The organism is Paenibacillus sp. FSL R7-0273, assembly GCF_000758625.1.
In the GTDB taxonomy this organism is placed as follows: Bacteria; Bacillota; Bacilli; order Paenibacillales; family Paenibacillaceae; genus Paenibacillus_AQ.
This window is the reverse complement of record NZ_CP009283.1, coordinates 757843-815000: the sequence shown is the minus strand read 5'-3', so window position 1 is coordinate 815000 and position 57158 is coordinate 757843. Positions and strand designations below refer to the sequence as shown.

The window sequence follows — 57158 nt, the reverse complement described above, 5'->3', positions numbered from 1 at the left end:
ACTACTCGGGATCCGTCTCGGAGAGAACACAGTTTAGGCTACAGGGCTTTTACCTCTATCGCGGGCCTTTCCAGACCTCTTCGCCTACCATATTCCTTTGTAACTCCATGTGAGACGTCCCACAACCCCAGGAGGCAAGCCCCCTGGTTTAGGCTGTTCCGCGTTCGCTCGCCGCTACTGACGGAATCACTATTGTTTTCTCTTCCTCAGGGTACTTAGATGTTTCAGTTCCCCTGGTCTGCCTCTACACACCCTATGTATTCAGATGTGAGTAACTGCGAATTACCACAGTTGGGTTTCCCCATTCGGACACCCCCGGATCAAAGCTTGCTTACAGCTCCCCGAGGCAGTTTCGTTGTTCGCCACGTCCTTCGTCGGCTCCTGGCGCCTAGGCATCCTCCGTGTGCTCTTATTAGCTTAACCGTCACTCCGGTATTTCGCTTGTTCACTCATCTTGTTTTGAATGCTGTTCATGGATTGCTCCATTCACAAACACATTCAAAGCCAAAGGTCGCTTCACAATCGAAAACCTTCGTTCTGCACTAATAACTATTTCAACTTGCTTACACAAGTTTCAGCTAAAAGATGTTCTAAAACGCAAATTCGTTTCGGTATCCAGTTTTCAAGGATCAAGGTACTACTTGAGAGCTTAAACTCTCAAAACTGACCAACGAGTGAGTAACAGGCCTAAACCTGAGTTTTGGAAGCTTAGCTTCCGATTTGAATGTCCTCATTGCAGAGAACGATTCTCCATAGAAAGGAGGTGATCCAGCCGCACCTTCCGATACGGCTACCTTGTTACGACTTCACCCCAATCATCTACCCCACCTTCGGCGGCTGGCTCCCTTGCGGGTTACCCCACCGACTTCGGGTGTTGTAAACTCTCGTGGTGTGACGGGCGGTGTGTACAAGACCCGGGAACGTATTCACCGCGGCATGCTGATCCGCGATTACTAGCAATTCCGACTTCATGCAGGCGAGTTGCAGCCTGCAATCCGAACTGAGACCAGCTTTGCTGGGATTGGCTCCACCTCGCGGCTTCGCTTCCCGTTGTACTGGCCATTGTAGTACGTGTGTAGCCCAGGTCATAAGGGGCATGATGATTTGACGTCATCCCCACCTTCCTCCGGTTTGTCACCGGCAGTCACTCTAGAGTGCCCAGCTTAACCTGCTGGCAACTAAAGTCAAGGGTTGCGCTCGTTGCGGGACTTAACCCAACATCTCACGACACGAGCTGACGACAACCATGCACCACCTGTCTCCTCTGTCCCGAAGGCCGCCTCTATCTCTAGAGGATTCAGAGGGATGTCAAGACCTGGTAAGGTTCTTCGCGTTGCTTCGAATTAAACCACATACTCCACTGCTTGTGCGGGTCCCCGTCAATTCCTTTGAGTTTCAGTCTTGCGACCGTACTCCCCAGGCGGAGTGCTTACTGTGTTAACTTCGGCACCAAGGGTATCGAAACCCCTAACACCTAGCACTCATCGTTTACGGCGTGGACTACCAGGGTATCTAATCCTGTTTGCTCCCCACGCTTTCGCGCCTCAGCGTCAGTTACAGCCCAGAAAGTCGCCTTCGCCACTGGTGTTCCTCCACATCTCTACGCATTTCACCGCTACACGTGGAATTCCACTTTCCTCTTCTGTACTCAAGCCACCCAGTTTCCAGTGCGACCTCAGGTTGAGCCCAAGGTTTAAACACCAGACTTAAATAGCCGCCTGCGCGCGCTTTACGCCCAATAATTCCGGACAACGCTTGCCCCCTACGTATTACCGCGGCTGCTGGCACGTAGTTAGCCGGGGCTTTCTTCTCAGGTACCGTCACTCCGGTAGCAGTTACTCTACCGGACGTTCTTCCCTGGCAACAGAGCTTTACGATCCGAAAACCTTCATCACTCACGCGGCGTTGCTCCGTCAGGCTTTCGCCCATTGCGGAAGATTCCCTACTGCTGCCTCCCGTAGGAGTCTGGGCCGTGTCTCAGTCCCAGTGTGGCCGTTCACCCTCTCAGGTCGGCTACGCATCGTCGCCTTGGTGAGCCGTTACCCCACCAACTAGCTAATGCGCCGCAGGCCCATCCCTTAATGACAGATTGCTCCGCCTTTCATTCTCCCTTCATGAGAAAAAAGAAATTATCCGGTATTAGCTACCGTTTCCGGTAGTTATCCCAGGCTAAGGGGCAGGTTGCCTACGTGTTACTCACCCGTCCGCCGCTAAGCTTATCCCGAAGGATAAGCTCCGCTCGACTTGCATGTATTAGGCACGCCGCCAGCGTTCGTCCTGAGCCAGGATCAAACTCTCCAAATTGGTATTTAGAAAGAGCGATTGCTCATTTTGAAACATCTGACGAGAATTTGCATTCTCTACTTTTGGATCTCACCGAAGTGATTTCCGATACTCACTCGTTGTTCAGTTTTCAAAGATCAAGCTCGTTGTCGCCTTCGATGTTCTCGTCAGCAGCAACTCTTATACTATATCACATCCAACCGTTCGTTGCAAGCTCTTTTTTTAATTTCTTTTTTCGAGCTAAGCTTCGATGCTTTTCAGCATTTCTCGGCCGGAATTAGAATATACCATGCTGAGCAAAACTATGCAAGCATTTTTTTGATCTTATTTTAAAGCCAGACAATTATGCTTATAACCAGCAACTTTCTCTCCCCTGCTACGTCATTACCTACATCAATTAACCTATGGACATTAAAAACTCGTGATGATGGGGTGATCGCCATTAAAACGCTGCATGATCTCTAGCTTCCCTTAAGGAGGTTAGAGTAGATGAGCAGAAGCGTAAAAAGGCATCCGGTATGTAATGATGCGGTAACACCCGATTCTGTCTGGGCAAAGCGCCAGGCAGCCAAGGCTGTACGCCGTTATAAATCTGGAGTCTCAGACGCACAGGTACTATAGAAGAAGTAAGTAAACAGCCCTCCGGCAGGGAAGCGCCGGAGGGCTGTTTTGACCGCCTGCCATCCCTGCGCGCCGGCTTCTTGTTCCCCATAGCCTGCTAAGATCAGGCGTTTAATCCCGCAGCCGCCCCTGTTACAATTGAAGTACATTCCCAGAACCGGAGGAAACCCATGGCCAGAGAAAGCTTTGATAAGGAAATTCAGTTTCTGCGCATGCTTGTATTGACCAGCGGGGCTTACAGCCGCCAGCAATTTGCAGAGCGCCTCGGAATCTCAGTACATACCTTCGATAAAACCGTTAAAAAGCTAAAGGCGGTCGTCCAGACCATGCAGGTTGAGCTGCCTGAGGATCAGGATAAGACCTTTACCGATACCTTCAGGTTCAATTACTATGATTCCGCTGAACCGGTTCTGCTGTTTCTGTTCCGGGCTAAGTCGCTCAAGGAATCCGAGTCGCTGCGCCTCTCACGCATCCTTGCCGGCTTAAATGAGCAGCCGCTGACCATAAAAGAACTGCTTGAGGTATGCTGCAGCGGGGAGGAGCAGGAGGAGATTTGGCCCGATGAGAAAACACTGCGCGGGGATTTGAAGTATCTTGAGGAGGTTGGGGTCATTATGAAGCAGCCCGGTGCCCGGCCTTACCGCTACCGGCTGTATGACGATCTTATCCGGCAGCTGTCCGATGACGAGCTATGCGAGCTGTTCGATTTCGTAGACGTGATGGCGAATACGCAGGTCCCTTCCGTTCAGGGCTATCTTATGCGCGACAGCCTCAAAAAGCAGCTGAACCGCCGGAATCTGGCGGATGCGGCAGCTGATCCTTTTTTATATAAATATCATTATTATTCGCGGATCCTTGATGAAGCCCACCTCTCCCCTCTGTTATCAGCGATCCGGGACCGGCGTAAGGTGCAGTTTCTATACTTCTCCCCCAAGGAGGGCAAGAGCTACGCAGCCAGACCAACTAATCCGCTGTTTGAACGGGATACGGAAGGCCGGCTGGAGAAGATGCTGCCGCTCAAGATAGTCTACGACCATCAATATGGAAGGTGGTACCTGCTGGCCAGCGATAAACGCAAGGGATTCCGTAAATACCGGCTCGAGGGCATTACTCAAATCACAGAAGCTGAGGCCGTAGACGGGGAGCAGTTTCAGTCTGAAAAACTGCGGCTGGAGGAAATACTGTCCCTGAGCTGGATGATTGATACGGGCAATCCGGTCACCATCCGTGCCAGGTTTATTAACCCGGTAGCGGGCGGCGGAAATAATTTTGTTAAGGAGCGGGTGCTTCTTCAAGGTCAATGGGGCGTGATCACCGGGGAAGACGAGCACTCTTTTATCTATGAGATTAAAGTTAACGGATATACCGAGATCAAGCCATGGCTGAGGAGCTTCGGTTCCAGCTGTGAAATTCTCGAGCCCCTGCAGCTGCGGCAGGAGATGATCCAGGAATGGAAGGAGCTGCTGGCTTACTATGAATCCGTTTGAAAAGATTTTTAATTACAGAATCCTGTCCAGGCTTGAGGAATCCGGCGCCTTCCTCTCCACTGCCCATGAGCGCGCCTGGCTGAAGCTGATGCTGAACCACCCCTCATCCGCCGCTGCCTTCTCAGTCCCTACCCTTGAAAAGCTGCGCACTCTCCTGCATCAGGACGAAGCACTCCCCCTGAATGATCACCTGATTCACAAAGCCGCAAGCAGGGAACGGCAGGTGTTTCATCCTCTTCTGCGGACATTAAGGCATTGTATACAGCACAAGCACGGGGTACGGCTGACTTTCATCCTGAAAGACGGCATGATCAGTCCCAAGCAATCCGGCCTGCCTTACCGCCTGGAGTATTCTATGGTCAAACGGGAGTGGTATCTGCTCTGGTACAGCTGGAAGCGGCGTAATTTTCTCAGCGTCCGATTGTCCAAAATTGCGTCTGTCTCTGAGGCTCCGGTTCAGGCAGAGACCTATGCTTCAGCGCTAGCTGAGATCCGCACTCTGCTGGAAAGCCGGAAGCAGCGGGCCGTAATTGAGGTGCAGCCGGAATATAACCGTGAGCTTTCGCGTATCCTGTACGCTTTTTCCTGCTTTGAGAAGGAGGTTCATTATGATGAGCTGTCCGGGACCTATTCCATCGCCTTGACCTATCTTGGAAATGAGGGTGAATATGTGCTGTCGAAGCTCCGTTTTCTGGGCAAAAGAGTGCGTGTAACCGAAGGGGCTTTACTCAAAAAGCGGATGCGTGACTCCGCTATGAAGGCACTGGCCCAGTACGGGGTTTTGGAGCCGCCCGCGGAATAAGCTTCCGCTTCATGCATCAGCCCAGCCGGGATAGGGCATAGTAAAGGCAGTTCTGACCAATCTATGCTCAATTTCGCTTAGGAGGCCGACAGGTATGAATACACACGAATTTGTTGCCAAGTTTCAGGAGAATCAGCGCAAGGCAGAGAAGAATAAGCGCAGGGGCCAAGGCTCTCCACAGGCCCGGTTATCCAACAAAACACACAGCACCAATAAGTAGAGGCCAGTGTACAGGCTGGCAGTTATATTCTACAAAAGAGCAGCAGCCGCTTCTGTATGCACAGAGCGGCTGCTGCTTTCTCTTTTTATATGGATAAGGGTTAGTGAATGAATTTATTTGGCCAGTTTGGCAACGTTCACGGCTACCTTCTCCAGCTTCTCTTTGCTGAGCGACTGGTCCGGGGAGCTGATGGTTACATAACGGTCATCCAGCTGGAAGGTCAGCATCGGGATATCGGATGGTGTGTACCATTTGGCGCTTGTTCCATTGGACAGCTTCAATGCCGTTCCATCGTAATCGTAGGAGTAATCGCGCGGCGAGATATTAACACGCATGTGCTTGAACAGGAAGGATACGCCGTCCTCACCGCCGCCAACACTTACAAAGCTGTCTCCGCTGATCATCTGGGCCGGGGCATAGGCTGTTTCGAAGCCCTGGTAGTTTGCGAAGGCTTTGGTGATCTGCTCTTTCTGTGCTGCGCTGTAGTTCACAGCCGCCAGTGTAACGGTTGATCCGCTATCCGGCGTCCCTGCTCCGGTGGAAGTACCCAGAACTACCTGGTTGGCAGAGGCGTCAAAGGTTACGGGAACCTTCAAGGCGTCGGCCAATGCGCGCACCGGCAGATAGGTTGTGTTGTTATACGTGATTGGTGCCAGTGTCTTGCCGTTGCCGTCAACAGGAGTATACGCTGAGCCGTTAACCTTAAATCCGATGCTGTGATTCAGATAAGCGCTGATCTTCTGCAGATTCGTTCCTGCGTAGACACCGGCCGAGCCTGTAACAGCCATTCCGAACACCATAGTTGCTATGATCATTTTTTTGCTTTTCATCTTATATCGTCTCCTTGGGGGTCAATTTATGTTGCTTAGTGGTTGCGTTGTTCCTTGCTATGAATTCATTTAATCATGAACTTGTTTCGAACTTGTATCCGGATTGTAAAGAAGGATTTCAAAAAAACAGCAGCCCGCATAATCACACCGATTACGCAGGCTGCTGCAGGCAGGACACTGAGATATTAGCTTCCGGGAGCCGTCCGTTTATATACCTCGGAATAGAGAATCTCCCTGTATTGACGGAATTCCTCCGCTCCAACCGGACCGGGATAAGTCATAATCCGCAATGGCAGATCCTGCTCACCTGAGCGCAGAGGAGGCTGAACGTATTCGAACGGATTCAGGTGAAAACCCAGCCGTTCATAAAATCCAATCCGGCGCTGCTCGATTTCCCCGTCCGGAGGCTCCACCTCCAGCAGAACAGGTACTTCCGAGCGTGCAAGAAAACGGTCCATCAGAATCTTGCCTGTGCCGCCGCCTCGAATGCCGGGGCTCACGGCAATATGCTCAATAAAGCGAAGGCCGGGGAACTCCCATGCCGCCAAGAAAGCGATGATCCGGCCGCCGGCATCCTGCTCGGTATAAATCCGGTAATGCGGATTGTCCAGCAGTGCCTTCTGGCCGCTGTAGGTTCTGAATTCACTTACGGGGAACGAGCCTTCCATTATAGAAAAGATCTCATCATATTGCGCTTGCCTCATACTTACCTCGCTTTCCGGGAAGTCTGTGATGCTTCTCCCGGTTATTACTTACTCTATCATTATCATTATAGTAACCCTTATTTATGATTGTTGTTAAGTCCGCCGGATTACATTAAGCATGTCCTGCATTTGCAGCAGTTTATTCACCAAAATGTATCAGATACAGCGATGTCAGTTAGCACCTGGTCCTAATAAAACATGCTATACTAGAGGATAGCTGCAACCATCACGTTAATTTAGGAGATGTTCATTTGGACAATCAACGTTTCATTGCACCTGAAATCTACAATCTGACTTCGGAAATGGATCAGCATCCTCCTGGCAAGATTGCACTTAAATGGCTCCACGAAAATGGAACCTGCGAGGAAATCACCTACGGTGATCTAATCAGCCAGGCTAACAGGCTGGCCGGCGGACTGGCCGGACTGGGTCTTCATAAAGGCGACCGTGTTCTGGTCATGGTTCCGCGCCGCATTATTGCCTATGTTATCTATCTGGCCTGCCTCAAGCTGGGGCTTGCCGTTATTCCATCCTCGGAGATGCTGCGGGCCAAGGATCTGTCCTACCGCCTGCGCCACTCGGAAGCCAGAGCAGTCATTGTCTGGTCCGAGGTTACCGGTGAAGTGAATAAAATCACCGATGATCTGCCTGCCCTCGACTACCGCCTGTCAGTATCCGGGAATAAGGATGAGCTTGAAGAAGGCTGGAGTGACCTGGAAAGCCTGATGGACGGACAACCGGATTTCCTGGAGACACCGGCCACCAGCCGCGATGATATTGCCATTCTGGCCTATACCTCCGGCACCACCGGCAATCCAAAGGCAGTTGTGCATTCCCACGGCTGGGGCTATGCCCACCTGCGGATCACCTCCCCGCAGTGGCTGGAAATCCGCGAATCGGACACCGTCTGGGCTACTGCAGCTCCCGGCTGGCAGAAATGGATCTGGAGCCCGTTCCTGACGGTGCTCGGTAATGGAGCTACAGGCTTCGTGTACAATGGCTCCTTCCATCCGAACCGTTATCTGCAGCTGCTGCAGGATGAGGGCATCCAGGTCTTGTGCTGCACACCTACGGAATACCGGCTGATGGCGAAGACCGAAGGGCTGTCACGGTATGACCTGTCCAAGCTGCGCTGCGCTGTATCCGCAGGCGAGCCGCTAAACCAGGAGGTCATCCATACATTCCAGCAGCATTTTGATATTACGATCCGCGACGGCTACGGGCAGACGGAAAGCACGCTGATCATCGCCGCATTGAAGGATGATCCGATCCGCATCGGTTCCATGGGCAAATCGATCGCCCCCGGTATTGCTGAGGTCATTGACGAGGACGGAAATCCAGTCCCTCCGAATGTCGTTGGCGATATCGCAGTGCATCTCAGCATGCCTGCCTTGTTCAAAACCTATTATAAGGATCCTGACCGCAAAGCCAATGCTACGCATGGTGAATATTTCGTAACCGGCGACCGGGCACGTAAGGATGAGGACGGCTATTTCTGGTTTGAAGGCAGAGGAGACGATATTATCATCAGCTCCGGCTATACTATCGGACCGTTTGAGGTCGAGGATGCGCTGATGAAGCATACGCTGGTTAAGGAATGCGCCGTAGTCGCAAGCCCCGACGAGATCCGCGGTTCTGTCGTCAAAGCGTTCATTGTCCTGAAGGACGGTAACGAGGGTTCGCCTGAGCTGGTCAAGGAGCTGCAAAGCCATGTCAAAGAAATGACAGCCCCTTACAAATATCCGCGTAAAATCGAATTCATCACCGATCTGCCGAAAACAACCTCCGGCAAGATCCGCCGTGTTGAGCTGCGTGAGCAGGAAAAACGCGAGGCACAGCAATAATTGCCGCACAGGCAGCAAAAAGCCCCCATACTCCGCAGACAGGCGGAGCATGGGGGCTTTGCTCTTTTATTCAGACCAGTATTGTGCTCCCGGATTCAGCTCCGTGCCAATCTCGCCTTCCTTGATCAGATCACAGTCGAGGAACCCGTCTTCATCCAGAAAATAGGCCTCCTGCTTATAGAATTCACACAGCGTCTCCAGAAACTTCTCCGGTGAGTTGTACATGACAATCAGATCACCAAAGTCGTTCAGCAGGTCACAGATCACTTCCGTACCGTCTTCCCGCTGCCACAGACAGATAAAATCACTGCCGTAGTTAGTCAGGACAGGAAACACCCTGCCGCCGGCGCTATGCCCCTTCTCTTCCAGAATGCCGGCCAGCACCTGCATTTCCTGCGCATACTCGTCAATATGGATCAGACGGTAGCCCGGAATACATTCAATCAGGCTCGGCTCCTCTTCTTCACTGCTTGTCCCGGCAACCTGGCCGTAAATGGCCTTCAGCAGCCCTGGAGCATCCGGCGCAATGTCCGTAACCGGCTTGCTGCCTTCCATGCTGTTCCCCAGACTGCCGATATAATCAGGACGGAATTCCGCAGAAAGCTTCAGGAACTCCCGGAATTGTGCAGAAAGCGGGGATTCATCTCTATCGTTATGCATATCGGATTGTGTCACCCTTTACTATTTCGCTGAAAGCCACTGCTGCTTCAGCCAATTGTCAAATTCTTCACCCTTCTCGCCTTCGTAAGCATCGTAGATGTCGATCCGCATCTTCTGCAGCTTTTCCTTGAAATCCTCATAGGAGTGCTCACGCGGAAGGCTCTTCTTGATGCGCAGCATTATTTTGCCGATGCCTTTGAACAGCTCAGGCTTGCTCTTGGACGGTGCAGTTACCTCTTCGCCAAACGCAATCAGCTTCCGGTATGCAGCTTCTTGAACAGTATATACAGGATCGCTGGTCAACAGGCGATTCAGGATATCAATAACTTGCTTATGGTTCCAGTGGCCCAGCTCTTCTACAGCCTCAAGGCGTGCTTTCCAGTCCGCAGTACGGCCGGCGGCCTTCTTCAGCTCCGAATAGTTCTCCGGCAGCTCTTGATTCAGTTCTTCGTTAGTCAAAAGATACAATCCCCTTCTTGGTTAAATCTGTTGGTAGTGCAATTCTACCGTTTGCGCTGCTTAATTTCAATCTTTAACCCGGAAATCACTCTGCATACCAGCGTGGAACCAGTCTCCCGAAATCATCGTAATCCCGAAAAGCCTGCCTGGCGATTTCCATCATCCCCTGAACGTCTGCTTCCCCGAAGGGAATGGCCCACTTAATTGAAAAAAGCGAGCTGTACGCCACATACAGCGCCTGTCTCTGCCAGAAGGACTCCGGCGGCGGACCTGCAAAATAACCGTCCAGCTTCCCTTTGGCAAAGGGAATACTCACTCTCCGGTCAAAAAACTGGACCTTATAGAACTCCTCGGCATAATCGGCAATATCCCAACGGTTAAAATCAATCACACCGACTCCGCCTTCCGGGGTGTACAGCAGGTTGCCGGCATGGAAGTCCCCGTGGTGGTATACCTTCTCTACGTTGTGGATAAGCCCGATGTTCTCCTGGACATAACGGATGGCCACAGCATCATTCTCCAGTCGGTAAGGGCACTCCTCATACTCCCTGATCCGTCTCAATATTTTAGACTGCATTGCCGTTTCCCAGCCGGACAGCTCCTTATCCTGGCGGATACTGTGAATCATGCGGAGAATTCCGCCTGCCTCCGCCCCCAGCTTATATTGCTCCTCCACAGGCAGGTCTGCCAGACAATCCTCCAGGGGTATCCCTTCAACCCAGCTTAGCAGCATATAGACCTGCTCATCGGCACAGGTACCGAAACAAAGTGCCCGCGACATCGGGAAATCCAGCCCGTTAAACTTCCGGATGGCTGCAAATTCTGCTGCTTTCCGGTTATACGTGTCCGCTGCCGACAGCCGGAGCAGCAGCTTTGTTCCGTCATGATCTTCAATATAATATTTTTTGTCGCCCGACCAGCCCTTTAACACCGGCTCTATCCTGCGCCATGTGGCTGCACCTGGAATCCCGAGCATGCCGATATCTGTCATTGTCCAATCCTCCGTATCCATCTGATTAGTATAATTATATCGGAATAACCTGTTACATTCGACCTATAAATGCGTTATAAGAGGTTAAGCCTTTCTATTAACGGGGAATTCTATTATTTTTAAATAAATCTAGATATTGTTAATTTCAAATTGACACGTCCCCCTGCCGGTGTTACGCTCTCTGTGCGTTCTCAAAAGTGAACAAAAACTCACTCCAAACCTACCTAATTTCCCTGTAAGGAGAGTCCCTATGACTGACCGGTATACCCTTAATAAAGGGAGCTTATCTAAAGAAATATGTCTTCTTCTTCACTTGCTTGCCGCTGACTCCGTTGATGGGCTGGCAGAACGGAGTCCGCAGCAATTCGCAGATATAGACTGGAAGCAGTTCATCCGCCTTACCCTGCATCACCGTGTATTTCCTTTCCTGTATCCCAAGCTCAGCGGAATGACCAGCCAGCTCATCCCTGCCCATGTCAGTGAACGGCTGCAGCAGGAGTACCGCAGCAACACTGTCCGGATGCTGCAGCTCAGCGGGGAGATGGCCCGGATCGGCGCGGAGCTGAGCAAGCTCGGAATCCGTTCTCTTTTCCTCAAGGGGCCTGTGCTTGCCGAGGATCTGTACGGTGATTTCTCACTGCGCACCTCGCGTGACCTCGACTTCATGGTGCCCATAGACCGGCTTGCAGAAACGGAGGCTTTCCTGCTGAAGCTGGGGTATGAGCAGATAGAGGTCTATGAGAGCATACTCGGTGACTGGAAATGGCGGGAGCACCACTTAACCTTCAATCATCCCGACAGCAAAATTAAGCTCGAGGTCCACTGGCGTCTGGGTCCGGGGCCTTCCGCCGAGCCCGGTTTCGGGGAGCTGTGGGAGCATTCGCGGAGCAGCACACTGCTGGGCCCTGACGTGCGCTATCTGGGCCGCGAGGATTTGTTCCTCTTCCTTGTCTCGCACGGCGCGCGCCATGCCTGGTCCCGGCTGCGCTGGCTGCTCGACATCAAGATGCTGCTGCTCCAGCAGCCGGACAATGAGCAGCTGCTTGGGCTGCTGAAGCAGTATAACTGTGAGGCGATTGCCGGACAGACGCTGATCCTTGCCGCTGACCTGCTGGATACTAAGGTTGATTCCCGGCTGTCCGGGCTGATGGATATGCCAAAGGCCCAGCGGCTGGCACAGGATGCTGTATTCTATGTAGCACGGATGGTCAATCTGAATGATCCTCCGCTGGAGCCGGAGGTAGAGAGACACTTTAAAGCCTATCAGCCGGCGATCTTAACGCCCCGCAACCGGCTGCTGCGGGCGGCAGGCTTCCTGTACCCTTATGCAGCGGATGCCAGAACGCTCCCGCTGCCGAAGCCGCTGCATGTCCTGTATTTCCCGCTCCGCCCTTTTCTCTGGAGCTGGCGCAAGGTGACCGGCCGGGAGGAGGCTTAAGCTGCGGGTGGGGATGCTTGTTTACGGCGGGGATGCACACTTGCTTATTGGCAGTGTTCGTGTCTGCGTTATATAGGCCTGCCATATGTGAGTTTGCAACCGTTGGGCGGTTAAGCTTTGAATATATGCCTTATATTTATTTTAGTTGTAAATTGGGTACCTAATTCTTAGATAATCGCCGCTTGTGGGCAATTAGTTGGAATAACGCCACCTAATATCACCGGAATTGCTCTCAAAGCGATAAACCAGCCATATTAGATTACCTTTTTCCAGCTAATAGTCGTGAAAGCCGCAAAACACTAAAATTAAGTGACCAAAATCAAACTAAATTTAAGCCGCCTCGGATTATATACGCGGCCGGCTATGGAGAACTGCTGACGTCGTAGGAGAATACCTGACGTATTAGAACAATACCCGACGTTGTAGGACGATGACAATACTGGCCCGGGAAGGTGCTTCATACTGTAGCAAGCAGATATATGCAGCATCCCAAAGTCAAAGCCCCAGCCTCTACAACTAGTAGAGACTGGGGCTTTGCTATTACTCTTATAAATCGGACAATGCCGCTGTTCCATCCTGCATAAACCGGAAGCTACATTGCCTCCTGGCCGCTGAGCAGCCGGCTGAACATGCCGCCTGTTTCGGAGGCGAGCCTGCCGTAGACCCCCTGCTGGATGACCCGGCCCTGGTCAATCACCAGAATCTGATCGGCCCCGCGGATGGTGGACAGGCGGTGGGCAATGACAATGAGCGTAACGGAATGCTTCAGCCGGTCCAGCGCCTCCTGGATCTTCTGCTCATTTTCGGTGTCGAGCGCGCTTGTCGCCTCGTCCAGCACCAGGATTGACGGCTTGCGGATAATGGCCCGGGCCAATACCAGCCGCTGCCGTTCCCCGCCGGACAGGCGGATGCCGCGGTCGCCGATCAGCGTATCCAGTCCTTCCGGCAGCCTGCGCACGAACTCGGCTGAGGAGGCGAACTCCAGCGCTTCCCACAGTTCCTCTTCACTGGCATTCGGCTTGATCATCGTCAGATTATCACGGATCGTTGCGTTATAGAGAAACGGGTCCTGGGCTACATAGCCGATGGAACGGCGGTAGGACAGCAGGCGTTCCCCCGTGATCGGCGCACCATCAGCCAGAATATTCCCTGACTCAGGCTGCATCAGTCCCATAAGCAGGTCCACGAGTGTGCTTTTGCCTGCACCGGAACGTCCGACTATGGCGGTCATGCGGTTGGCCGGAATCGCAACATTCACAGCCTGCATGGAGTATTCAGGCTTCTGGGGATCGTAGCGGAAATGGACGTCACGCGCTTCAAGGCCTTCCTTGAGCACCATTGGAACAGGCGTCTTTCCGCTTCCTGCTGCCGGTCCTTCCTCAGCAGCGCGCAGGCACTCCTCCTCCATTTCCTTAAGCTGCTTAAAGGAAGGCAGAACGGAGGCAAGCTGCTCCATTAAGGATTGCAAGGAGGAAAAGGTCGGCCACAGTCTGGCGAACACCAGAATGACCAGCAGCAGATTCGGCCCCTCCACATGAAGGAACCGGAACGAAACGAAGATAAAGAGGGCGATCAGCAGGGTCGAGGACATTTTGTAGAGCAGCTGGGAGTTTGAACGCAGACGGGTATATTCCAGCTGTTCATGCTTCACTTCTCCGGTAAATCCGTGCAGCCATTCCAGCCGCGACTGCTCCAGATTGTTGCTCTTGATGTCCTTGATTCCATTCAGTTGGTCAGTAATACCGGCAAGATACGTTTTGCCGAGCTCGGTGCTGCGGCTGCCCAGCTTTTTGGCTTTGCGGATGAACCTGCGCGAGAACAGAGACAGCAGGACAGCGCAGACAAGCACAGCGAGCGTCATCTGCGGCGACAGCCAGAAAGCAAAGGCGATCTGCACCAGCGTGAACAGCAGTGAGGTGAGAAACTGCAGAAAGCAGCTGATGCCCGCAAGCACCCGGGCGATTTCCGTAGTCATGAGGTTAACCAGGTCGGAGGTTCTTTTCTTCAGAAAAAAGGACCATTCTGCCCGCAGCAGGGCACTGTATACTTCATATCGCAGCTGCCGGCCGTAGGTCTGCTGAATCTCCACATTGCGGACCGCCACAAAGCGCGCAATCAGATTCTGGCAGAGCACAATGCCGATGTAGGAGCCCAGCACCAGCATAAGCGCCGTTGTCTGCGGCAGCTCTGATATGAAGCCGAGCATAGGAAGATCAAAGGCTGCTCCCGCCCCGCCAAGCTGCAGTCCTGCCAAACCGAGCATCGGCACCAGCAGCAGTATAGCTGAGCTCTCAAGCAGACCGCTGATGACCATACCGAGCAAATTCAAATACAGCTTGACTCCGGACAGCTGCTGAAGCTGCCGGACATAATAGATAATGGCTTGCATGATCCCACCTCGATTACTCGGCTTGTATCACCTTGGCAAATTTCTGAACGACAACAAATCCCCGCATCGCGTCATCACCGGACACATAATACGGTCCGCTGCGCAGCCAGGCATGGGCAATCATCTGCCCCTGCTTATCCCTGGCAACCCCCATGTACAGCGTGCTCTCGATACCGCGTTTTTCGAGCATGCCCAGAGCGGCAACGGCTCTCACCATGCAGGTGCTCTTCCAGGGGGTAAGCCTGCTGCCGCCCCGGATCGCCCGGGTAATCCGCTTAATGGTATGCGCATCCCTGGCGCTCACTTCTCCGGCGGTCTCCTGCGACTGCCGGCCAAGCCGCGGGGCTGTACAGGCAAAGGGGAACAGCAGGCGGATTCTTGCAATGAACAGGTACCATAGAGCCTCCGGAAGAAGGGCCAGGACCGCGCGGTCATCCGTTAACAGCAGGTGAAGCCGCCGGAGGCCCGTCATGATGCAGAAGCAATGGCGACCAGATCCTCAGCCAGCAGGCTGTACACAAATTCAAATACATCCCGCTCTGCCGTTTCCGCCGGAACCTCGAAGGTTTGCCGGATAACCTCCACGATCCGGCTTACCGGCGCCGGCTGTGCTATTGCCGACCAGATCTCTCCGCCAACCTCGCCCAGATTGTAATACTTGCCGTTCTGTATATTGAGCATCACCTTCTCGCCGTCCATGTCGCTGGCGATATTGCCCGGCCGCTGGACAAGCACCGTTTCAAGGGACAACACATTTGCAGTACTCATCATTAACCCTCCTCTGTCATTGGTTTAATCATGTCGTAGATCAGTGCACTCTGCTGCGGAGCGCTAAATCCCTGCTGCGGTCGGGTAATCCGGTAGATTGGCAGCCGGTTCATGAAGGAAGCCAGCATGCCGAAATGCCATTCCCGGATGCCGGTCCGGTCAATCATCGCCTTCTGATAGGTGTGATTGAATAAGGTATGGAATCTTTCCATTCCGTTAACAGGCTGCACGGTTACAGGCCCGTTCCCAGAAGATACAGCCAGCTCAAAAATACCCGCAAGCGGCAGCGGCTCCTTTTGAAAACGGTCATGCACCGGAACAGCAAATTTGGTCTCCCGCTCAAACAGCGGGCGGTAGCCGGACGAATTCATTCCCATATAGTCCAGACTCTGCTGCCACAGCTTCTGCTGGGGATAGCCTGGAACTGCAAGCGGCTGGCCGTCCTGCACGATAACGGGAATAACGTCGTCACTGAGCATCAGATGACCCTGCTCCATCAAATAAGAGGCTAGCGTAGATTTACCCGCTCCGGATTGTCCGACAAGCGCATAAGCCCGGTTATTGAGCACAAGCGCACTTCCATGCAGCGGCAAGATCTGTTTCTGCATGAGCAGAACCCCCATACAGCTCCCCAGAATGTACAGGCGGACACTGTCCAAATCGGCTCCGGCCACAGGATCAACTGTAATCCGGATACCATCCTGAACGGAATACACCGCCTTGCCCTTTGCCTCAAACATGACCTCTGTACCCAGGGCGCCAACATTCGGAGTGAGCTTGGGAATGACCTTCCAGCGCTCTGCCAGATCTCCGCGGATTACTGCCACGCTGCCGTTTAGCCCCGGACCCTCTGCTAAGGGAAGCTCCGGTAATGGAAATTCACTGAAAATCTGCAGGCCGAAAGCTTGATAAGCCAGACCTTGGACTGTACTTGCCATACCCGTTCCTCTCCCCTGCCTAAAGATGATGGAAATAGCCCTTATCCCCCTCCAGCAAGCTCAGGGGGATGAGGGCTCCTCGTACCAAATGCTCTTAGGAGTGATGTACGATCTCATCCGGATCACTTTGGAAGGAGTCGGCGATTGCCAGTCCCGGTCCAGCCATAGTCATCTTAACGTCGAGTACTTCCAAAGCAGGCTTGCTGTATTCCTTTTTCATGTTTGTCACCCCCTTTCAAGCGATTTTCTCACGACAGGCGCTTCAGGAACCTGTAAAAGACAAGTCCGCGGGCCAGCAGGCGAAAATCAGTATTAAAAATCAGATGAGGTTCGGGCTCACTACCCAGCCGGTCCAAGCATCCGGCGAGCCCCGTGCTGTTCAGATATACCGCAGCCTGCGGATCACGGGTCATCTCCCGCAGCTCCCCCAGAAAAGCACCCCATTCCGGCAGCATCCGCTGGATGCCGTCTGCCCCCTGCACCCCGCGCCGCTTGCGGTTGAGCCGGACATTGTCCGGCAGGCGCCCGGCCATTGCGCGGCGGATCAGCGAACGGTCCACCCCTTTCTGGACGTACTGCTCTTCGGGAATAGAGAGGCAGAAGCGGATCACACGCAGGTCATTCGTCGGGTCACGGTCCCACACCCGGTATTTCAGCGACAGCTTCGTAGCAACGGTACCGTTAACATTCCAGATGTGCGGCTGCTCAAAGTGTCTTTTGCGGAAATCATAGATGCTCTGTGCGGACGGGTCGCCGGCTATGTTAAACCGCTCCAGCCGTTCATATACCTCTGTGCGTCTGGCAAATCCGGGGTCAATCAGCTCCGGCAGCTCCTCCTGGCTCTGTCTGCGGGACAGCAGGCTGCGTATTTCAGGAAAAGCCTTCCTGCCTACGATCTTCATAACCAGTCTGCGGTTCGCCTGCATGGACTCGTTATAGCCCTTGTTCTCCCGGTAAAAGGAGAGCCAGCGGAATTCCCGGAGCAGCTTGGCCTGATAGTCCAGGGCAGGTCCCCAGGAGACACTCCAGTTCCCCCTCTGTCCGCTGAGCAGAATTCCGATATCCTGCTGCTGGGCCTGCTCGTAGATCCCTTTAAGCCAATAAGAATTTTCGATAAATTTATAGGGCATTTCCATGATGCCCAGCCAATCATCAATATCGTTATAGGAGTTGCGTTCGGGAAAATTCAGCAGGCTCGGCTGAATATTGCCCACATAATCTATCGTTTCCTGAATATAAGGGCGTTCATCAGCAACCCGGTTGCCGAGCTTGAAGCCTGTAAAGCCGTCTACCGGATAGGAACTGAAGGTATAGAGCGGCTGGCCGCGGCGGCGCAGCTCCTCTGCCGCAAAGCTGACAACTGAGCCGGAATCCAGCCCGCCGCTCAGGTTAGCCCCGGCTGCACGGAAGGTACGGAGCCGATCCTTCACCGCCCGTCCAAACACTTCCCGGAAGGCTTCCTCATACTCCCAGTTGGAGCCAAGCCGCAGCTCCGGCGGAGCCTGGATTGTACAATAACGGGAGAAGACGATATTGCCGCCGGTTACCGAGATGGAGTGAGCGGGAGGAAGCTGCCCGATCGAGTCATATACGGTTAAGAAGCAGTCCGCAGCATCCACTCTGTCCTGAATGGCCAGAAACTCGGCCACCCACTGCTCATTCAGCCCCTGTCCTGCACCCGGCAGCGAAAGCAGCGGATGAATGACTGTACAAAAGGCGAAGACTGTGCCGGACTGATGAAAATAAAGGGTGCGGTTGCCCGAAAAGTCTCTCGCCCCAAACAGCTTGTGCCGCCGTTCATCCCAGATCATGAAGGCAAAGTCACCGACCAGGTGCACCGGTGCTGCTTCGCCCCATTTTTCATAGGCCAGCAATATAAGCAGACTGTCAGGGATCGCTTCCCGGTCCTCCCGGGGAATACCCAGCACCTCAAACAGCTCATTTCTATTGTCAATGATCGCATCAGCCGTAATGGCAAGCTTCCGCTCCGGATCATAGTATGGCAAACGCTCATTTACAGATTGCGGTGTAATCCACTGTGACAGGCATCCGAGATAAACGCCCTTGTCCTGCCAGTCCCTCGCATCATCAGCCGGATAACGGTTAAGCTGCTTCATCAGATTCATGCCCAGTTCAGGGTCCAGATTGTGCTGCTGCAGATGATAGATACCGGCGATTGCGCTCATAGAAAGGCCTCCACTTACTGACATCCTGCTTAGTTCTTAATAAAGAACATTTCTTACTATATAAGATAACGCTCCACCTAAAGATTGTGAATTACCCGAAGGAGGAAACTTTATTACTCTTAAGATAGCGTTCTTAGTATACTTAGGTGGTATATAGTTAGGACAAAATTCCTATAAGAACCTGCAGGAGGCGGTAGTATGGAAAAACATCCGGTAGAGCCCATCCTTCTCGATATTCCCGAGCATTTCGAAAGCAGACGCCTGCTGATCCGTCCGGCTTTATGGGGAGATGGTGCAGCGGTAAATGAAGCGGTACGCGAGAGCCTGAAGGAGCTCCGTCCATGGATGCCCTGGGCAGACAGCCTTCCTACCCCTGACCAGTCCGAGGCGAGCATCCGCAGATCCCGGCTGGAATTCCTGGAGCGCAAGGATATGCGCCTGCTTCTGTTCCAGAAGGGTACCGGAATCCTCGTCGGCAGCAGCGGCCTGCACCGGATTGACTGGCAGACACGTAAATTTGAAATCGGTTACTGGGTACGGACATCTTACAGCAGACAGGGGTATATCACGGAGGCTGTGCAAGCAATCGCAGACTTTGCAGTTGCAGAGCTCGGAGCGAACCGGATTGAGATCCGCTGCGACGCCCGAAATGTACATAGCGCCAGGGTAGCTGAACGCTCCGGCTTCACGCTTGAGGGCATTCTCCGCAATGACAAATGCGATGTGGACGGGCAACTGCGGGATACGATGATTTTTGCCAGGGTACGCGGGGTGGAGTATTGAAGCAATGCGTGGTACCGATAACATATAGGGATCTATATAAGGAGGCATTAATATGGAACATTTGCAGTTCGTTACAGACTACAAAAAGAATGAACAGCTGAGGACCAGCTTTACCCGGCTTGCTGCGGATACGTTCGGCCTGGAGCTGAACCGCTGGTATCAGGAGGGCTTCTGGGATGAAGGATACATTCCGTTTTCCTATGCTGCCGGGGAACAGATTGTTGCGAACGTTTCGGTGAACCCGCTGGATGTTGTTATTGGGGGCAGCTCCAAAAAAGCCGTTCAGCTTGGTACCGTGATGACACATCCCGATTACCGGCAGCAGGGCTTATCTGCAGCATTAATGAACAAAGTCATGGAAGCCTACAGCAGCAGCTGTGATTTCATGTATCTGTTCGCCAATGACAGTGTGCTGGATTTCTATCCGCGGTTTGGCTTTACACCGGTCCGGGAAGAGCTTTTTACTGCCGCATATGAGCCGCAGCAGCTCCTTAACCCGAAGCAGACCTCTATACGCAAATTGGATGGCTCCTGCTCAGAGGATCTGGCGTTCATTCATACCTTCGCCTCCCGGCGTCTGCCGGTGTCGCAGCGTTTCGGTACAGACGGCGGCCTGGGGCTGCTGATGTTTTACTGTCTGAATGTGTTCAGCGGTGATCTTTATTATCTGGAGGAGGAAGAGGTCATTGTGATCTGCCAGCGGGAGGGAAATGAGCTGCATATGTATGACGTTATAAGCCGCAAGGCACCTGATATTCATGCCATACTGTCTAAGCTTGCGGGTAGCAGCACGGCACGAATTACTTTCCACTATACGCCTGATTACAGCGGGCTTGAAATGAGCAGCGCTCCTTATAACAGCGGACTGTTCGTAAGAACCTGCTCCGGTGACGCTTTTCCCGGGGGCATCAAGCATCCTGCCACTTCAATCGCCTAGACGGGTCCGGCTACCGGAGCCCGGGAATTACAGGGTCATGAACCCGCCGAAACGGGCAAGGAATTCCTCCTTGTCCTTATAATCCGGCATGATGCCGCCCAGCCGCCGCCAAAAGGACCGGTCGTGGTTCATATGCAGCAGATGGCACAGCTCATGAACAATGACATAATCGATCACCTCCGGCGGGGCCATGGCCAGCCTGTAGTTAAAGGTCAGCTTTTTATCCGCGCTGCAGCTCCCCCATTTGGTCCGGGACTCTACAATTTCAAATGATTTCGGCTTAACCTTCAGCTGGTTCTGATAGGGCGGCATCCGCTCGGCAACCACTTTTTTGAGGCTTGTAAAATAAAACTTCTTCAGCGCAAGCTTCAACGCCTCCGCATCCCGCTCACCGGTTCCGATCAGCTCATGCAGCGGATACTCCTTGCCCAGGTATAAAAAGCTTCCTTCCTCTTCATACGCCTTCGGCTGCGGAACGCGCTTGGCCGTCTCCAGACTGCTCAGCTTCTCTATAATCCAGGCGCTATGTCCCTGGACAGCGTTAAGAATAGCCTCGTCTGCCGTCCCCTTGGGGGCTTTTACATTGAGCCGGCCGGCTCCGTCGATTTGCAGCGATATTTTTTTGCCTTTACTGTACTGGACGTTCAGCGCAAAGGTCTGGTCTCCGATCTGAATCTGCATGCTTAACCTCTTTTATCGTATAAATCAGCTGTAAGGCTGTCTGTGTTAACTATAGCATGAATTCATGGAAGGCTGCCTTTCACACCAGCTGTGCGGAATTCCGGGATTTGCAGTGACACATTTATTTGAAAGGTAAGTTGAACTGGGAAGCGCTCCGAAACAGGCTTATTAGGGAAAATAGCTGGCTTCAGATTGTAACGGACTCAGGAGCCGTTAATCTTCATTTTTTCCGGTTATTCACCCTCTAACGGACTCAGATGACGTTATTTGTGCGGTTAGTGCTGCTGTTACTTAGGATTAGGCCCAATAAGGCCACCTGAGTCCGTTAGACAAGTAAATTCCGCCCAATCACATCATTAACGTCATCTGTGTCCGTTAGCCGGGCGGGTGTGTCTCCTAATCATTAGCACGCCAAAAAGCCTCCGGCCTATAGACCTGAGCATGCTCAGGCCTACAGCGGGAGGCTGTGGTTATTGCTATCACGGCAGCCGCTCAGCAACGCCTATCGCTTACGGCGTAGGCATGCCGCCGTTCGCGTTCAGCGTCTCACCGCTGACATAGCTGGATTCCTGGCTGGCCAGGAACACGTACGCAGGCGCCATTTCGGCCGGCTGGCCGGGACGGGCGAGCGGTGTCTTCGCGCCGAAGTCCTTCAGCGCTTCTACCGGCTGGCCGCCGCTGATCTGCAGCGGAGTCCAGACAGGTCCGGGCGCTACAACGTTGACGCGGATCCCTTTTTCAGCCACCTGCTGGGCAAGTGATTTACTGAAGGTATTGATCGCCGACTTTGTAGTCGCATAATCCAGCAGAATCGGTGCAGGCGTGTAAGCCTGGATCGAAGAGGTATTAATGATCGTGCTGCCCGGCTTCATGTGCTTGATGGCTGCCTTACAGAGCCAGAAAAGCGAGTACACATTCGTCTTAAAGGTAGCATCAAATTGCTCAGTCGTCAGATCGGCGATGTCAGTCACATACTGCTGCATGCCAGCGATATTCGCCAGAATATCAATGCCGCCAAGCTCTTTTACCGCAATAGCAATCAGCTGCTCACAGTACTGCTCATCCTTGAGATCACCTGGCATGGCTACGGCCTTACGTCCGGCTTCCTCAACGAGCTTAACAACCTCCCGCGCATCCGCTTCTTCCTCCGGCATATAGGCAAGGACCACGTCAGCCCCTTCACGGGCAAAAGCAATCGCTGTCGCGCGGCCGATCCCGCTGTCCGCTCCGGTAACTACCGCCTTGCGTCCGGTCAGCCGTCCGCTGCCTTTATAGGTTTCCGCACCGTCATCCGGCTTCGGAACCATCTCTGTTTCCAGACCCGGGGCAGGCTGCTGCTGCTCGAATTCCTCTGTGGCCTTCTGATATTGTGTTGTAGGGTCTTGAACCGTAAATTGATCGCTCATCGTACATTCCTCCTCTGTGATTTCCACTCGTTGGTGACTAGGGCTATACAACTACTAAATCCTTCGACTCTTTTAATGTAACCGGGATGGTTATCCTTTAAACTAAACTTAGCTTATTGACGAAGCTGCCTGCTTTTCCGGTCAAAGCTTATTCTCTATGAATTTTAAATAAAGGAGTACTCCGATGATCAACTCTTTATCCAGCCCTTCCCGCAACGTATCCTTACTCCAGAACCTGCTCCACATCTGGGAAGAGTCCGTACGCTCTACACATCTTTTTCTCTCCGAAAAAGACATTGCCGCCCTGCGCCCCCTTGTCCTGCAAGGACTCAGCGGAATTGACCAGCTGCTCCTCTATACCGCTGAAAGCGGGGCGCCGCTCGGCTTCATGGGCGTGCAGGACCACAAAATTGAAATGCTGTTCATCAGCCCCGGGGCCATGGGACAGGGCATAGGCAAAAGGCTTGTTACCCATGCCATTGATCACCTGAACGTACAAAGCGTCGATGTGAATGAACAGAACCCCCAGGCGCATGGCTTTTATGAGCATATGGGGTTTGATGTGACTGAACGGTCTGAGCTGGATGAACAGGGCAACCCGTTCCCGATCCTGCATATGAAGCTGCGGTAAGCCGCCGCAACACAAAGACCCTCCCGGCATCCCGGAAGGGTCTTAAGCATGCTATTCCACTGACTGCCTATTCCACTGACTGCCTATCCCACCGACTGCCTATTCCACTGACTTCAGCGCCTCAATCATATGAATCCGTTTAAGCTTCATGTGCATGAAGGCCATGACGATGCCTGAGAATACCATGGTAAGTAACGCTGCATAAATATAGCTCGGCCACTCAATGACCGGAGCGAACATCGTCGCATCGAGCTCGGCGGTCTGCAGGACGAAGCTGTGCAGCACGATGCCGAGACCTGAGCCGGCGGCAATGCCGAGCAGGGTCAGCAGAATATTTTCCCGGTAGATGTACATCGTTACTTCATTATCATAGAAGCCCAGCACCTTGATGGTCGACAGCTCGCGGATCCGTTCGGACACGTTGATGTTGGTCAGATTATAAAGGACAACAAAGGCCAGCGCCGCCGCAGACACAATCAGCACCAGGGTGACAACGTCCATGCTTTTCATCGTATCGTCAAAAGCGGTCCCGACGCTGCTCGAGAAGCTGACGGCGGCTACGTGCGCGCTTGCGGTCAGCTTTTCACCAAACTGCTCCTCCCAGGCACTGTCCGGTGCGTTATAGTTCAGCAAAGCGGTGTTGAACACCGGCTCCTTCCCGAATACGGAGGTGTAGTACGCCGGGGTCATATACGCATAATGCATTACATAATTCTCGGTGATTCCTGTGACCAGAAGCTCGAACGGCTCATTTTTGCTGTCCGCCAGGGTCAGGGTATCTCCCGCCTCAAGCCCGTACAGCTTGGCCAGCTTCTCTGAGATGATAACTCCTTCATCCGTAAGCTCCTTTGCTTCACCGGTGCTGCGATCCTGCAGCGATACATATTCGGACAGTGAATCCACAGCTTCCGGCACAAACAGATTTACATCCTGGTCGTTAACACCGCTGGCCCGTGCGGTCATCGTCTCCTGGGCTACTTTCAGTGTTCCGGTAATGGCAGCCTCGCTGCCGATCAGCTGCTCATAGGACTGCTGCGCTTCTGCCGGGGCATCGGTATGCAGCGCTACCAGCGCGTCGTATTTCATAATGACGCCGAACTGCTTGGGTGCAATGCTGCCGATCGAATCCTTGAGACCGAAGCCGGTCAGAATCAGCGCCGTACAGCCTGCCACCCCGAATACCGTCATGAACATCCGCTGCTTGTAGCGGAACAGATTGCGGGCCGTCACCTTCTGGACAAAGCTCAGCCTTTTCCAGACAAAGGTGATCCGCTCAAGGATGATCCGCTGGCCGCTCTTGGGCGCCTTGGGACGCATCAGGACGGCAGCATTGCCGCGCAGCTCCACCCGTGCAGCAAACCAGGCCGTAAGGGTGGTGCACACCAGAGCTACAATAATTGAAATAATTGAAAATGACGGATAGAAGCTCTTAATTAGATCCGGCAGATTGTAAAGTGAGCTGTAGGCATCAAATATAATGGCCGGCAGCAGCGTGAACCCTACGGCTAAGCCGACTGCCGAGCCCGCCAGACTGGCAAGCGTTCCATAAACCAGGAACTTGGCCATAATGTCACGGTTGCCGTAGCCCAGCGCCTTCAATGTACCGATCTGCAGCCGGTGCTCCTCGACCATCCGTGTCATGGTTGTCAGGCTGACCAGCGCCGCAATCAGGAAAAAGAATACCGGAAACACACTGGCAATCGCCGACAGCCGGTCGGCATTGTCTTTGTATTCGGCATATCCCGGATTCGCATTTCGGTCCGTGACATAGATCTTCGGCAGCGTAAGCGCCGCCAGCTGGCGTTCCCCTTCGGCCAGCTCTTCCCTGGCCGCTTCGAGCTGCTCAGCCGCCTCGCTGCCGGCTCCCGCCTGGGCCTGCCGCTGCTCTTCCGTCAGCTGGCCGGCGGCCTGCGCGAGCTGCTGCTCGGCAGCTTCCAGCTCCGCACGGCCTTTGGCGAGCTCCGCTTCCCCTTCAGTGCGCAGCTCAGAGAGCCGCGCCTCCGGCACGCCCGCCATCGCCTGCTTCACTGCCTCCGTGTGCTGCTCCAGCAGCGTCTCATACTCCGCGCTGTAAGCCTCAACCCCGGCAGTATCCTTGAAGGAAAGGTACGCTTCGGTATAGACCGGCAGCTTGAAATCCGCTTCTGGAATGACGGCGAACGCATCTGTCGTGCCTTTGCCGATCGTGCTGGTGCCGCGGTTGTTTTTCTCAATAAACTGCGGACTGCGTGCAAAGCCCACGATCGTATACTCCAGTGTCCCGAAGCTGTCTGACAGCCCGGTCTCTGTACCGTTGCCGCTGAACGCAATCTTATCGCCAAGGGCATACTCCCCGGCCAGAAGGTCATCGAGCATAATCTCCCCGGATTGCTCCGGCAGACGCCCGTCCATCAGGCGGTACCGGTTAAGCAGCTGCTCCGGATTGTAGGACATGACCTTCAGAATCACTCCGTTATCACCTGCGAAGACATCCGCGCTGTAGCCCGGCTGCAGCTCACCGATCTCCGGCACATCCTTCAGCAGTCCAATATCCTCTTCGGTCAGGCCAAGCGTGCTCTGCACCTTCAAATCCATCAGCCGCTTTTCCTTGAAAAAGGTGCCTGCGGTATCCAGCATATCGGGTCCGGCCGCCTTAATCCCCGAGAAGAAGCAGACGCCCAGCATAATAATTGCAAAAATCGAGATAAAGCGGGCCTTGGTATGCCCGATCTCCCGGAAGATATCCTTCCATAATGCCCGTTTCTTCATCGTTGTCAGCTCCTTACCATTCGATATCGTCAACGGATACCGGCGCAGGATTAACAACCATCTTCCGTACCTTGGCGTTATTGATTTCAATCACCCGGTCGGCCATTGGCGCGATCGCCAGATTATGCGTAATGACGATAACAGTGGTTCCGGTATTCCGGCAGGTATCCTGCAAAAGCTTCAGTACCTGCTTGCCGGTGTTGTAATCCAGCGCGCCTGTCGGCTCATCGCAGAGCAGCAGCTTCGGCTGCTTCGCAAGCGCCCGGGCAATCGCAACACGCTGCTGCTCCCCGCCGGACAGCTGGGCCGGGAAATTGTTCAGCCGTTCCCCGAGTCCGACATCCTCCAGCACCTTACGCGCATCCAGCGCACGCGGGGAAATCTGCGAGGCCAGCTCGACATTTTCCAGTGTGGTCAGATTGGGCACCAGATTATAGAACTGGAACACAAAGCCCACGTCATTACGGCGGTAGCCGGTCAGCTGCTTGCTGTTAAATTTGGCAATATCGGTACCATCCACAATAACCTGGCCTTCGTCAGCCGAATCCATGCCGCCCAAAATATTCAGCACGGTCGATTTGCCTGCACCGCTGGGACCGACAATGACCGCAAATTCACCCTTATTAATCTCAAAATCGATTCCATCGTTGGCAATAATCATCGTCTCGCCCATCTTGTAGCGCTTGTATTCTCCTTTGACAGCAACAAAGCTCATTCCTCATCCTCCTGTTTCTATCTAGGCCGGGCCCTTATACTCCAGTTTATCACAAAAATATTGTCTAATCCTGCCGGCTCCTATTCAAAAAAGCTGCGGCATCTTCTCCGCAGCTTGGTCTCTCTGTCTTCCGGTTCCTTATGCCTTCCGCACAAACTCCGATTTCAGCTTCATCGCGCCGAAGCCGTCAATTTTGCAATCTATGTCATGATCGCCATCCACCAGCCGGATGTTCTTCACCTTTGTGCCGATCTTCAGCACGGAGGAGCTTCCTTTGACCTTCAGATCCTTAATTACCGTTACAGAGTCTCCGTCATTCAGCACATTTCCGTTGGCATCCTTAACCACCTTAACGTCTTCACTGTTCCCGCTCTCTGCCCCGGCAGTCCATTCATGCCCGCACTCCGGACACACCAGCTGTGTTCCATCCTCGTAGGTGTATACTGAGCTGCACTGCGGACAATTCGGTAATTCATTCATTATTTCATGTCTCCATTCACATTAATTTCCCTGCTGTGGCAGATTCGTGCTATCCACATGTTAATTATAGTAAAATATTGAGTGTGAGACTATACCCGGATTATCTGAGAGGAGCTCCTTATGAACGAACCGTTTACTGCAAGACTTGAATTATTCGTCGATAACAACCAGCAGATCAAGAAGGCGTTTGCCTGGAAAAGCGGACAGATCAACCGTCTGGCTGCTCTTTTGTACACGGTGGAAAATAAAGCGGTTGATATTGACGCCATACGCGACAGCAGCGAGCTGATTAAAAGCTCAACCGGACTCTTTTCAACATTCCGGGGCAATTTGTCAGTCTGTATTGCTGCCCTGCTGTCACTGTCAGGTGACAGGAAGACCCAGCTCTCCGATACTCTGGCTGTTTATGAGCTGCTGAAGGAACGCAAGCTGCGGGCCTCCGATTATCTGGTCGCCGCTGCGTACCAGATTGCTGCCCATTCCGCATTCGGCCAGCATCAGCTTATGGCTGACAGAACCCGCCAGTTCTATGACAGCATGAAGGAATATCACCGTTTTCTGACCGGGCAGGATGATTATATCTTCTCCGCCATGCTGGCGCTGTCGGATCTCGAGCCGGAGCGCGGTGCAGCCCGGATGGAGCAGCTATACGCCGAGCTGAAGCCGGAATTCCTGTCAGGCAACAGTGTGCAGGCACTGACACAAGTGCTGGCGCTGGGCGGAGAGACGCCTGGGGCTGCTGCACGTGTGCTTGCCCTGCGCGATGCCTTCCGCAGCAGAGGTATCAAGATGGACAGGGAATATACCCTTTCCTCCCTCGGAATATTGTCTCTGCTTCCGGCAGACGATGAGACACTTGTTCAGGATATCTCCGATACCCATGACTACCTGCGGAGCCAAAAGGGCTTCGGCAGCTGGTCCGTCACCAAGCAGGAGCTGCTGCTGCTCAGCGCCGCCCTGGTATCCTACAAGTATATTGAAGCTGTGCAAAGCGGCATCTTGGCCTCGGCGCTCTCCACCAGCCTGACCAATATCGTCATTGCCCAGCAGACGGCAATTGCCGTAGCCGCCGCTTCTTCCGCTGCGGCAGCTTCTTCGTCGCACTGATTTTTTATATTAGGACATAAAACTAGGACTGCTCCACCCGCTTGGGGTGACGCAGTCCCTTTGTTTAATGCTGTTCTAGCTTAGCTTATGCCAGTAAGCTAATGTGATTCTGTGAAGCTCTTCAAATGATAGATTATTATGGACTTCGTCATATACGTTCAGATCATCAGCACGAATATAAAGATGACCTCCACTATTATTGGGAAGATCACACAGACAAACTATTTTGATACAGTCTTCCTCTTGTATAACCTCATTAATCTCAAGCTCCATGGATACCAGCTTTGCAATGTCCCTCTCCTGTTCAGCTTTGCCCATATCCCATGCTTCATAATAAAACTCACGCAAGTTAACAAACTTATAGATAAAATGGCTATAAGACGGGTCGATCATTCTCGCCAGATACCCAATCTCAACTCTGAGTGTTAATATACCTGTTTCTTGCTCTATTGCCGTTATAGTCCCGTCATGAAGACTTCCAACAGCTATAACCATTTCTTTAATATTCATTACATTCACCCTATCTGCCGTTTCATTCCCTGCCGGAAGGTTAATCAATCTCGTAGCCCAGCGTCAGCCGGAAGCCGTCCAGCTCGTAGCCGAGCTGAGTGTAGAGCCGGATGGCTTTTTTATTGGTGCCGTAGGTGCCGAGGGTGGCAACGGCTTTGCCCTGCTCCTGCAGATACGCAAGTGCGGTGCAGAGCAGATTCCGGGCAATCCCCCGGCTGCGCCACTGCGGAATGACGAACACATTCTCCGTGACGCTGTGTCCATCGGTTATTTTCCAGGTGGAGGTGTTGCCCAGAAACTGTTCCCCGCTGAAGGCACAGAAGTTTACCAGTTCAGGAGTGCCCTGCATCCAGGCCAGATGGTTGAGACTCCAGGCTACCCCGTCAAAGGAGGCCTGCTCCGCCGAATGATACTTTTCCCGGGCCTCATCGTTATTCAGCAGAAAGAGGCGGATTTGCACATCCTCCGGCAGAGGATACACGGGAACCGGTCGGGTAAGGTCATATTTTAAAACAACAATGGTTTCGTAAACGGTAAAGCCGCGTTTCAGGAAATAACTCTGCTCCGCAAGATTGTCAGGGTCAACATACTGATTCAGCACAATCCGTTTCTCCGGATGCTGTGCCTTTATCTCCCGTGACCGGGCAAGCAGCGTATTCATCAGGGCATCCTTAACAGCTTCATCCTCGTCTCCGCCGGCAAAGCTGATCTCACCGGTGAGATAGCGGATAAACCAGGGATCATCATCATGCCCGGCTGCGTGAAACGTATCATGGTACGTCAAATGGGCGATAGCGAGCGCTTCGTTATCTTTTGCAGCCAGAAACATGTTCTTCTGCTCAAAATCACCGTGATACAGGTAATACATATGCAGCGCAAAGCCAAAACCTGCAACCTTCTCTTCGTCTCCGTCATTCACATTCCGAATGATCCAATCTCCCAACAAACATCGTCCCCCGTCCGCCCCACTCATCAAGCCGCGCAGGCAGAAATTTATTTTTGGTAATTATACCCTTTAAATAGTGGATAAGCTTATTGAAAAATGCAAGGTAAAAGTTGAGTATAACTAATCTGAACATGGAGTTCAGGCCGGAATTCTGCAATGATAAAGTTGCATCTATTCCCGTTCAATTGATTGTAACAACAAATTTTGCTGTTAACGGGTATCGGCCAATTATTGTGTTATAATCACTCTGATTTATTCGTTTTCAACATGGTAACGTACAACAGAACAAACAGAAACAGGTGATGAAATGTTTGAGCTTAAGTGGCTGTGGCAGAACCTGCAGGGAAACCGGGCAAGGTATATTCTGGCACTCTGCCTCTCGGTGGTGGGTTCCGCACTTACCATTGTCAACCCGTACATCAGTCAGCGCATTGTCGACACTTTTATAGCCGGCGATAATGCAGTCCAGAATCTGACCGATAAGCGCGGACTTCTGATAGCACTCTGTCTGGGCATGATCGGCTTTTCGCTGCTGCGTACCGGTCTGGCCTATCTGACAACGATGCAGTATGAGCGTTCCTCGCAGAACATGATGTACAACATCCGTATTTATCTGTACAACAAAATCCAGGGGCAGGACCGTGAGTACTACGACCGCAACCGTACCGGTGACCTTATGACCAAAATGACCGGTGACCTGGATATGGTGCGGCACTCGATGGCGTGGATTTTCAAGACGATTATCGAGTCGGTGACGATTTTTGCAGCCGCTGTCATTTACTTCTTTACCATTGATGCGGTATTGACCTTATGGATGCTGGTCCTGGCACCGCCGATTTTTATTGTGGCCTACATATTTGCTAAACGCGTCCGCCCGATGTATATTGACCTGCGCGAACGGCTGTCCCAGCTGAATACGACCACACAGGAAAACATCTCCGGGAACCGTGTCGTCAAAGCATTCGCCCGCGAGGCATTCGAGATTGAGAAATTTACAGACAAGAATGTGAACTATTCAACGGCCAACAAAAAGGCTGCACTCGTCTGGCTTGATTATTTCCCGTATCTGGAGAGCTTTGCCCAGGCGTTCAACGTTATCCTGATGCTGGCCGGCGGCCTGTTCCTCATGGACGGAAGAATTACCTTCGGTGAGTTCGCCGCCTTTACTTCACTGATCTGGGCGATCTCAAACCCGATGCGCAATATCGGTATTATCATTAATGATATTCAGCGGTTTTTTGCGAGCTTGTCCAAAATCGTCGATATCTACTACGCCAAGCCTTCGATTGCCAATGAGCATAACCCTGTGCAGAAGCGCCGGTACGAAGGCCGCATTGAATTCCAGAATGTCCGTTTTAAATATGACAGCGCTCTCGTCCTTGATGATGTCAGCTTTACTGTTGAGCCTGGTGAAACCGTCGCTATCATGGGTTCAACCGGTGCGGGCAAGACCACCATCATCAATCTGATCCCCCGTTTCTATGAGGCAACCTCAGGCAAGGTGCTGGTGGACGGCGTGGATGTACGCAATCTGGAGCTTGATGAGCTGCGGGGCAATATCGGAATGGCTACCCAGGATGTATTGCTGTTCTCGGATACGATAGACGGCAACATTGCTTACGGCGATCCCGATCTGCCCGAAGAGGATGCGATGGAATATGCCCGGAAGGCTGCAGCCCACGACTTTATTACCAAAATGCCGGAAGGCTACGATACGGTAGTCGGTGAGCGCGGCGTCGGTCTGTCCGGCGGGCAGAAGCAGCGTATTGCGCTGGCGCGGGCACTCGCTGTGCACCGGCCGATTCTGATTCTTGATGATACGACCTCTGCGGTCGATCTGGAGACAGAGGAGCACATCCAGCGCAGTCTGCGTGAGCTGGATTATCCTTGCACGAAGATCATTATTGCCCAGCGGGTATCCACTACCTGTGAAGCGGACCGGATTCTGATTATTGACCGCGGCCGCCTGATTGAAGAAGGCACCCATGCCGAGCTGTTGGCCAAACGGGGTTACTATTACGATGTATTTATGCTGCAAAACGAAGGTATTGGAAGGCAGGTGAGCCAGAGTGGCAAGGAATAGATTTGACGTCGATGAGAATCTGGAGTCGCCGTTTAATATTAAGCATTTCCGGCGGGCCATGATCTATATCAGACGTAAAAAGAAACCGATGATTCTCGCATTCATTCTGAGCGCTTTGTCAGCAGCTATCTCCCTGTCCGCACCGCTGATTATGCAGCATGTCGTTGACGTGACCATCCCGGCCAAAGCCAAGGGTGCGCTGGTCGGCTGGTCGGCGCTGATGCTCCTGACCATTGTTGTCAGCGTTGTGCTGGCGACGATCCGGTCTCGGATTATGACGAAGGTTGGGCAGGATATCATTTTTGACATCCGGACGGATCTGTTCAAGCATCTGCAGGAGCTGCCGTTCAAGTATTACGATGACCGTCCGCAGGGTAAAATCCTAATCCGGGTAGTCAACTACGTCAATGCCGTTTCCGACGTTCTGTCCAACGGGATTATCAACTTTATTCTGGAGATTGTGAACCTGATCTTCATCGCCGCCTTCATGTTCGCGGTTGATGTCCGGCTCTCGTTCGTTACGCTGGCCGGACTGCCTGTATTCCTCGGCATCATGCTGCTGATCAAAAACAAGCAGCGCCGGGCCTGGCAGGCCGTCTCCAATAAGAGCTCCAATCTGAACGCCTACCTGCAGGAAAGCATCAGCGGGATCGGCGTCACCCAGATGTTCTCACGCGAGCAGCGCAATGAAGGCATCTTCACTAAGCTCGTCGGCAATTTCCGGACGGAATGGATGCGGGCCTTACGGTATAACTCGCTAATCCCGTTCACCGTCGATAATCTGGCTACAACGGTTATGACGCTGATCTATCTGGTCGGCCTGCTGACGCTAAGCCCGCAGGATGTGACCTTCGGGGTCATTCTCGCGATGAGCAGCTACGCAGCCCGCTTCTGGCAGCCGATTCTTAACTTATCCAACCTGTACAACAGCTTCATCAACGCCGTCGCTTATCTGGAGCGGATCTTCGAAACGCTGGATGAGCCGGTTACGGTCAGCGACGTTCCGGGTGCAAAGGCGCTGCCTCCTGCCCGCGGGCAGGTGACCTTCGACGATGTTACCTTCGCCTATGATCCGGGGCTGAACATTCTGGAGAACATTTCCTTTGACGTTAAGGCCGGCGAAAGCGTGGCTCTGGTCGGACCGACCGGTGCCGGTAAAACCACCGTCGTCAATCTGATCTCCCGCTTCTACAATCTAACCGGCGGCCGGATTCTGATCGACGGCGAGGACATTGCCGGGGTGACCATGAAGTCGCTGCGCAGCCAGATGGGCATCATGCTGCAGGACAGCTTTATTTTCTCGGGGACGATCCTCGACAACATCCGTTACGGTAAGCTCGATGCCACCGAGGAGGAAGTAATCGCCGCAGCCAAAACCGTCTGCGCCGATGAATTCATCCGCGAGTTCGAGCAGGGCTACATGACCGAGGTCAACGAGCGCGGCTCCAAGCTCTCGCAGGGACAGCGCCAGCTGATCTCGTTCGCCAGAACGCTGCTGGCTGACCCGCGCATTCTCATCCTGGATGAGGCAACCTCCTCGATCGATGCCAAGACCGAGCGGCTGCTGCAAAAGGGACTGAACGAGCTGCTCAAGGGCCGTACCTCCTTTATCATCGCGCACCGGCTGTCGACCGTGAAAAACTGCGACCGCATTATGTACGTGTCTAACAAAGGCATCGCCGAAAGCGGCTCGCATGAGGAGCTGCTTGCACGCAAGGGCCTTTACCACCGGCTTTACACGGCGCAGAAGATGGAAGCATAGGGTTTACTTTGTAGGTTGTGAGCGGATACTCCCCTTTGTGGGGGTATCCGCTTTTTTGTGTGCATGGGAGGCGATGCTGATGGGATTGGCACGGATTGAGCCGGAATCAAAGGCACCTTTGCCTCTCATTTCGCACATTTAGCCGCCAACGCTCAAATCAAAGGCACTTTTGCCTCTCATTTCGCACATTTGGCCGCCTACGCCGAAATCAAAGGCACTTTTGCCTCTCATTTCGCACATTTAGCCGCCTGCGCCGAAATCAAGGGCACTTTTGCCTCTCATTTCGCGCATTCAACCGCCTACGCCGGAATCAGAGGCACTTTTGCCTCTCATTTCGCACATTTGGCCGCCTGCGCCGAAACCAAAGGCATTTTTGCCTCTCATTTCGCACATTCGGCCGCCTGCGCGGGAATCAAAGGCATTTTTGCCTCTCATTTCGCATATTTGGCCACCTGCGCCGAAACCAAAGGCACTTTTGCCTCTCATTTCGCGTATTCACCCACCTGCGCCGAAACCAAAGGCACTTTTGCCTCTCATTTCGCGTATTCACCCGCCTACGCCGGAATCAAGGGCACTTCTGCCTCTCATTTCGCACATTCGGCCAACTTACCCCAATTCAAAGGCATTTTTGCCTCTCATCTCGCACATTTAGCCGCTTACGCCCAAATCAAAGGCACTTTTGCCTCTCCTTTCGCACATTTGCCCGCCTACGCCGAAATCAAAGGCACTTTTGCCTCTCCTTTCGCACATTTGCCCGCCTACGCCGGAATCAAGGGCACTTTTGCCTCTCATCTCGCACATTTAGCCATCCGCGCCCACTTCTCTTATTACTCTTATTACTCCCACTGCCCTCAGTGCGCACATCCCGCCACCTAAGCGCCATTCCCCCTACCATCCCCCTTTAACCATTCCTTTACACCCCATTCCTTTACTCCTATCCTCTCCTCCAACTCCCCACACCCCCCACCAAAAAACAAGCGCCACCTCCCCAAAAGGGAAGCAGCGCCTGGCTTTTCAGAACCATTTGTATACTAACAACTCTGTACTCTACAACTCTAGTATCTCAACAACCTAATACCCCAACAAACTCTTAGTCTTCGCAAAAATCTCGTTCGCCAGCTCCGTGTAACGCGTGCTGCCGTTAGCCTCTACCTGGGCTTTGTAGCTATCGTAGTTGTCCAGGCTCTCCTGGCCGGTGACGAATTTCAGGGTCATCGTTTTGACGTAATCCATAAGCGGAGTGGAGATGAGCTTCATCTGCTCGCTTTCCTCGGCAGTCGCCATGATCGGCGGAATCAGCTTGCGTGCCTCACGCGTCTCCTGGATCCGGGTCATGAAGTCGCGCTCGCCTTCGGTCATTTTGGACAAGCGGAGCTTCTCCGAGCCGCCGTAAGCGAACATCCCGCCGGCGAAGCCATAATCGACGTTAAGCTGCTTAGGAGCCCCTTCGTTCATACCGTTGTAGTAAATATCCGGGTTCAGCACAACATTGCCATCTGCATCAAGCGTATACGTCTCGTCCTCCACACCCCAGAGGCTCAGCATTTGGCCTTCATTAGAGTACCAGAACCAGTCGATGAAGCGGAGCATTTTGATAAAGCCTTCTTCACCCAGGTCATCCAGCGCATTCTGGCTGATCATAACGCCATTCTCCAGCCGCGAGTTCTCAATCTGCAGCTTGCCTTTTGGGCCGCCCGGCTGGGTAATCATATACAATTCGGCGTTCGGGTCCTGCATCTTGCTCTTGAAGTCAGCCAGTACCTGGTACACGCCGCTGATCGCGTAGGTGTCGCCCTTGAAGAACTTCGCCTGTGCCGCGTCGTCCTCCTGGGTGAACGTTTCCGGGTCCAAGATGCCGTCAGTAACGAGCTTATTGAAATAGCCCACAAAGCTCTTGAAGTCATCGGAGTTATCGGCAAAAGCGAACTGCTGTTTATCCTGGTCAAACGTCAGCCCGTTGGAAATCCCCCAGCCGGCGGTCACGCCATACTGCACAGCAGCGATATTCAGGGCAGACTCACCCTTGAACTGGTCAGAGATAACGTATGGAGAGCCGGTGAATTCTTTTACCTTTTTCAGAGCTGCAGCAAATTCCTCATACGTCCAGTTGCCCTGCTCACCTTCTACATCTACTCCGGCCGCCTCAAAAACATCCTTACGGATAATGTAGGAGTACCCGCCGCCCGCAATCTCCCACATGCCCGGAAGCAGATAGTACTTGCCGTCGTCACGCAGCTTCATCTTCAGGTCCTCTTCCATCCCCCAGTCCTTAACTGCCTTGGAGTAGTTCGGCATGTACTGGACCCAGTCACTAACCGGAACGATCTGGCCGGACGCTACGAAAGCGGATTCATCATAAGTCTTGGGAATGATATACGGAGCATCGCCGCTGTTGACCAGCAGGGATTTCTGATTCTCGTATTCGGTTCTGGCTGTAATGGACAAATCGAAGGTTACATTGGTTTTCTCCTGAATGGCGCTCCACAGTCTCCAGTCCGCTTTATACGGATAGTTCTCATGGTCGCTGTACATCATGGAGTAGCTGACAGGCTCATTGGAGCGGAACGTCTGGTCCTCGCCAAAAGCGTAATCCTCCGCCGCACCCGCTTCCGCATTTGAAGATCCTGCATTCGCCGCCTTTGTTGCTTCCGGCTTATCGCTGTTCGCTGCTCCGTTGTTACCGGATGAACAGGCCGTTGTAAACACAAGCAGCATTGCCATTAATCCCATGCCAACTGATTTCGTGAATTTCATATTGTGCCTCCCCTTTATGGTTCAAGCTTGTATATAACGGAGTGCAGTATGCACATCCGGTTATACCGTTATCCTTTTACAGCCCCGATCATCATGCCCTGTACGAAATATTTTTGGACAAAAGGATAGATACAGATAATCGGCAGTGACGTTAGCACCATAGCTGTAGATTTTACACTTGCGGCAATCTGGCTCGTCTGATCAGAAGTAGCTCCGATTTCCGTCGGACTGATCGCATTATCGATGATCTGTTTCAGATACAAGGCAACAGGCCATTTCTCTTTCGACTGCAGATACAGGGAAGGACCGAACCAGTTGTTCCACATCCCGACCATCACGAACAGCATAATGGTGACGAGAATCGGCTTCGACAGAGGAAGAATAATTCGTGTAAAAATCCCGAATACCCCCAGGCCGTCAACACGCCCCGCCTCCTCCAGCTCACCCGGCAGACCGGCGAAGAACGTCTTCATCAGAATGACATTGAATGCGCTGATCGCTCCCGGAATAACAATGGCCCAGATGGTATCCCGCAGCCCTAGTGTTTTGGCTACCAGAATATAGTTAGGAATCAGTCCGCCGCCGAAATACATCGTAAACAGCACGAAGGGAATAAAAAACTTATTCAGCCGCAGCTTCTCCTTGGAGAGCGGATAGGACATGACTGCGGTTGCAGCCACAGCAATAAAGGTGCCCACTAAGGAATACACAATCGTGTTCCAGTAATATAAGAAAAAGTCCGGCTTGCTAAGAATGACCTGATACGTCTTCGTCGTAAATTCCACCGGAAGAATCGAGACCGAACCCGCATAAATCGCCGCCTCCGAGCTGAAGGACTGGGCCACGAGATAGACGAACGGATACAGGGTAAACAGCACAATCAGAATCATAAAAATACTGTTAATGATGTTAAACAGGCTGAAGGTTCTGCTGCTCTTCATGTTCTCTGCTCCTTTCTACCATAAGCTTGATTTCGTAGTCCGCTTGGACACAGCGTTGGCCGTTGTGACCAGAATCAGCCCGATAATGCCTTCGAACAGGCCGACTGCAGTCGCATAGCTGAAATTACCGCCGGTGATCCCCATCCGGTACACATAGGTGGAGACGACATCTGCCGATTCATAGGTAAGCGGATTGTAGAGTAGCAGGATTTTTTCAAAATTAGAGCTTAAAATGCTGCCGATGTCCAGAATCAGGAGTACCATGACCGTCGGCAGAATGCCGGGAATGGTAACGTGCCTGGCAAGACGCATCCGGTTGGCCCCGTCCATTTTGGCCGCCTCATACAGTGCCGGATCAATGCTGGTCATTGCAGCAAGATAGAGAATCGTTCCCCAGCCCAGCCCCTGCCATACCCCGGACGTAACATAGATCGGTGTGAACCATTCCGGCAGCGAGATGAAGGCGATTTTCTCAAGTCCGAGTGTGGCGAGCAGGCTGTTAACCGGACCGGTTAAGGAGAGAATTTCTTTAATCATCCCCGCGACAATAACCATCGAGATAAAATGGGGCAGATAGGATACGGTCTGGACGAATTTTTTCCATTTGAGCCTGCGGATTTCGTTGAGCAAAAGCGCGAACAGCAGGGTGAGCGGGAATTTCACCACCAGATAACTCACGCTCAGCGTCAGATCGTTGAAGAACGCCCGCCAGAAGGTCGGGTCCTTCATGAACATTTCAAAATAAGTAAAGCCGACCCATTCCGTTCCAAAAATATTCGGCCCGCCCCTGTACTTGCGGAAGGCAATAATATTCCCCAGCATCGGAGCGTACTTAAAGATCAGAAAATAAAGTACGGGAATGACCAGGAACGAATAAAGCTTCCACTCCTGCTTAACATGCTTCCACAGCGGCGTCTGATCTTTCTTCTTAAGCTGCCTGCGGGCTGCCCCACTGATTTGCGGCTGAGCTGCCATTATGCGATCACTTCCTTAATAGAAATTCATCCTGTCCAACATGAATCCGTTTACATCCCGACTGTACCCCGTCCGCCGTCTGTGCAGCAATGTTCATTAAGCAGAATGATGTACGAAACCCGCGATTTGGCGGTTGATATTTTGAATATGATGGATGATTTGGCGAATTCGGCTTGTATGAAGGTAAAAAAAGATGGCCCCGGGCTACCCCGGAGACCATCTTTCTTCTATATAAAAGAGTTTACGCCTGCTCCTGAATCGTTCTGTACTTGCCGGGGGTGATGCCTTCGTATTTCTTGAACACACGGATCAGCGCATGGCTGCTGGCGAAGCCGACGCGGGCCGCCGTCTCGTCAATGCTTACTCCCTCTATGAGCAGTGACTTAGCCGCTTCCACCCGGGTATGGTTGATATAATCATGCAGCCCCATCTCCCCTGTCTGCTCCCGGAACAAGCGGGATACGTACTGCGGGGTCAGCCGGAATTCATCCCCAATCAGGGCGACGCTGAGGTTCTTGTCATTATAATTCTTTTGCACAAAATCAATAATCTTCTCGCTGATGCCGGTGCCGGCCTGACTATTCTGCTTACTCTTGAGCAGCCCGCATACCCGCCCGAAAATATCCATCAGCTCCTGCTCAAACTCCGCCTTGGTGGTGCAAGATAAGAGCCGCTTGAGCGGACGCCATTCCTCCCAGGCGATACCGGCCTGCTCCGAGTCGGGAATGGTTTTGATCATGGTCGTCGCCAGATCCAGCAGCACACACTTGGCCATCTCATGGGAAGCCTCACACTGGAACGCCTGCCCGATCATGTTGCTGATCATCTGCTGCGCCTTGCCGAATTCCTCCGCCTTCAGGAAGTTGATCAGGATCATCTGGTCGTTCACCGTGAAGAAATAGCTGCTCTCGCCGGGCTTAATATCCCCGTACCAGATCAGCGCCCGCTCCCCAAGCATAATCCGGTGCTCCTGCGCCTCCAGCGCCTGCACAAAGGCCTGATGAATCCCGTCCATCCCGCTCAGCAGATTGCTGCCTACTGCAGTGAACCGGAGCTTGTACCGTTCAAGAATGAAGCTGCCGGCCTGCGCCAGATCCTGCTCTAGCTGCTCCTTCCATTGCTCCGTGAACTCCGGATGAACATTTACCACAGCAGCAAGCATTCCGTCCACATCTGTAAAATGGAGCATCACTCCTTCACCCGCCGTATCCTGAACGATATTCGAGACAATGAACTGAGATAAGGCCAGATCGGTCACTCCGTCCTCACTGCTCTCAATATAAAACAACATTACGGCAAAGGTGTCCCCCGTCCAGGACAAATGGTAGGCCTTTGCCAGCTCCGTCAGCGGAACATTGCGGTCCGTCTGCCCCTTCAGCAGCTTTACCAGATAATAATCCTTCAGCACCCGCAGCTGCTGAGCCTGCTTATTGTTCATATCATCGCGCTCGCGGATCGTCTCCAGCACACTGCTGCGGATAAAGGTGTACTCATCCAGATACGCTCCGCTGCGCGGCATCGTATTTCGGGCAAATACGCTTACCAGCTGCCTGATCGGGTCATAATTTTTCCGGGCAAAATAAGTGATTACCACGCCCCCGATCACAAAGCACAGCAGCAGCCCGAGCAGGTTCAAGTTACGGATGGTGCCGACGCGCTCCCAGAATACTTTTGTCGGAAACACACTGATATACTTCCAGCCTGTTGTGTCTGAGGATTCAATGGTAATCATCGATTCCACTTCCTGAAAGGAGCCCGTAAACGTCCCTGTCCCGCGGTCATTCCACTCCCGGTACAGCGGAGGAGCAACTGTATTCCCGCTCGCATTCTGGATCAGGACCTGATTATTCGTATCCATAATGAACACCTGGCCGCGGTCCACCCAGTCGATATTGCCCAGCATAGTCATAATTTTCTCGGCGTTGAGCGCAATAATCAGCGTCCCTGCGGTCTCAGAGCTCCCCTGCTTCGTCAGCGAACGGACATAAGCCGGAGTGTAGACGATATTCCCCTGATTCTCCACAGGCAGCATCACATAGCCGCGCGTCTGCTCTCCGTTAATCAGCTCCTGCCAGCTGTTATAGCTGAACGTATCCGTCTGCAGCTTCATTTCATAGAAGTCCTGCTCCTTCACATAGGTTTCGCTTGAGAGCACCGTCTGCAGCGGCTTGGAGTACAGATAAATGCCCTGTATAAAATCATTCGCCGACAGCAGCTTGTTCAGCTCCTGCTTCATCTCATACACACCGTAAGCGCTTTCCGTTTTGGATGAGATTAATTTGCGCACATCCGGATGGATGGCCAGCTGGGCCGCCAGGCTCTCCGTCTGCAGCAGCTCGCCGTCTACAATGTATCTGACCTGCTGCAGCATCGCGCCGCTGGCCAGTACGATCTCGCGCTTGACGATCTCCCGGGTCTGGCCGTATATGATTAAACTGAGTATGACCGGTATACATAGAATCACAGCATACGAAACAAATAGTCGGTAAGCTACACTCCGCGTGAATTTTCCCCGCATCCAAGCCAATACTGATCCCCTGCCTCATTGTTCTTTTTGTACAGCTACTCTTTTTGTACATTACCAATGATAGCACGATCCTTGCGCAGGGTTGATGTACAAATTGAACCTGCATGTTCAATTTGTGTATTGCGGGGGAAATCCGGTAGTTCTGTGCGGATTGCTTAATTCTGTCCGCCTTGTCCGCCACCTCTATCCATGCCCTGCCCGCCGCTGCGTCTCATCCCGCCGTTCATCCCGGGGAACCCGCCATCTGTGCCGCGGTCGCCGCCAAAACCCGGTCCCCCGTTCATCCGCGAGCCTGAGCCGCTGCCGTTACTGGAGATTGTCTGGGACGAAATAGCATCGCACGAAGTCAGCACCATAGAGCAGCCGAGTACAGCTATGATTAGAGCGGCATAACGTCTGGTCCGCATTCTTCATCTCCTCCTTCCGGCAAAGTAGTCATACACATCCTTAAAGCCCATGTATGAGAACACGATCAGCAGCGGATACACCGGGAAAATATAACGCGCCTTAATCTCCCACAGCAGATAAAATCCGATAAACCCGAGCAGAACCAGCACCAGCGGAGTTTCACCGTAGCGTCCAGCCCTGATACTGCCGATCAGCCGGACCATAATGCCGCCGTACATCAGCAGATTCAGCACATACATCATCCACAGCAATCCGCTCCGGTAGCCGGAATCTCCTTTAAAAAGATCAGTAGCAGCGTTTGTATAGCTATAGCGGTCCATGACCATGCCAACCATTCTCCCTCTGTCGCCGGAGGAGCTGTCATTGCCAATTCCGTAGCGCTCCATCTGGTAGGTTCCTTCCGTCCAGGTCCAGATCAGCTTTTTATAATACATTTTCACCAGATCACCTGTGCTTGCGTCCGCCAGCTTATTATTAATTTCCTCTTTAAACAGCTCAGTACTTGCCGCCTTATTGTAATCAGCATCCTGCTGGTAAATCGTATAGCTCTCCCGGTTGTCCCAGAAGCCGAACGTCTCCAGATTGATGCCCATATTCAGCCACATGTAGACCGGTGCGGAATTGGTATTGACGGATTCATCCACTACACCTGTTGCCTGCAGCGCCGCATTTTGCGTCCAGCCTGGTACATTAAACAGCGCACCCGTAATGAACAGCGCCGCCAGCGTCTTCCGCACACCCAGCTTACGAATGCCCAGCAGCAGGCTAATCAGTACCGCAATCAGGACAATAACGCCGACGCTCCGGAAATAGTTCCCGATGGCCAGCAGGACTGCTGCAAACAGAATGTCCTTTAAGGATTTTCTTTTCATAAATCTCACAGCAAAATATAGAGTGCCCGTCAGAAAAGCTGTAGCAATCACATCATTGTAAATAAAATTGCTCATGAACAGGGCCGGCAGATAGGCTGCCGCAAACACCAGAACCCCGTAATCATGCTCCCGGGACTTTTCGTTAAGCTCTTTATACAGCAGGTAAATCATTAACGTCGTTAAGAGCGTGAACAGAATATTAAATATTTTAATCGTCAGGTAATTATCCGGAAAAAGGTACAGCAGCGTCTTTAAGTATAGTACCGTCGAAAAGTTAAACGGGAACATATGCAGATACCCGCCCGTCTCAAAGGACGAATAATCGCTGCGGTAGAGCATATCGAGCGCCAGATTAAGCACCGTCTCGGAATCATCCGTCGGCAGACGGGGAAACAGGAAGATAATAGCTACATGAAGGGCAAAAGACACCGCCAGAACGGCGGGAATAACAATGCGTCTGCTGAACCTGTTGAGCTTCAGGCTTATTGTATAGAGCGCGGCGCTTATTGCCAGCATCAGAACGATGACCAGAATGAACAGGCCAAGCTGCTGTTTCTCAAGCACCGGTGTATCGCCATACACGAAATAACTGTACTTTGCCCTGATAAAAAACGAGGACGCAATGAACAGCCCGATGAACAAGCTAAGCATGATATATAGTGATTTATGAATACCCCTGGCCATGGAGAGCCTCCTCTTAAGGCAATATGATAACCGGAGTATACATAATGAAGCTGAACGTTAGATGAAGATGATGTTCTATTTAAAAAGTGAATCTTTTTACGGACTCAATTAACTGTGACGCAAGCTCAGACTGCTGCTCCATCGATACTGCCGCTTCATTCATCACCGCGCTAATATCGGCTAGGCTGGCATTAATCTCGGCCGTATACGCAGAGGCGTTCCCGGAGGTATCTACAACCGTATCTATCACCTTACTGATCTCCTTAATAGAAGTATTCATTAGGCCGGCAGCTCCGTTCACTTCCGTCGAAATCCGGTGGATCAGCGCCGCGTCCGACTGGTATTGGCGGCCGGTCTGCAGCAGAAGCTCATAATCCGCTTTTACATTATGGTCAATGTACTCCAGCACATCCTGGGAGCTGCGCGACAGATGATCGAACACCTCTCTTACCTGCGCCACAAGCTCCTCAATTCCCGAAATGGCCTGAGCGGACTGATCTGCCAGCTTCTTCACTTCTCCTGCAACCACCTCAAACCCTCTGCCCTGCTCACCCGCTCTGGCTGCCTCAATCGATGCATTCAGGGCCAGCAGATGGGTCTGTGACGAGATTGCCTTGACGCTGTGGGAGATGACACTGATCTCTTCAACAATTGCGCCGGCTGCGATGGCTTGAAGAATATTGTCCTGCTTTTCCCTGTAGGTCCGGTCGGCCTGCTCTAGAGACGCACTGACCTGCCGGCTCATTTGTAAAGCACGGTTTTCCATTTCATCCGCTGAGCTTAAAGCCGAGCCGGCACTTACCAGCAGCAAACGGTTTTGCTCATGGAGCTGCTCGAAGGAGCTATTCGCTTCCCGGGTGGAGTGCAGCAGACTTGCAGCATCGTCCGCGAGAGTCGATGAAGTAGTATGTATGGTGTTCATGCCGGCCGAAGAATTCCGGGCCGACTCCATTAGCTCATAGCTGGCCGAATTGATGTTGCCTGAAATATCTGCAATTCCGGAGACCAGGGATTTGATATGGGCAGCGCTTTTATCGAGTGAATGGCCGAGTCTGCTGATCTCATCATTGCCGCCAAACTTAAGCTCCCCCGACAGAACGCCTTCCCCCAACTGCTCGGTGTACCCCAGTACCTTTTTCAGCCGATTCAAGACCAGCCTATCGTATACAAACACAATAATGAAAACAGAGATCAGAATACTGAGTCCCGATGAGACCAGGAAGCCGACGTTTCCTTCGATATATCTGGAGTCCCCTCCGACGATCTCAATGACCTCTCCGCTTCGGTCCAGCAGATAATTCACAGCCTGTCCGATATTCGTGCTCAGCACCTGCACAATCACAATCGCCAGCACCAGCTTGAACTTAATAGAGTTAACAGTAGCATTCAACAACCGGTTCTTAATGCCCATAAGCCTCTCCCCCGCAAGAAATAATACCTATACCATACCCCAGCCGGATTAACTGAACATAAACAAGCGGGGCTTTGGGCGCTGATTGTTGGGGTGGCGGGGTGCAGGGGTGTGGCGGGTGTGGCGGGGGGACGGAGTTCACGGGAATGCAGAGTGACGGGGGTGGCGGGGGGACAGAGTTCGCGTGGGACGGGTTGCGTGGGACGGAGTTGCGTGGGGCAAGCCGACTGGGGGCAAAAGGTACAGTTATATCTATTAATGGTGTTAATGGAGCTAAACCGGACATACTGGTGTCACTGCTATATGGTATAACGGAGTTAAAGATACAGGGAGGGATATGGATAATATGGCAAGCTATGAATATGGCTCCAAGCAGGAGCTGCTGGACACGATCCATACTAACTACATATTGTTTGATGCTGAATTTACAGGGATCAGCGACCGTTACAGGAACACTCGGATATCTGAAGTAGATAAAACACCGGGAGAAATCATCGCCTACCAGCTGGGCTGGCTGCATCTCGTAATGGGCTGGGACAAGGCAGAGCTTGCGGGACAGAGTGTGCCGATGCCGTCTACAGATTATAAATGGAACCAGCTGGGCGGATTGTACCAGTCCTTTTATAAAGAGTATGAGAGCTATACGCTTACTGATTTGCGGGGAATGCTTCGTCAGGTGGAGCAGGAATGGCTGATCTGGGTAGGCGGCTTGACGGAGGAAGAGCTGTTTACTCAGGAAATTCGCGCCTGGACAGGCAGCAAGGACAACTGGCCGATGGCCCGCTGGATTCACATTAACTCGGCAGCTCCGTTCAAAACCTTCCGGGCAAAGATCCGGAAGTGGAAAAAGCACGTTCCGGCGGAGTGAGCACGGGCGGAGTCGCGGAGTGGTAGACGGGCTAGCAGCAGAGCTGGCGCGTTTTAGCGAGGAACGTGTGTGCAAACTGCCGTTCCGCCTCATATGGGCGGAATCAGAGGCACTTTTGCCTTTGATTTTGCCATTTCGCCTCATGCAGGCGGAATCAGAGGCATTTTTGCCTTTGATTTTGCCGTTCCGCCTCATGCTGGCGGAATCAGAGGCATTTTTGCCTTTGATTTTGCCATTTCGCCTTATACGGGCGGAATCAGAGGCATTTTTGCCCTTGATTTTGCCATTCCGCCTCATGCTGGCGGAATCAGAGACATTTTGCTGTTGATTCTCCCGTTCCGCCTCATATGGGCGGAATCAGAGGCACTTTTGCCTTTGATTTTGCCATTTCGCCTCATGCAGGCCGGAATCAGAGGCATTTTTGCCTTTGATTCCGCCATTTCGCCTCATACGGGCGGAATCAGAGGCACTTTTGCCTTTCATTCTGCCGTTCTGCCTCATGCGAGCGGAATCAGAGGCATTTTTCCCTTTGATTTTGCCGTTCCGCATCATACGAGCGGAATCAAAGGCACGTTTGCCCTTCATTCTGCCGTTCCGCCTCATACGGGCGGAATCAGAGGCATTTCTGCCCTTCATTCCTCCGTTCCGCCTCATGCGAGCGGAATCAAAGGCATTGTTGCTCTTGATTCCGCCGTTCCGCCTCATATGCGCAACAACTCCAAGCCCCTCCTCCTCCAGGTACTCATGCGCGAACCTCCTCACTTTGTTCATTATAGTAACAGCTACTCCCAGTTAACAATATGGTAGAATATTGAAAACAAATAACGGAGTGGTGATTTGTACACAAAGCAAGAATACACAGTGCAAGATTACATTCTAATGGCGCAGGCCGCGCTGGAGCAATATGATTTTCCGGGCGGCGGACTGGATTACTTGGGCAAAAGCGACAGTGTCACTTTTCGGGTCCGTACTCTTGCAGAGAACCCGGACATACTGCTAAAGCTGCATTACTCCGGGGGCGAAAGAAGAACCAGTGCCAGCATCGAATCAGAGCTCATCTGGCTGGAGGCCCTATCCCGCGACACCAGACTAACCCTCCCCACACCGGTAAAAAACCGGAAGCATGAGCTGGTCACCGTTATCGCTTACGGAACATTGGAACACCTTAATGTCACCTGCTGCCGCTGGGTAAAAGGTGACCTCCTTGACCGGGAGCCGAGCCCGGAAGAAGTAACGCAGCTGGCAGAGCTCATGTCGGCGCTGCATCAGCACGCGAAGCAATGGGAACCACCAGCCGGCTTCGTCCGTCCAGTCTATCACCGTGAGAATCTGCTGTCCTCGCTTGCACAATTACAGAGTCAGCTCCCGTCTGGCCTTTTCTCCACAGCGCAATTCAACTCACTGGAATCAGCGGCCAACAGGATTGCGGAGGTCATCGAACAGCAGCCATTAACAAGGGATAACTATGGCATCATTCACTCCGATCTGCATGAGAGCAACTACGTGTTCTGTGACGGTGAGCCGAGACCGATTGATTTTTCCGGCTGCGGATATGGCTTCTACCTGTTTGATGTTGCGGAAACCTTCCTGCACTTATCGCCCGTTAACCGCCGTACCTTCCTTTCTGCCTATGCCCGCCACAACGGGCTGCCGCCGGAGTATGAGCACTTACTGGAGAGCTATTTTATCTGGGCTATTCTCAGAAACTTTGCATTTCTCTCCGCTAATCCAGTGGAGCATGAAGAGCTGTCCAGAACCATCCCTTATGTAATTGAACACTTCTGCAATAAGTATCTGAACGGGGAACCCTTCCTATTGAACTAAAAAAGGAGCTGCATATTCATGCTTGTTACGCCTACCCTGCATTTTTACGGACAATGTGAAGAGGCCATTAACCTATATCAAAAAGCCTTCGGCCTGCAGATCAAATCCCTCCTGCATTATGCTGACGCAGATCCGCACGACTGGGATTTCAGCATAACGGCAACGCAGCAAAGCTACGTTTATCACGCAGAGGCTTACATCGGCACTCAGCGTATTATGCTCGCGGATGAAATTGGGCCGGAGGCCTCAGGCAACCCCAATCTTGTCTTGACTATTACCTTTGAAACAGATGATCTGGTAAAAGAAGCCTATGAGGCTCTCAAGGAAGGCGGGAGCATCATCCAGCCTTTGCGCACAACGACATACAGCTCCTCTATGGCTTCCGTGGTGGACAGGTTTGGCTTCCGCTGGGGATTAATGACAGAGAATTAAGAACAAGAGGGCGGGTTACCGCCCCCTTCATTAAAGCTTAGACAGCTCGTCCAAAAACGCCGGCTTATTGAAATATTGCTCCTGCAGCGGCAGTTTCATAAATATACTGGCTGTATATTTGCTCCACTTCCGTTTGATACACTCCCGATAGCCGCGCCGCGTACTCTTCTATCGCACTCGGATTGGCTTGTACGTAAGCTAGTATCTCTGCAAGATCATTTTTATCCGAGATCAGCTGTAAATAGACCTCACAGGTAGACCATGTGTCCGAAAGTTTGAGCTCTGCAAGAATGCTGCGGTAGAAATCCTCCTTATTCCCTTCAGACAATGCTTCAAGCTCAGCGTAATATTCATAGTCCCCATCCAGCAAAAGCTCTTTAGCCAGCTGCCTCTGCTCTTTCCTTTAGCGACAGCGCCTTATAAGCTGCATATCGCGCCTTTTTAAAGTCGGATCTGTCTCCCCATTCTCCTTGCTCTGCCAGCTGGATGGCACGCCCGTAGTCGCCAGCCTCCATGCTTTTCTGAATCGCCAATGCTCTGAATGAACTCATATGTAGATGTTCCTGCATAAACTTATCCGCTTCTTCAGCTGAGCTATATTTATCGATAAGCTCAAACTGAATTCTCTGCAACGCCTCATTTAAATACTCCCTATACCTCTCACCAGTAGTAGCTGTAATCCGCTCGCCGATAGCCGCCAGCAATTGCTCTCTGCGCTTCTTCTCATCAGCAAATACCGTACATATCCGCAGCAGAGTAACCGGATAATCATCCCAGCCGTCAAATACAGCATTTTGGCTCATCTTAATCAGGCGTGTTAAAAAATGCTTCCGCACGGACTCATCCGCCGTCTGCTGACCCTCAGCAAGCCCGTCAATCTGATCCAACACCTCATCCACCAGCGCCCCGATCTCGCCGTCCGAGTCATCCGCATACTGAAACGCCTCTACTCCTTCTTCCAGTACCAGTAAGGCCATTTCCAGCTTCACTGTATCCTCGCCCACACTATCCTTACTATCCAGCAAAGCCATTAGATCTGCTGCGAAGCTGCTTGTCTCCCGGTAAGGGATGAAGCCCTCCCGGCCTGTGTATTGCTTAACGATCGTTTTTAAAAGCTTTTGGAAGGTTTTAAGCAGGCGCGGCTGATCCTCAGTACCATATTTTAAAAGAAGCTTATTCTTAAACACCTCATCTTGCCCGGCAGCCTCAGCAATAATAGCAATCAGTTCTTCTTTGGACAATTCTCTCAGCACTTCTTCTAGCTTGCGCTGGTTCGCCATAGCTGTTAACACCTTTATCATTTAATGACATCATTCAGCAACGTTATTACCTTCTCTTTTTCGTTTTTGTTTATGGTTATCTTCTTGCTATTAAGCCAATTGCGTTTTAGTTTAAACCTGACTATTACAGAATTGCCCTCATCTTTAACGGACACTTTCTCTGTCTGCTCCCATCTCCACATACCATCTCTCGTTAAAATGCCCTGATCATAAATCTCAATTTTACTGAGCGCTCTTACCAAATAAACAGGTGCCAACAGGATTAAATACATCGGCCAAAACAGAAACATCAGCTCTATACCGCCCTCTGCTCCATAGAAGCGGATCACTTGAAATAATCCGACAGCTAAAAATACTATTCCAAAAATGACGTCAAAAGCAAACTTTGCATCCCTGATGACCAGCTGACTGTCACCCATTGTCTTCCGGCTTGCTTTTCTTCGTATGATTACAGTTATACACCAGATTACTACAATAAGAGCTACTATAACAGGAACAGCCATAAGCACTTCAAAAGTCATGATTGATTCTCCTCTTGTTTCAATTACGCCATACATACAAATTCCCCTTATAGCCGAAGAAACCCTTCCTGCTAGGGAAGGGCCTCCTCTCATATCTTACTACTTTTATTTCACCAACGGAACAAACACCGAAGCCGCATTAGCCTGCCGGAACCGGGCGATGACCTGCCTGCTCCAGTCGCGCTGGTACTCGGGGTGCTCAGACAGATACAGCTCCTCCAGGTGATTGAACGCAGCATCATAAGGAATACCAGGATTATCACCGTTCACCTCAAGCTGGCTGATGTGCAGATAGATGCCGCCCGGCAGTGTTATCTTTTCTACACAATCCGGTAATCCGGCAAACGAGCTGACTCTTGTTCCGAAGCAGGAATTGTATTTCCCCTCCTGACCACTGTCCACTGCAAACCCGTAGTAATCATGCAGATAATATTTTGCTGCTTCAGTGGCAAATACCTGATCCTGCACGTCAAAATACTTCGTAATCACAAACTCCCCGCTATCCGGCAAAGTCATACTGCAGGCGATCTTCATCTCTGGGAGAGTAACCGCCTTAAAACGCAGGGAGGCGTAGCGCTCAGCAACCGTCTGTGCCAGCATAACCGGTTCATATTTGGTCAGAATCTCTCCCGCACTGTCATATGTATTGAACCCGCAGCCCGCAGGATTATATACATAGCTGGTAGCATTGCGGAAATCCCCCACAAAGTACTCATCCGCATGCATACGCTCACCGTACCCAAGCTGCCCTTCCTGCCCGCCCTCATTAATCAGGACCTTGGCATACCGGCAGGCCGGCACTGTAAGCGTCTCCGTATACTCCGGCAGATAATCAGGCAGGTCCTCCAGACTGTCCACCTCATAGCCCACAAGCACCTTATAGTTCCCGTCACCTTTAACCTCTGTCCGCACTGTAACAACATTGTCCCCGCCTTGGAGTCTGCTGCTGATTATGCCGGAGAGCAGCGCCATATCTCCTTCCGTTATCAGCTTTTTCGTATAATAGTAGTCATTCAGAATACAGCCCGCCTGCCCGAATCCGGAAAATCCCCCGTAGCCCCGGCTTTCGAACGTCACCGGCAGCGCAAGCCCGACAATCTTCATCTCCGGCCTATCCACAATCGCGCATAGCTCAGTAACCTGCTCCACAAGCACTTCATTTGAATGCTCCATCTGGCTCATCTCCTCCACCATTCTCAGGATTGCCGGCTTAACCCGGGGGCTGTAGCCTTCCGAGGCCTGCTGCAGCAGGTCCTTTTTTCTTAGACTCATGAGTGTTCCAGCTCCTTTCATACCTCAATTGTATATACAATCAGGCCTGCGGTATTATCGGTTTATAACAGCTTCCAGCCTGATCCATACCTTCATCTGTATCTTCTCCGGGTCATGACTGCCGTTTGTCTTATATGTAGTAAAAGCGGGCGTCTTCCCCCTGCCCCATCCGTTTTCTCTGATCCAGCTGTCCAGCAATTCCCCAAACACCCTGCTGTCGCTGCAGCAGCTGCTCTCTAATACAGCATATTGGCCTGCGGGAAGCTGGACAAGCTCAAGCCCGCAATCCTCCGGCAGCACGTGAGCTAATTTCAACCGTACACCACACGTATAGCTCAGACCATTGTGAGATACGTAGAATTCTATGTTTTTTCTTATCGCACCGGGATTATGGAGGGATAAGTAGGTGATTACCGCTGCAGCTGCCTGTTCCTCGGCGTCCTCTCCCAAGCGGCTGGCGGCCAGAAACAGCCGTTCATCGCAATACTCCACGCGGATACTGTTGTAATCCGGCCGCTTGACCACCGGAAGGTACAAAACCAGCCTGTTCACGGCACCTCTCTTACAAATATACTCTTCAAAGTAACCGCCCTCAGCCTGCTTGAACATACTTACTCTCAGCCACTCCCCGTAAAGGTAGTTCCAGGCCGACGTAATCTCAGCTTCATTGTTGTTGACCGTTATTTTGGCAAAAGTGCGGGTAAACTCCGGATGAACAGCTGCTTCCAGAAAAACACTGCCAGCAAAGCGGTCTATTAGCTCATAATCGTATTCTACAGCGAGCTTATAACAGAACTCTCCGCTGCGCGGCTGTCCGCCCCTGCCAAAGATTCTTCCTGTATATCCCGGTAAAAGAGCGCTCAGTGCGTGTATTGCCCGGTGTTCAATGCCATCAGATTCAGGATAATAAAAAGCAGTATGCAGAGTCTTGGGGATAGTGTTTGTAGTAACCGTTACCTGCCTTACAGGCTGGCTGTCATATGCGGGGAAGTAGTAGCAGGCATCGCTCTTCTGGTATTCTAGCGGAGTCATAGCTGTGGCGGATTTCACATATTTGCACAAGGCTTGCTGGGAGCTGTAGCCGCAGGCATAGGCAATCTCGGCCAGCGGCAGCTCTGCTGCTCTAATCAGGGCAAGGGCAACCGACAGCCGGCGTTTGCGGATGTACTCCTTTACCGAATGCCCGGTGTAGGTGTAGCAGTCCCGGTAGAGCTGCATGAGCGAGGTGTATCCGGCCTGTGCCGCCAGCTCAAGGCTGAGCTCGCTATGCAGGTGTTCTTCTATGTAAGCGATGGATTGTTTAAAGCGGGACACCTTGTCCATTGTTATCCTCCATTGGATAGGGGAATGGGTGCGTAGCATAACTATAGTATATATTCTATTATAAATAGCAGAAAATGTACGGCAAAACTCTCATTTACAAATGTAATTTTCTGGTATATATTAAAGGCAATATCCATTCTGCTTTGGAAGGTTTTTAGTTTACATCGGATAAACTACCAAAACATTTCATTTGAGAGGATGAACAATGGTATGAAAAAAATGCTTACCGCAGTACTTGTCTTCGTTATGGGCCTGTCAATGAGCTTTGGTCTAACCGCGTCTGCTAACCCTGTCACCGTAAACTATGGATACAGCTTTAACCATTCCCTTTCCTCAGGCCAAACCTACACTTACAATCTCCCTAACGCCAGAACATCCGGTACAAGCGTGAAGATTACAACATCCGTTGCAAACGTACTCCGTCTGCACTACTACTGGAGCTATAACAATGCACTGGTTGACCTTGGCACAGCTATTGTAAACAAGACTAATTACAGCGGCGGTGCTAGCTATTACCAAACCGGCACGCTGGTCACTGTAGTAGAACGCGTTCCCGGATCAACGACTCCTTATCCTGTAATCGCCTACACGATTAGCTTTAATTAAACAGTCTGGATCAAAGCTGCTATAACTTGTGTTACAGACCGCCTTTGGCGGTCTTTTTAGTATTGTGTCTGCTTATCCGTTTAGACTCCATACAATCAGCTTTAACCTTGTACAAACACATAAGTCCCCTCATCAGACAGCTCATCCGAGTAGGCAAAGTTCAGCCCTGTATACTCCTTAATCTCCTCCACGCGGCTGATCTGCCGCTCGGCCATGAAGCGGACCATTTCGCCCCGGGCCATTTTGGCGAAGGTGGCTTTTTCGGTTATTTTCCCGTTTACTTCTTGTCCGAACACGCATGTGACCATACGAACGTTCTCGCCCAGATACGGAGAGATACACTTGCTGTACTCCTTGGAGGCCAGGTTCACGATGCAGTCGGTTTCGGCAAACAGCTGGTCCGCCAGCTTCCGGTTCCAGAACTTGTACAATGAGCTATAGCCGGGTCCGGCGAGCTTGGCCTGCATCTCCAGCCGGTAAGGAGCAACGCCGTCGAACGGACGCAGCATCCCGTAGAACCCGGAGAGAATCCGCAGATGCTCCTGCAGATATTCCAGCTCCTCCGTCTGCAGCACGCCCGGCGCCATGTACTGGTATTGCAGACCTTCGTAGGCGAACACCGCCGGCGTAAGATTCCGCTCCAGATTCATATGGGTAATGCGCTCCACATTCTGCGCGGCAATGTCGTCATTGCATTTCCAGATCTTTTTTAACTCATCATAATTCAATTTCTGTAATGCTGCTAACAGTGTCTCTGACTCGCTGATGAACTGCGGCAGCTGACGCTCCGCGAATACATCCGTGTCGATCTTCATCTTCTTGGCAGGTGAAATAATGATTCTCATGCTACTCTCTTTTCTAGCCCAATGGCGGGAATAATGTACTCTTATCCTATCATATTTTGCGTTCAGCAGCTCTTATCCCCGTCTGCCACACAGCAAAAAAGCCCAAGCATACGGCAGAACGCCGCAGGCTTGAGCTTTGTAATCCTATTAATATTATCCGATCGTTTTAATCACAGTATCATAAGGAGCGAGTTCCAGCGTCTGCACGCCGAATTCCGTCTCAACCGAGGTCTTCTGCGTCTCCGAGCTGTTGTTGATCACAACGAGAATCTTGCTCTCCGGATAGTAAGCGCACTCTGTGTAGAGGTTATCCGTGATGTACTTGCTGTCATCCAGCTCGCCGCCCGCATAACGGATCAGGTTGAGCAGCAGTCTTGTATTCTCCAGGTTGAACTCGAAGGAAGGCAGGTAGATCCCTTTTCCTTTGCCAAAAGCGTTCGAGGACAGCGTGATTCTGCCGCCCGATTGCTGCACAACCGAAGCCGCACCATCTGTCAGATAGATGCCCTGCTTCGCTTCGATGGTTGCTCCTTCAGGCAGCAGGCCCAGCTCATCCTTGGCTTCAAAAGCCCACCGGCCATGCACCACTCTGGCACCCGTATCCTCATCCACACCGAGAACATGAGCCATTCTGAAGAACGTGTCATACCCTTCTACTGCAGAAGGCTGGTTCACCCCGATGAATGTACCGCCTTCATATACCCACTTGGTCAGAATATCGACCACTTTGCTGTCGTTCCAGTGCTTGCCGCCGCTCCAGGCAGAACCTGCCGCACCTGCATTGATTACTACATCAACGTTATTCAGTACGCCCTGACGGATGTCCTCGAAGTCGATGAACTGCACTTCCACCGGGGAGCCGGACAATGCTTCATTGATATGAATCAGATCATGCATAAAGGTTTCGTGGAAGTGGCCGGACAGCGTCCAGGATCTCAGCTTGCCCCAGCTGTGCAGCACCGCTACCTTGGTTTTCACCTGGTAAGGCTTGCCCTTGCTGTGCAGCTCTTTGATCTCTCTGAATTCATCGGCAATCTTCTCGATATAGTCGCAGAAATCCGGATATGGCTCAACCAGATGCAGATAGCCGCCAAGTCCCATACGGTCAATCGGTTCGCGCAGCAGGGCGCGGCGGATGTTGATCCAGTACTTCTTCGCATCCAGTGTAGGGTCTCCGCCCTCCATGAAGGTAGGGGCACCGCCCAGTCCAACCGGGAACAGGTAAGGATGCAGACGGATTTCGTGCGTGTCCACTTTGACGCCGGAGCACATCCGCGCTTCATAGCCGGAGAATACACATTTGATCATGCCGTCGAAGCCAAACTCCTCGAACCGGTCATTGTAAGGCTCCATGCCAACCCAGCTGTCATCATAAAAGACATAGGCCAGCTTGCCGTGACTGTGAACAATATCGATAAGCTGCTTGCTGAAGCCAATGACAAAGTCATTAATGAACTCCATCCAGTCCAGCTTACGCTGCTCGGCCGGAATGTGGCTGACACGGTACTTGCCGCCGTTAACAAAATCTTCAGCGGTCAGGGAATAGCCGTATTTTTTGGCAAACAGATCAAGCGCTCTTGCACTCACGGTAAAATCATATGAACCCCAGTCGGAGAACAGGTGGCGGTTGCGCTCACTGCTGCCCCAGATCCAGGCGAAGTTATAGAACAGGGAAGTAAAGCGGACTACGGTTGTTTCTTTATGCTCCACGCACCATTGTTCCATCCAGTCCAGCATATACTCCTGAGTCTCCGAGTACATCGGGTCGATCTGCATGAGGTGGTCCTTGGTCCAGTTGTTCGTGGTGTGGTTGTACATTGAGATTTCTTCCCAGATGCGGTAAGCCATGAAGCTGACGGTGTATTTATGCCAAGGCGTAATCCCGGTCAGCACCACATTTCCCGATTCACGGTCGTAATTCCACTGCTCACGCGGAAGCTCCTCACCCGTCGTACGGTCAACAACCTGCCAGTATTTGAACGCTTCCTTGGAGTCATTCACTCTGAACTGGTCAGCGAAGAAATCCTCCATCACATAGATGGACAAGTAATCCTGTACCGCTACCTTCGGATTAGTGATCAGGAAGGACTGCTGCAGCTTGTCAGGATTCTGCGACGCCCATTCATTATGGTCACGGATGATACAGATCGTAGAATAGATCCCGTACCCCGCGTTGATAATTTCATCGGACAGCTTGGTGCCGTCACTGTCACGGATCACATCCGCACCCCAGCGTTCAGCCAGCTCCAGTGTCAGCTTTTCATATCCGGATTCGCCCGGCAGTGTAAAAGAGCCCTTAGTATGTTTGGTCAAGTGACTTACCTCCTATTGAATCATATCGGACAGGAAGGCAAGCGCTAAGCCTTGGCCCCAGCCCTGGATCCAGTCTTTTGGAATATTGCAGTAGCCTTCACGGTCCTTCATGACAGCAGTCCCGCCGGATACATTGAGTACACGTCCGTCTTCACTGATGTTCTCGAGAATGCCCTTAAGCGCCTTTTGTACATATTTGGTGTGCAGCGGATTGCCGTTGTTAACCATTGCCGCCGCAATACCTGCAGACGCGGACACTTCCTCATAGGAGCCCTCGTCATTCAGTACCGTGCGCCAGAGGCCGTTCTCAGTCTGGACAAGCTTGAGTGCAGCCAGCTGGTCACGTACCGAGCACTCGATATCCATACACTGCGGGTACAGGTACCATTCATGCAGCAGCGGTTTAACCTGCGACATGGTGTACGCGCCCCAGGCATTCGCTCTGCCCCAGTAGAAGCCGGACATATGATCCTGCTTCACATTGTTGTAGCCGTGATACCAGAAGCCAGTGCTAGGATTTTGCAGATATTTGATATGCCAGTAGTAATTGTTCAGGGCATCGTTGATCAGGGTCTGGTCCTTCAGCTTGCTGCCGACACGCAGCAGGAAGAAGGCCGCCATGAACAGCGTATCCGCCCAAGCCTGCTCAGGAAAATCATTGTTCGCCGATACCGTATGCTGCAGCACGTTGTCTCCGAAGCGGAGCGCGCTATTTTGCAGGTAATCCACCTTGCTCATTACAATATCCCAGTACTTCTGGTTGCCGGTCTCTTCATAGAGTGTAATCAGCATGTGCCCCATCGCACAGGTGTTAACCGTCCAGGTTGGCAGGCCCAGCTCAATATATTCATCTGCCCAGCGGATCAGCGTGTCGAGGTACTCCTTGTTTCCAGTAACCTTGTAGGCTCTCGATACCCCGTAATATGCTACGCCGCAAGGCCAGTCCCAGGTTAAGTCCATAGCCAGTGTCTTCTTGGTTACCTTATCGATAACGCTCAAAATCAGTTCCTTATCATAATCCAGTTGAAGCATGTTGAAATTCCCCTCTCCTTCGCACACGGTCCCCCAATGGCGATTGAGAGCCGTCTGACAGTTTGTAAACGCTTTATGAATTCTATTGTAAGGTGTATAATAGTCATATTCTAAGCATATTCATAGAAAACCTGCGCAATTTCGATCATTTATAATTAATTTCTGTAAAGTTGGGATTTCTATCCCATTCTCTTAACGCCGGCACAATGCTATCATTCTAGCTACCATAGTGTAATTTAATTACTAATCCACATATTGGAACGGGGGCCTTACGGACATGCCCAGAAAAAAGAAGCCCGTCATTGAGTACCGCCACTACAGCCTGCCCATTCAATTCCCTGTCCTGCTGCTGAGCGGGGACCGCTGGAGAATTTCCGACATTAAGTCGGAGCATCTGCATTTTCACAACCATCTGGAAATCGGGATCTGTTACTCGGACAGCGGAATCATGGAGATTAAAGGAGAGGCCGTCCCTTTTAAAGCCGGAGATATCACCTTTCTGCCGCGCTTCCTTCCCCATACCACGTACAGCTCGAAGGATTCGGCCAGCCTGTGGTCCTACCTTTTTTTCTCACCGGAGGAGCTGTTCCAGCATTCCTTCAAAAGCGCTTACAGCAGCTTCGAGCCTAATCTGTGGAGAGTCCAGGGCCGAAATTGTGTGCTGAGCAGGGAGCTGCACCCTAAGGTGTATTATCTGGCCACCTCCATCGTGGAGGAGCTGAAGCAGCAGCGGCCGTATTATCAGGAAAGTGCTTACGGCTTATTGCAATCGCTTTATATCGAGCTGCTGCGGATTTATTCCGCGAATGAGCTGCTGGCCGGACAGGAGAGCGAGCAGGCGCTGAAGGGGGATTTTGTGAT

At 52.1% G+C, this 57158-nt stretch carries 52 protein-coding genes and 2 rRNA genes (2 of these 54 only partly in view); 19 read left to right on the top strand and 35 right to left on the bottom strand.

Annotation, left to right across the window (positions count from 1 at the left end):
* Positions 1-423, bottom strand: a 23S ribosomal RNA gene (locus R70723_RS03535) (it extends 2503 nt beyond the left edge of the window).
* Between the two features lie 333 nt (positions 424-756).
* Positions 757-2304 (bottom strand): 16S ribosomal RNA (locus R70723_RS03530).
* The 16S and 23S rRNA genes sit together here, the layout of an rRNA operon.
* Before the next feature lie 468 nt (positions 2305-2772).
* Here R70723_RS03530 and R70723_RS34210 point away from each other — a divergent pair.
* The 4 genes from R70723_RS34210 to R70723_RS32725 all read left to right on the top strand — a co-directional run bounded on the left by R70723_RS34210 (position 2773) and on the right by R70723_RS32725 (position 5413).
* Positions 2773-2904 carry a hypothetical protein gene (locus R70723_RS34210; protein WP_256704682.1) on the top strand — a complete coding sequence of 44 codons (132 nt, stop codon included), beginning with the start codon at positions 2773-2775 and terminating at the stop codon, positions 2902-2904.
* 170 nt (positions 2905-3074) lie between these two features.
* Positions 3075-4391 (top strand): helix-turn-helix transcriptional regulator, encoded by a 1317-nt coding sequence (locus R70723_RS03525; RefSeq protein ID WP_039869859.1) that lies wholly within the window; start codon positions 3075-3077, stop codon positions 4389-4391.
* Positions 4378-5193 carry a WYL domain-containing protein gene (locus tag R70723_RS03520; RefSeq protein ID WP_039869856.1) on the top strand — a complete coding sequence of 272 codons (816 nt, stop codon included), beginning with the start codon at positions 4378-4380 and terminating at the stop codon, positions 5191-5193. The genes R70723_RS03525 and R70723_RS03520 overlap by 14 nt, the downstream gene beginning before the upstream one ends.
* A gap of 94 nt (positions 5194-5287) precedes the next feature.
* Entirely contained in the window at positions 5288-5413 is a 126-nt protein-coding gene (locus tag R70723_RS32725) for a DUF4023 family protein (RefSeq protein ID WP_076418567.1), read from the top strand.
* 113 nt (positions 5414-5526) lie between these two features.
* On the opposite strand, the gene R70723_RS03515 is transcribed toward R70723_RS32725, so the two are convergent.
* Together R70723_RS03515 and R70723_RS03510 are read right to left on the bottom strand one after the other, a co-directional pair.
* Positions 5527-6243: a stalk domain-containing protein gene (locus R70723_RS03515; RefSeq protein ID WP_039869855.1), complete on the bottom strand. Its 717-nt coding sequence runs from the start codon at positions 6241-6243 to the stop codon at positions 5527-5529.
* Positions 6244-6428: 185 nt separating this feature from the next.
* A complete protein-coding gene (locus R70723_RS03510; RefSeq protein WP_039869853.1) occupies positions 6429-6947 on the bottom strand; it encodes a GNAT family N-acetyltransferase in 519 nt (172 codons plus the stop codon).
* Between the two features lie 302 nt (positions 6948-7249).
* Between R70723_RS03510 and R70723_RS03505 the strand changes: the two genes are divergently transcribed.
* Positions 7250-8791 (top strand): acetate--CoA ligase, encoded by a 1542-nt coding sequence (locus tag R70723_RS03505; protein WP_047171319.1) that lies wholly within the window; start codon positions 7250-7252, stop codon positions 8789-8791.
* A 66-nt stretch (positions 8792-8857) separates the two neighbouring features.
* On the opposite strand, the gene R70723_RS03500 is transcribed toward R70723_RS03505, so the two are convergent.
* From R70723_RS03500 to R70723_RS03490, 3 genes are all read right to left on the bottom strand, one after another.
* A complete protein-coding gene (locus R70723_RS03500; protein ID WP_047171012.1) occupies positions 8858-9451 on the bottom strand; it encodes a hypothetical protein in 594 nt (197 codons plus the stop codon).
* Between the two features lie 21 nt (positions 9452-9472).
* Entirely contained in the window at positions 9473-9910 is a 438-nt protein-coding gene (locus R70723_RS03495) for a HEAT repeat domain-containing protein (RefSeq protein WP_039869851.1), read from the bottom strand.
* 85 nt (positions 9911-9995) lie between these two features.
* The gene (locus R70723_RS03490) at positions 9996-10901 is read right to left on the bottom strand and encodes a phosphotransferase family protein (protein WP_179088117.1); all 906 of its coding nucleotides are present in this window, start codon (positions 10899-10901) and stop codon (positions 9996-9998) included.
* Between the two features lie 250 nt (positions 10902-11151).
* On the opposite strand from R70723_RS03490, the gene R70723_RS03485 reads away from it, so the two are divergent.
* Positions 11152-12339, top strand: a complete 1188-nt coding sequence (locus R70723_RS03485; RefSeq protein ID WP_039869849.1) for a nucleotidyltransferase domain-containing protein — start codon at positions 11152-11154, stop codon at positions 12337-12339.
* A 592-nt stretch (positions 12340-12931) separates the two neighbouring features.
* Here the strand turns inward: R70723_RS03485 and R70723_RS03480 are convergent.
* The 6 genes from R70723_RS03480 to R70723_RS03455 form a co-directional block, all read right to left on the bottom strand.
* A complete protein-coding gene (locus R70723_RS03480) occupies positions 12932-14728 on the bottom strand; it encodes an ABC transporter ATP-binding protein (protein WP_039869847.1) in 1797 nt (598 codons plus the stop codon).
* A gap of 13 nt (positions 14729-14741) precedes the next feature.
* The gene (locus R70723_RS03475; RefSeq protein WP_039869845.1) at positions 14742-15200 is read right to left on the bottom strand and encodes a lasso peptide biosynthesis B2 protein; all 459 of its coding nucleotides are present in this window, start codon (positions 15198-15200) and stop codon (positions 14742-14744) included.
* Complete coding sequence (locus tag R70723_RS03470) at positions 15197-15499, bottom strand: lasso peptide biosynthesis PqqD family chaperone (protein WP_039869843.1); 303 nt, start codon at positions 15497-15499, stop codon at positions 15197-15199. The genes R70723_RS03475 and R70723_RS03470 overlap by 4 nt, the downstream gene beginning before the upstream one ends.
* Complete coding sequence (locus tag R70723_RS03465; protein ID WP_039869841.1) at positions 15499-16434, bottom strand: phosphoenolpyruvate carboxykinase (ATP); 936 nt, start codon at positions 16432-16434, stop codon at positions 15499-15501. Before R70723_RS03465 ends, R70723_RS03470 begins: the two co-directional genes overlap by 1 nt.
* A 94-nt stretch (positions 16435-16528) precedes the next feature.
* Positions 16529-16654: a paeninodin family lasso peptide gene (locus tag R70723_RS33225; RefSeq protein WP_039869839.1), complete on the bottom strand. Its 126-nt coding sequence runs from the start codon at positions 16652-16654 to the stop codon at positions 16529-16531.
* A gap of 28 nt (positions 16655-16682) precedes the next feature.
* Positions 16683-18620, bottom strand: a complete 1938-nt coding sequence (locus R70723_RS03455) for an asparagine synthase-related protein (RefSeq protein ID WP_039869835.1) — start codon at positions 18618-18620, stop codon at positions 16683-16685.
* A gap of 198 nt (positions 18621-18818) precedes the next feature.
* On the opposite strand from R70723_RS03455, the gene R70723_RS03450 reads away from it, so the two are divergent.
* Both R70723_RS03450 and R70723_RS03445 read left to right on the top strand, forming a co-directional pair.
* Positions 18819-19403 (top strand): GNAT family N-acetyltransferase, encoded by a 585-nt coding sequence (locus R70723_RS03450; protein ID WP_039869834.1) that lies wholly within the window; start codon positions 18819-18821, stop codon positions 19401-19403.
* Positions 19404-19455: 52 nt separating this feature from the next.
* Positions 19456-20340, top strand: a complete 885-nt coding sequence (locus R70723_RS03445) for a GNAT family N-acetyltransferase (protein ID WP_039869832.1) — start codon at positions 19456-19458, stop codon at positions 20338-20340.
* 27 nt (positions 20341-20367) lie between these two features.
* Here R70723_RS03445 and R70723_RS03440 read toward each other — a convergent pair whose 3' ends face one another.
* Together R70723_RS03440 and R70723_RS03435 are read right to left on the bottom strand one after the other, a co-directional pair.
* The gene (locus R70723_RS03440; RefSeq protein ID WP_039869831.1) at positions 20368-21021 is read right to left on the bottom strand and encodes a M48 family metallopeptidase; all 654 of its coding nucleotides are present in this window, start codon (positions 21019-21021) and stop codon (positions 20368-20370) included.
* A gap of 509 nt (positions 21022-21530) precedes the next feature.
* On the bottom strand, positions 21531-22427 hold the full coding sequence (locus tag R70723_RS03435; RefSeq protein WP_039869830.1) for an SDR family oxidoreductase: 897 nt from the start codon (positions 22425-22427) through the stop codon (positions 21531-21533).
* Between the two features lie 184 nt (positions 22428-22611).
* Here R70723_RS03435 and R70723_RS03430 point away from each other — a divergent pair, with 184 nt between their 5' ends.
* Positions 22612-23058: a GNAT family N-acetyltransferase gene (locus tag R70723_RS03430; protein ID WP_039869829.1), complete on the top strand. Its 447-nt coding sequence runs from the start codon at positions 22612-22614 to the stop codon at positions 23056-23058.
* A 99-nt stretch (positions 23059-23157) separates the two neighbouring features.
* On the opposite strand, the gene R70723_RS03425 is transcribed toward R70723_RS03430, so the two are convergent.
* From R70723_RS03425 to R70723_RS03415, 3 genes are all read right to left on the bottom strand, one after another.
* Positions 23158-25806, bottom strand: coding sequence for an ABC transporter permease (locus tag R70723_RS03425; RefSeq protein WP_039869828.1), 2649 nt, complete (start codon positions 25804-25806; stop codon positions 23158-23160).
* Between the two features lie 13 nt (positions 25807-25819).
* Positions 25820-26521 carry an ABC transporter ATP-binding protein gene (locus R70723_RS03420; protein WP_039869825.1) on the bottom strand — a complete coding sequence of 234 codons (702 nt, stop codon included), beginning with the start codon at positions 26519-26521 and terminating at the stop codon, positions 25820-25822.
* A gap of 138 nt (positions 26522-26659) precedes the next feature.
* A complete protein-coding gene (locus R70723_RS03415; protein WP_039869823.1) occupies positions 26660-27001 on the bottom strand; it encodes a zinc ribbon domain-containing protein YjdM in 342 nt (113 codons plus the stop codon).
* A gap of 120 nt (positions 27002-27121) precedes the next feature.
* On the opposite strand from R70723_RS03415, the gene R70723_RS03410 reads away from it, so the two are divergent.
* Positions 27122-28108 (top strand): DUF4003 family protein, encoded by a 987-nt coding sequence (locus tag R70723_RS03410; RefSeq protein ID WP_039869821.1) that lies wholly within the window; start codon positions 27122-27124, stop codon positions 28106-28108.
* A gap of 75 nt (positions 28109-28183) precedes the next feature.
* On the opposite strand, the gene R70723_RS03405 is transcribed toward R70723_RS03410, so the two are convergent.
* Both R70723_RS03405 and R70723_RS03400 read right to left on the bottom strand, forming a co-directional pair.
* A complete protein-coding gene (locus R70723_RS03405; protein ID WP_039869818.1) occupies positions 28184-28618 on the bottom strand; it encodes a hypothetical protein in 435 nt (144 codons plus the stop codon).
* Between the two features lie 40 nt (positions 28619-28658).
* Positions 28659-29561: a GNAT family N-acetyltransferase gene (locus R70723_RS03400; RefSeq protein WP_039869815.1), complete on the bottom strand. Its 903-nt coding sequence runs from the start codon at positions 29559-29561 to the stop codon at positions 28659-28661.
* 310 nt (positions 29562-29871) lie between these two features.
* On the opposite strand from R70723_RS03400, the gene R70723_RS03395 reads away from it, so the two are divergent.
* The 3 genes from R70723_RS03395 (at position 29872) to R70723_RS33220 (ending at position 34285) form a co-directional block, all read left to right on the top strand.
* Positions 29872-31647: an ABC transporter ATP-binding protein gene (locus tag R70723_RS03395; RefSeq protein ID WP_039869812.1), complete on the top strand. Its 1776-nt coding sequence runs from the start codon at positions 29872-29874 to the stop codon at positions 31645-31647.
* A complete protein-coding gene (locus tag R70723_RS03390; RefSeq protein ID WP_039869809.1) occupies positions 31634-33409 on the top strand; it encodes an ABC transporter ATP-binding protein in 1776 nt (591 codons plus the stop codon). The genes R70723_RS03395 and R70723_RS03390 overlap by 14 nt, the downstream gene beginning before the upstream one ends.
* A 189-nt stretch (positions 33410-33598) precedes the next feature.
* Positions 33599-34285, top strand: coding sequence for a hypothetical protein (locus R70723_RS33220; RefSeq protein WP_144027208.1), 687 nt, complete (start codon positions 33599-33601; stop codon positions 34283-34285).
* Between the two features lie 195 nt (positions 34286-34480).
* On the opposite strand, the gene R70723_RS03385 is transcribed toward R70723_RS33220, so the two are convergent.
* From R70723_RS03385 to R70723_RS03355, 7 genes are all read right to left on the bottom strand, one after another.
* The gene (locus R70723_RS03385) at positions 34481-36163 is read right to left on the bottom strand and encodes an ABC transporter substrate-binding protein (RefSeq protein ID WP_039869806.1); all 1683 of its coding nucleotides are present in this window, start codon (positions 36161-36163) and stop codon (positions 34481-34483) included.
* 68 nt (positions 36164-36231) lie between these two features.
* Positions 36232-37104, bottom strand: coding sequence for a carbohydrate ABC transporter permease (locus R70723_RS03380; RefSeq protein WP_039869804.1), 873 nt, complete (start codon positions 37102-37104; stop codon positions 36232-36234).
* 15 nt (positions 37105-37119) lie between these two features.
* On the bottom strand, positions 37120-38079 hold the full coding sequence (locus tag R70723_RS03375; protein WP_039869801.1) for an ABC transporter permease: 960 nt from the start codon (positions 38077-38079) through the stop codon (positions 37120-37122).
* A gap of 241 nt (positions 38080-38320) precedes the next feature.
* On the bottom strand, positions 38321-40597 hold the full coding sequence (locus R70723_RS03370) for an AraC family transcriptional regulator (RefSeq protein WP_039878207.1): 2277 nt from the start codon (positions 40595-40597) through the stop codon (positions 38321-38323).
* A 164-nt stretch (positions 40598-40761) separates the two neighbouring features.
* On the bottom strand, positions 40762-41013 hold the full coding sequence (locus tag R70723_RS03365) for a hypothetical protein (RefSeq protein ID WP_039869798.1): 252 nt from the start codon (positions 41011-41013) through the stop codon (positions 40762-40764).
* Positions 41014-41016: 3 nt separating this feature from the next.
* Positions 41017-42570 (bottom strand): glycosyltransferase family 39 protein, encoded by a 1554-nt coding sequence (locus R70723_RS03360; RefSeq protein WP_039869795.1) that lies wholly within the window; start codon positions 42568-42570, stop codon positions 41017-41019.
* 79 nt (positions 42571-42649) lie between these two features.
* Positions 42650-43981, bottom strand: a complete 1332-nt coding sequence (locus R70723_RS03355; RefSeq protein ID WP_039869792.1) for a methyl-accepting chemotaxis protein — start codon at positions 43979-43981, stop codon at positions 42650-42652.
* Between the two features lie 346 nt (positions 43982-44327).
* Here R70723_RS03355 and R70723_RS03350 point away from each other — a divergent pair, with 346 nt between their 5' ends.
* The 4 genes from R70723_RS03350 (at position 44328) to R70723_RS03335 (ending at position 47105) form a co-directional block, all read left to right on the top strand.
* Positions 44328-44849: a ClbS/DfsB family four-helix bundle protein gene (locus R70723_RS03350; RefSeq protein ID WP_039869789.1), complete on the top strand. Its 522-nt coding sequence runs from the start codon at positions 44328-44330 to the stop codon at positions 44847-44849.
* Between the two features lie 69 nt (positions 44850-44918).
* Positions 44919-45656, top strand: a complete 738-nt coding sequence (locus tag R70723_RS03345) for a hypothetical protein (RefSeq protein WP_156123776.1) — start codon at positions 44919-44921, stop codon at positions 45654-45656.
* A 30-nt stretch (positions 45657-45686) separates the two neighbouring features.
* Complete coding sequence (locus tag R70723_RS03340) at positions 45687-46673, top strand: phosphotransferase enzyme family protein (protein ID WP_231574818.1); 987 nt, start codon at positions 45687-45689, stop codon at positions 46671-46673.
* 18 nt (positions 46674-46691) lie between these two features.
* The gene (locus tag R70723_RS03335) at positions 46692-47105 is read left to right on the top strand and encodes a VOC family protein (protein ID WP_039869785.1); all 414 of its coding nucleotides are present in this window, start codon (positions 46692-46694) and stop codon (positions 47103-47105) included.
* Positions 47106-47169: 64 nt separating this feature from the next.
* Here R70723_RS03335 and R70723_RS03330 read toward each other — a convergent pair whose 3' ends face one another.
* The 5 genes from R70723_RS03330 to R70723_RS31855 all read right to left on the bottom strand — a co-directional run bounded on the left by R70723_RS03330 (position 47170) and on the right by R70723_RS31855 (position 51501).
* Positions 47170-47433: a hypothetical protein gene (locus R70723_RS03330; RefSeq protein ID WP_179088122.1), complete on the bottom strand. Its 264-nt coding sequence runs from the start codon at positions 47431-47433 to the stop codon at positions 47170-47172.
* Between the two features lie 49 nt (positions 47434-47482).
* Positions 47483-48406 carry a hypothetical protein gene (locus R70723_RS03325; protein ID WP_039869781.1) on the bottom strand — a complete coding sequence of 308 codons (924 nt, stop codon included), beginning with the start codon at positions 48404-48406 and terminating at the stop codon, positions 47483-47485.
* Positions 48403-48906, bottom strand: a complete 504-nt coding sequence (locus tag R70723_RS03320; protein ID WP_039869780.1) for a hypothetical protein — start codon at positions 48904-48906, stop codon at positions 48403-48405. The genes R70723_RS03325 and R70723_RS03320 overlap by 4 nt, the downstream gene beginning before the upstream one ends.
* A gap of 105 nt (positions 48907-49011) precedes the next feature.
* Positions 49012-50178, bottom strand: a complete 1167-nt coding sequence (locus R70723_RS03315) for a GyrI-like domain-containing protein (RefSeq protein ID WP_039869779.1) — start codon at positions 50176-50178, stop codon at positions 49012-49014.
* Positions 50179-50232: 54 nt separating this feature from the next.
* Positions 50233-51501 carry a helix-turn-helix domain-containing protein gene (locus R70723_RS31855; protein WP_052421172.1) on the bottom strand — a complete coding sequence of 423 codons (1269 nt, stop codon included), beginning with the start codon at positions 51499-51501 and terminating at the stop codon, positions 50233-50235.
* Between the two features lie 210 nt (positions 51502-51711).
* Between R70723_RS31855 and R70723_RS03305 the strand changes: the two genes are divergently transcribed.
* Positions 51712-52107 carry a hypothetical protein gene (locus R70723_RS03305; RefSeq protein ID WP_039869778.1) on the top strand — a complete coding sequence of 132 codons (396 nt, stop codon included), beginning with the start codon at positions 51712-51714 and terminating at the stop codon, positions 52105-52107.
* 101 nt (positions 52108-52208) lie between these two features.
* Here the strand turns inward: R70723_RS03305 and yaaA are convergent, their stop codons facing one another.
* From yaaA to R70723_RS03290, 3 genes are all read right to left on the bottom strand, one after another.
* Positions 52209-52952 carry a peroxide stress protein YaaA gene (gene yaaA, locus R70723_RS03300; RefSeq protein WP_039869776.1) on the bottom strand — a complete coding sequence of 248 codons (744 nt, stop codon included), beginning with the start codon at positions 52950-52952 and terminating at the stop codon, positions 52209-52211.
* A gap of 153 nt (positions 52953-53105) precedes the next feature.
* Positions 53106-55265, bottom strand: coding sequence for a 1,3-beta-galactosyl-N-acetylhexosamine phosphorylase (gene gnpA / locus R70723_RS03295; protein ID WP_039869774.1), 2160 nt, complete (start codon positions 55263-55265; stop codon positions 53106-53108).
* A 12-nt stretch (positions 55266-55277) separates the two neighbouring features.
* Positions 55278-56297: a glycoside hydrolase family 88/105 protein gene (locus tag R70723_RS03290; protein WP_039869773.1), complete on the bottom strand. Its 1020-nt coding sequence runs from the start codon at positions 56295-56297 to the stop codon at positions 55278-55280.
* Positions 56298-56574: 277 nt separating this feature from the next.
* Here R70723_RS03290 and R70723_RS03285 point away from each other — a divergent pair, with 277 nt between their 5' ends.
* Positions 56575-57158, top strand: partial view of an AraC family transcriptional regulator gene (locus tag R70723_RS03285; protein WP_039869770.1) — the 5' portion only. Its footprint extends 358 nt past the window's final position; 584 of the gene's 942 nt are visible here — the first part of the coding sequence; it begins with the start codon at positions 56575-56577; its stop codon lies beyond the right edge, outside the window.

Excerpts from the sequence above, each read along its gene's own strand:
- R70723_RS31855 (WP_052421172.1), bottom strand. The coding sequence starts at position 51,501 with ATGGACAAGGTGTCCCGCTTTAAACAATCCATCGCTTACATAGAAGAA.
- R70723_RS03370 (WP_039878207.1), bottom strand. The coding sequence starts at position 40,597 with ATGCGGGGAAAATTCACGCGGAGTGTAGCTTACCGACTATTTGTTTCG.
- R70723_RS03450 (WP_039869834.1), top strand. The coding sequence starts at position 18,819 with ATGGAAAAACATCCGGTAGAGCCCATCCTTCTCGATATTCCCGAGCAT.
- R70723_RS03320 (WP_039869780.1), bottom strand. The coding sequence starts at position 48,906 with ATGACTTTTGAAGTGCTTATGGCTGTTCCTGTTATAGTAGCTCTTATT.
- R70723_RS03360 (WP_039869795.1), bottom strand. The coding sequence starts at position 42,570 with ATGGCCAGGGGTATTCATAAATCACTATATATCATGCTTAGCTTGTTC.
- R70723_RS03475 (WP_039869845.1), bottom strand. The coding sequence starts at position 15,200 with ATGACGGGCCTCCGGCGGCTTCACCTGCTGTTAACGGATGACCGCGCG.
- R70723_RS34210 (WP_256704682.1), top strand. The coding sequence starts at position 2,773 with ATGAGCAGAAGCGTAAAAAGGCATCCGGTATGTAATGATGCGGTAACA.
- R70723_RS03430 (WP_039869829.1), top strand. The coding sequence starts at position 22,612 with ATGATCAACTCTTTATCCAGCCCTTCCCGCAACGTATCCTTACTCCAG.
- R70723_RS03525 (WP_039869859.1), top strand. The coding sequence starts at position 3,075 with ATGGCCAGAGAAAGCTTTGATAAGGAAATTCAGTTTCTGCGCATGCTT.
- R70723_RS03470 (WP_039869843.1), bottom strand. The coding sequence starts at position 15,499 with ATGATGAGTACTGCAAATGTGTTGTCCCTTGAAACGGTGCTTGTCCAG.
- R70723_RS03490 (WP_179088117.1), bottom strand. The coding sequence starts at position 10,901 with ATGACAGATATCGGCATGCTCGGGATTCCAGGTGCAGCCACATGGCGC.
- R70723_RS03480 (WP_039869847.1), bottom strand. The coding sequence starts at position 14,728 with ATGCAAGCCATTATCTATTATGTCCGGCAGCTTCAGCAGCTGTCCGGA.
- R70723_RS33225 (WP_039869839.1), bottom strand. The coding sequence starts at position 16,654 with ATGAAAAAGGAATACAGCAAGCCTGCTTTGGAAGTACTCGACGTTAAG.
- R70723_RS03410 (WP_039869821.1), top strand. The coding sequence starts at position 27,122 with ATGAACGAACCGTTTACTGCAAGACTTGAATTATTCGTCGATAACAAC.
- R70723_RS03425 (WP_039869828.1), bottom strand. The coding sequence starts at position 25,806 with ATGAAGAAACGGGCATTATGGAAGGATATCTTCCGGGAGATCGGGCAT.
- R70723_RS03325 (WP_039869781.1), bottom strand. The coding sequence starts at position 48,406 with ATGATAAAGGTGTTAACAGCTATGGCGAACCAGCGCAAGCTAGAAGAA.
- R70723_RS03440 (WP_039869831.1), bottom strand. The coding sequence starts at position 21,021 with ATGCAGATTCAGATCGGAGACCAGACCTTTGCGCTGAACGTCCAGTAC.
- R70723_RS03365 (WP_039869798.1), bottom strand. The coding sequence starts at position 41,013 with ATGCGGACCAGACGTTATGCCGCTCTAATCATAGCTGTACTCGGCTGC.
- R70723_RS03465 (WP_039869841.1), bottom strand. The coding sequence starts at position 16,434 with ATGGCAAGTACAGTCCAAGGTCTGGCTTATCAAGCTTTCGGCCTGCAG.
- R70723_RS03395 (WP_039869812.1), top strand. The coding sequence starts at position 29,872 with ATGTTTGAGCTTAAGTGGCTGTGGCAGAACCTGCAGGGAAACCGGGCA.
- R70723_RS03305 (WP_039869778.1), top strand. The coding sequence starts at position 51,712 with ATGAAAAAAATGCTTACCGCAGTACTTGTCTTCGTTATGGGCCTGTCA.
- R70723_RS03405 (WP_039869818.1), bottom strand. The coding sequence starts at position 28,618 with ATGAATATTAAAGAAATGGTTATAGCTGTTGGAAGTCTTCATGACGGG.
- R70723_RS03375 (WP_039869801.1), bottom strand. The coding sequence starts at position 38,079 with ATGGCAGCTCAGCCGCAAATCAGTGGGGCAGCCCGCAGGCAGCTTAAG.
- yaaA (WP_039869776.1), bottom strand. The coding sequence starts at position 52,952 with ATGAGAATCATTATTTCACCTGCCAAGAAGATGAAGATCGACACGGAT.
- R70723_RS03380 (WP_039869804.1), bottom strand. The coding sequence starts at position 37,104 with ATGAAGAGCAGCAGAACCTTCAGCCTGTTTAACATCATTAACAGTATT.
- R70723_RS03290 (WP_039869773.1), bottom strand. The coding sequence starts at position 56,297 with ATGCTTCAACTGGATTATGATAAGGAACTGATTTTGAGCGTTATCGAT.
- R70723_RS03455 (WP_039869835.1), bottom strand. The coding sequence starts at position 18,620 with ATGAGCGCAATCGCCGGTATCTATCATCTGCAGCAGCACAATCTGGAC.
- R70723_RS32725 (WP_076418567.1), top strand. The coding sequence starts at position 5,288 with ATGAATACACACGAATTTGTTGCCAAGTTTCAGGAGAATCAGCGCAAG.
- R70723_RS03415 (WP_039869823.1), bottom strand. The coding sequence starts at position 27,001 with ATGAATGAATTACCGAATTGTCCGCAGTGCAGCTCAGTATACACCTAC.
- R70723_RS03315 (WP_039869779.1), bottom strand. The coding sequence starts at position 50,178 with ATGAGTCTAAGAAAAAAGGACCTGCTGCAGCAGGCCTCGGAAGGCTAC.
- R70723_RS03505 (WP_047171319.1), top strand. The coding sequence starts at position 7,250 with ATGGATCAGCATCCTCCTGGCAAGATTGCACTTAAATGGCTCCACGAA.
- R70723_RS03385 (WP_039869806.1), bottom strand. The coding sequence starts at position 36,163 with ATGAAATTCACGAAATCAGTTGGCATGGGATTAATGGCAATGCTGCTT.
- R70723_RS03445 (WP_039869832.1), top strand. The coding sequence starts at position 19,456 with ATGGAACATTTGCAGTTCGTTACAGACTACAAAAAGAATGAACAGCTG.
- R70723_RS03515 (WP_039869855.1), bottom strand. The coding sequence starts at position 6,243 with ATGAAAAGCAAAAAAATGATCATAGCAACTATGGTGTTCGGAATGGCT.
- R70723_RS03350 (WP_039869789.1), top strand. The coding sequence starts at position 44,328 with ATGGCAAGCTATGAATATGGCTCCAAGCAGGAGCTGCTGGACACGATC.
- R70723_RS03485 (WP_039869849.1), top strand. The coding sequence starts at position 11,152 with ATGACTGACCGGTATACCCTTAATAAAGGGAGCTTATCTAAAGAAATA.
- R70723_RS03520 (WP_039869856.1), top strand. The coding sequence starts at position 4,378 with ATGAATCCGTTTGAAAAGATTTTTAATTACAGAATCCTGTCCAGGCTT.
- R70723_RS03355 (WP_039869792.1), bottom strand. The coding sequence starts at position 43,981 with ATGGGCATTAAGAACCGGTTGTTGAATGCTACTGTTAACTCTATTAAG.
- R70723_RS03510 (WP_039869853.1), bottom strand. The coding sequence starts at position 6,947 with ATGAGGCAAGCGCAATATGATGAGATCTTTTCTATAATGGAAGGCTCG.
- R70723_RS03500 (WP_047171012.1), bottom strand. The coding sequence starts at position 9,451 with ATGCATAACGATAGAGATGAATCCCCGCTTTCTGCACAATTCCGGGAG.
- R70723_RS03335 (WP_039869785.1), top strand. The coding sequence starts at position 46,692 with ATGCTTGTTACGCCTACCCTGCATTTTTACGGACAATGTGAAGAGGCC.
- R70723_RS03435 (WP_039869830.1), bottom strand. The coding sequence starts at position 22,427 with ATGAGCGATCAATTTACGGTTCAAGACCCTACAACACAATATCAGAAG.
- R70723_RS03420 (WP_039869825.1), bottom strand. The coding sequence starts at position 26,521 with ATGAGCTTTGTTGCTGTCAAAGGAGAATACAAGCGCTACAAGATGGGC.